Annotated in this window: 29 protein-coding genes and 1 tRNA gene; 27 read left to right on the forward strand and 3 right to left on the reverse strand. The window is 42.5% G+C overall.

What is annotated here, in order from left to right:
• The first annotated feature begins 413 nt into the window (after nt 1–413).
• From ACZW67_RS09845 to ACZW67_RS09890, 10 genes are all read left to right on the forward strand, one after another.
• A tRNA-Trp gene (locus ACZW67_RS09845) sits at nt 414–489 on the forward strand.
• 51 nt (nt 490–540) lie between these two features.
• Nucleotides 541–1,026: a preprotein translocase subunit SecE gene (secE, locus tag ACZW67_RS09850; RefSeq protein WP_197134967.1), complete on the forward strand. Its 486-nt coding sequence runs from the start codon at nt 541–543 to the stop codon at nt 1,024–1,026.
• A 94-nt stretch (nt 1,027–1,120) separates the two neighbouring features.
• Nucleotides 1,121–1,651 carry a transcription termination/antitermination protein NusG gene (gene nusG, locus ACZW67_RS09855; RefSeq protein ID WP_110924116.1) on the forward strand — a complete coding sequence of 177 codons (531 nt, stop codon included), beginning with the start codon at nt 1,121–1,123 and terminating at the stop codon, nt 1,649–1,651.
• Between the two features lie 90 nt (nt 1,652–1,741).
• On the forward strand, nt 1,742–2,173 hold the full coding sequence (gene rplK, locus ACZW67_RS09860) for a 50S ribosomal protein L11 (protein ID WP_110924115.1): 432 nt from the start codon (nt 1,742–1,744) through the stop codon (nt 2,171–2,173).
• Nucleotides 2,174–2,875: a 50S ribosomal protein L1 gene (gene rplA / locus ACZW67_RS09865; protein ID WP_110924114.1), complete on the forward strand. Its 702-nt coding sequence runs from the start codon at nt 2,174–2,176 to the stop codon at nt 2,873–2,875.
• A 432-nt stretch (nt 2,876–3,307) separates the two neighbouring features.
• On the forward strand, nt 3,308–3,835 hold the full coding sequence (gene rplJ / locus ACZW67_RS09870) for a 50S ribosomal protein L10 (protein WP_110924113.1): 528 nt from the start codon (nt 3,308–3,310) through the stop codon (nt 3,833–3,835).
• A 126-nt stretch (nt 3,836–3,961) separates the two neighbouring features.
• A complete protein-coding gene (rplL, locus tag ACZW67_RS09875; RefSeq protein ID WP_011514491.1) occupies nt 3,962–4,333 on the forward strand; it encodes a 50S ribosomal protein L7/L12 in 372 nt (123 codons plus the stop codon).
• Between the two features lie 701 nt (nt 4,334–5,034).
• Nucleotides 5,035–9,153: a DNA-directed RNA polymerase subunit beta gene (gene rpoB, locus ACZW67_RS09880; protein WP_110924112.1), complete on the forward strand. Its 4,119-nt coding sequence runs from the start codon at nt 5,035–5,037 to the stop codon at nt 9,151–9,153.
• Nucleotides 9,154–9,341: 188 nt separating this feature from the next.
• Nucleotides 9,342–13,559: a DNA-directed RNA polymerase subunit beta' gene (gene rpoC, locus ACZW67_RS09885; protein WP_110924111.1), complete on the forward strand. Its 4,218-nt coding sequence runs from the start codon at nt 9,342–9,344 to the stop codon at nt 13,557–13,559.
• Between the two features lie 291 nt (nt 13,560–13,850).
• Nucleotides 13,851–14,378: a DUF6586 family protein gene (locus ACZW67_RS09890; protein ID WP_465183108.1), complete on the forward strand. Its 528-nt coding sequence runs from the start codon at nt 13,851–13,853 to the stop codon at nt 14,376–14,378.
• Nucleotides 14,379–14,544: 166 nt separating this feature from the next.
• Here ACZW67_RS09890 and ACZW67_RS09895 read toward each other — a convergent pair whose 3' ends face one another.
• Complete coding sequence (locus ACZW67_RS09895) at nt 14,545–17,160, reverse strand: penicillin-binding protein 1A (RefSeq protein WP_465183109.1); 2,616 nt, start codon at nt 17,158–17,160, stop codon at nt 14,545–14,547.
• 193 nt (nt 17,161–17,353) lie between these two features.
• Here ACZW67_RS09895 and ACZW67_RS09900 point away from each other — a divergent pair, with 193 nt between their 5' ends.
• The 11 genes from ACZW67_RS09900 to ACZW67_RS09950 all read left to right on the forward strand — a co-directional run bounded on the left by ACZW67_RS09900 (nt 17,354) and on the right by ACZW67_RS09950 (nt 34,373).
• Nucleotides 17,354–18,409 carry a pilus assembly protein PilM gene (locus ACZW67_RS09900; RefSeq protein WP_465183110.1) on the forward strand — a complete coding sequence of 352 codons (1,056 nt, stop codon included), beginning with the start codon at nt 17,354–17,356 and terminating at the stop codon, nt 18,407–18,409.
• Nucleotides 18,409–19,062 (forward strand): PilN domain-containing protein, encoded by a 654-nt coding sequence (locus ACZW67_RS09905; protein ID WP_465183111.1) that lies wholly within the window; start codon nt 18,409–18,411, stop codon nt 19,060–19,062. The genes ACZW67_RS09900 and ACZW67_RS09905 overlap by 1 nt, the downstream gene beginning before the upstream one ends.
• Nucleotides 19,059–19,778 carry a type IV pilus inner membrane component PilO gene (locus ACZW67_RS09910; protein ID WP_465183112.1) on the forward strand — a complete coding sequence of 240 codons (720 nt, stop codon included), beginning with the start codon at nt 19,059–19,061 and terminating at the stop codon, nt 19,776–19,778. Before ACZW67_RS09905 ends, ACZW67_RS09910 begins: the two co-directional genes overlap by 4 nt.
• Nucleotides 19,778–20,311 (forward strand): pilus assembly protein PilP, encoded by a 534-nt coding sequence (locus ACZW67_RS09915; RefSeq protein ID WP_465183113.1) that lies wholly within the window; start codon nt 19,778–19,780, stop codon nt 20,309–20,311. The genes ACZW67_RS09910 and ACZW67_RS09915 overlap by 1 nt, the downstream gene beginning before the upstream one ends.
• A gap of 26 nt (nt 20,312–20,337) precedes the next feature.
• Nucleotides 20,338–22,647, forward strand: coding sequence for a type IV pilus secretin PilQ (pilQ, locus tag ACZW67_RS09920; protein ID WP_465183114.1), 2,310 nt, complete (start codon nt 20,338–20,340; stop codon nt 22,645–22,647).
• 190 nt (nt 22,648–22,837) lie between these two features.
• On the forward strand, nt 22,838–23,404 hold the full coding sequence (gene aroK / locus ACZW67_RS09925) for a shikimate kinase AroK (RefSeq protein WP_197102250.1): 567 nt from the start codon (nt 22,838–22,840) through the stop codon (nt 23,402–23,404).
• Between the two features lie 86 nt (nt 23,405–23,490).
• Entirely contained in the window at nt 23,491–24,594 is a 1,104-nt protein-coding gene (gene aroB / locus ACZW67_RS09930; RefSeq protein WP_465183115.1) for a 3-dehydroquinate synthase, read from the forward strand.
• Between the two features lie 129 nt (nt 24,595–24,723).
• On the forward strand, nt 24,724–25,899 hold the full coding sequence (locus ACZW67_RS09935; protein ID WP_465183116.1) for a hypothetical protein: 1,176 nt from the start codon (nt 24,724–24,726) through the stop codon (nt 25,897–25,899).
• Between the two features lie 837 nt (nt 25,900–26,736).
• Complete coding sequence (gene gltB, locus ACZW67_RS09940; RefSeq protein WP_465183126.1) at nt 26,737–31,236, forward strand: glutamate synthase large subunit; 4,500 nt, start codon at nt 26,737–26,739, stop codon at nt 31,234–31,236.
• Nucleotides 31,237–31,376: 140 nt separating this feature from the next.
• The gene (locus ACZW67_RS09945; protein ID WP_465183117.1) at nt 31,377–32,798 is read left to right on the forward strand and encodes a glutamate synthase subunit beta; all 1,422 of its coding nucleotides are present in this window, start codon (nt 31,377–31,379) and stop codon (nt 32,796–32,798) included.
• Nucleotides 32,799–33,158: 360 nt separating this feature from the next.
• A complete protein-coding gene (locus ACZW67_RS09950) occupies nt 33,159–34,373 on the forward strand; it encodes an FUSC family protein (protein WP_201549956.1) in 1,215 nt (404 codons plus the stop codon).
• An 87-nt stretch (nt 34,374–34,460) separates the two neighbouring features.
• Here the strand turns inward: ACZW67_RS09950 and ACZW67_RS09955 are convergent, their stop codons facing one another.
• Complete coding sequence (locus ACZW67_RS09955; RefSeq protein WP_465183118.1) at nt 34,461–35,594, reverse strand: ABC transporter substrate-binding protein; 1,134 nt, start codon at nt 35,592–35,594, stop codon at nt 34,461–34,463.
• A gap of 315 nt (nt 35,595–35,909) precedes the next feature.
• Here ACZW67_RS09955 and ACZW67_RS09960 point away from each other — a divergent pair, with 315 nt between their 5' ends.
• The 3 genes from ACZW67_RS09960 (at nt 35,910) to ACZW67_RS09970 (ending at nt 38,972) form a co-directional block, all read left to right on the forward strand.
• Complete coding sequence (locus ACZW67_RS09960; protein ID WP_465183119.1) at nt 35,910–36,716, forward strand: 3-oxoacyl-ACP reductase; 807 nt, start codon at nt 35,910–35,912, stop codon at nt 36,714–36,716.
• Nucleotides 36,717–36,893: 177 nt separating this feature from the next.
• A complete protein-coding gene (locus tag ACZW67_RS09965) occupies nt 36,894–37,040 on the forward strand; it encodes a hypothetical protein (RefSeq protein ID WP_465183120.1) in 147 nt (48 codons plus the stop codon).
• 312 nt (nt 37,041–37,352) lie between these two features.
• Nucleotides 37,353–38,972 (forward strand): AbgT family transporter, encoded by a 1,620-nt coding sequence (locus tag ACZW67_RS09970; RefSeq protein WP_465183121.1) that lies wholly within the window; start codon nt 37,353–37,355, stop codon nt 38,970–38,972.
• 104 nt (nt 38,973–39,076) lie between these two features.
• On the opposite strand, the gene ACZW67_RS09975 is transcribed toward ACZW67_RS09970, so the two are convergent.
• Nucleotides 39,077–39,913, reverse strand: coding sequence for an HAD family hydrolase (locus ACZW67_RS09975; protein WP_465183122.1), 837 nt, complete (start codon nt 39,911–39,913; stop codon nt 39,077–39,079).
• Nucleotides 39,914–40,226: 313 nt separating this feature from the next.
• Here ACZW67_RS09975 and ACZW67_RS09980 point away from each other — a divergent pair, with 313 nt between their 5' ends.
• The 3 genes from ACZW67_RS09980 (at nt 40,227) to ACZW67_RS09990 (ending at nt 42,368) form a co-directional block, all read left to right on the forward strand.
• Nucleotides 40,227–40,733, forward strand: coding sequence for a hypothetical protein (locus ACZW67_RS09980; RefSeq protein ID WP_465183123.1), 507 nt, complete (start codon nt 40,227–40,229; stop codon nt 40,731–40,733).
• A 440-nt stretch (nt 40,734–41,173) separates the two neighbouring features.
• Nucleotides 41,174–41,653, forward strand: a complete 480-nt coding sequence (locus ACZW67_RS09985) for a BLUF domain-containing protein (RefSeq protein WP_465183124.1) — start codon at nt 41,174–41,176, stop codon at nt 41,651–41,653.
• Between the two features lie 250 nt (nt 41,654–41,903).
• Complete coding sequence (locus ACZW67_RS09990; protein ID WP_465183125.1) at nt 41,904–42,368, forward strand: BLUF domain-containing protein; 465 nt, start codon at nt 41,904–41,906, stop codon at nt 42,366–42,368.
• Nucleotides 42,369–42,548: the final 180 nt, after the last annotated feature.

The raw sequence follows: 42,548 nt of genomic DNA on the forward strand, positions 1-42,548 counted from the left end.
GCGCTGGTGTTGTTGCTAACGTTAACGTTTAATACTGATCCTAGTATTTAACTCGTTAGTCAAAAGCCGTTCTCTTTATTGAGAACGGCTTTTTTAATGGGTGGTTATAACTAAAGAAAAGTTATGGGTTTAGCTATATATAGACATACTCATTACAGAATTGAAATTCTAGATAAAATCGATCGATTGCATACAGAATTAATTTATTTCTATTCTAGACTATTGTAATCTGCAGTATAGCTTGATATATTAACGCAGCTTCTTATCAGGTACTCACATTATCAGCCTAATTAAACGGCCAGTTAATAGAGTAGGTACGCTAGATAAGAGCAAACTAGGTAAAAGTAACAATTTTACCGCTAAAGGCTTGCATTTTATGCTCAATATTGTATAATGCTGTCCTTTACACCCATAGGCGATTGGCTCAATTGGTAGAGCATCGGTCTCCAAAACCGAGGGTTGTAGGTTCGAGTCCTACATCGCCTGCCATCTTCTTATCACATCTTTGTTGTACCCCACCATCTCCGAAGCGAGTTCTTTATGAGCAATAATCAAGATAACCTCGAGACTAAGTTATCTGATGCCAAGGCGGTTGCTGGTGGAATGCTGTCTAAAGATAAGCACATCTCAGCGGTCAATACTTCTGCTGTTGAAGTTGCTAAGACTGGCTCAATCAAAGATTTGATCTTGTGGCTACTTGCTGCAGCAGTTTTAATTAGCGCGACTCTGGTTAACCAGTATTTACCTGGCTATTGGCAACCTGCCAATGATGTTTGGGTACGTATTAGTATCATTGTCGCTCTTATTGTATTTGCATTAGTATGCTTGGCATTAACGCATCAAGGCCGCGCTTTTAAAATATTATTAAAAGATGCCGCTGTTGAGCTACGCCGAGTAACATGGCCAGGTAAAGACGAAACCTTTCAATACACATGGCAAGCTATTGTCGTGATTGGTATTGCTGGGCTTTTTGTTTGGCTGTTAGATAATTTTTTCAATTGGTTCGTTGGCATATTTATCGGTTAAATGTTTGAAGTTGAGCAGACTATCGTGTATTACGATTCGCTCTAACTTAAATATTGTAACTCAACATTTTACTTATAACGATTAGGAGCGTGACATGCGTTGGTATATTGTCCAAGCGTTTTCAGGATATGAAAAGCAAGTACAGCGTTCATTAACTGATCGTATCAATCGTAGTGACTTCGCTGAATCATTCGGTGATGTATTGGTTCCTACTGAAGAAGTCGTCGAAATGAAAGACGGCAAAAAGCGTAAGAGTGAGCGTAAATTCTTTCCAGGATATGTTTTGATCCAAATGGAAATGAATGATAATACTTGGCACATCGTTAAAGAGTGTCCACGTATTATGGGTTTTATTGGCGGTACGCCTGAAACACCAGCGCCGATTACGCAAGTAGAAGCAGATCGCATCTTAAATCGTTTGAATCAGACTGAAACCGATCCACGTCCTAAAACGCTATTTGAGCCGGGCGAAGAGTTATTGGTTATCGATGGTCCGTTCACTGACTTTAAAGGTATGGTGGAAAAAGTCGATTACGAAAAGTCTAAACTACATTTGACAGTAAACGTATTTAATCGACCGACTCAGGTTGAGCTTGAGTTTAGTAAAGTTGAAAAGCTAGACTAAGCCCATACAAATTCATCAACCGGGGAGCTTTTAGTCAATAAGCTTACATAGCATATTGATTTAGCGTTATTACCCATTTAGGAGAGTATCATGGCTAAGAAGATTGATGGTTACATCAAACTGCAAGTGCCTGCAGGCAAAGCAAATCCTTCACCACCGATTGGTCCAGCATTGGGTCAAAAAGGCGTGAACATCATGGCGTTCTGTAAAGAATTTAACGCTGCGACCTCAAACCAAGAGCCGGGTCTACCGATTCCTACTGAGATCACTGTATATAGCGATAAGTCTTTTACCTTCATCATGAAGTCACCACCAGCTTCATACTTACTACGTAAGGCTGCTGGTGTTGCTAAAGGTTCAGGTACACCTAACACTGCTAAAGTCGGTAAAGTTGACCGTGCACAGTTAGAAGAAATCGTTAAGACCAAAGATAAAGATCTAACTGCAGCTGACCTTGACGCTGCTGTTCGTACCATCGCTGGTACTGCACGTTCAATGGGTATTACCGTGGAGGGTGTGTAAATGAGCAAGCTAACCAAACGTCAAAAAGAAATTCAAAGCCGTGTTGATAACGAAAAACAATACACTATGGAAGAAGCCGTTCAAATCTTAAATGATTTGCCTGCGCTAAAATTCAAAGAGTCTATTGATATCGCAGTAAACTTGGGCGTTGACCCACGTAAATCTGATCAAGTAGTTCGTGGCGCTACCAACCTACCTGCTGGTACTGGTAAAACCAAACGCGTTGCTGTATTCGCTCAAGGCGCTGCTGCTGAAGCCGCTAAAGAAGCTGGTGCAGACATCGTTGGTTTTGAAGACCTAGCAGAATCAATCAAAGCCGGTAACATGGACTTTGATATCGTTATTGCTGCTCCTGATGCAATGCGTGTTGTTGGTCAATTAGGTACTATCCTAGGTCCACGTGGCCTAATGCCTAACCCGAAAGTCGGTACAGTAACGCCAAACGTTGCTGAAGCTGTGAAAAATGCTAAAGCTGGTCAAGCACAGTATCGTGTAGACAAAGCGGGTATTATTCATACTACTATTGGTCAAGTTGGTTTCACTGCTGAGCAAGTTATTCAAAATGCTGAAGCATTAATCACAGATCTAAAACGTGCTAAGCCTGCTACTTCTAAAGGTACTTTCATTAAGAAAATTACCTTGTCTAGCACTATGGGTCCAGGTATCACTATTGATGCTGTTCCTTATCGCACTGCTAAATAATTAAGTATTCACTCTTCAAATATTTTGAATAATGAGTACAAATAAATTCTAAAAAATTAGGTCAGCGTAGCATATGCTACGCTGTCTAAGACCGTAGGTAGAGAGTGGTTTAGCGTCATAGATAGCAATTTTCGAATGGTTAAATATGATAACAAGCTGCTTTTTTTAATCGACTACAGATGAAAATCTCAGTTGTCCTACGCAGACGGTGATCCACCCAGTTGTTGATAAGAGCCGATAGTTCAATCTATCACTTGATGTCATTCTGATAACGGTGCCGTAATCAGTCGTTACTAATAAAATCTATTGCTATAGAGTTTAGAAGTAACGTGTCGTATCAAGTCAGTCTAATTCAGTTGTTTAAGAATTAAAAATTTCGGTTTTTAAGAATTAAAATACTGAGCAGATTGATAAGATTAAAGGAGTCAACTTATGGCATTAACGCTAGAGCAAAAACAACAAGTTGTGGCTGAAGTGTCTGAAGTTGCTGCTAATGCTTACTCAGCAGTAGCTGCCGAATATCATGGTATTGGTGTTGCAAAGCTTACTAAGCTACGCGAACAAGCCCGTGAAAAAGGCGTTGTTTTGAAAGTGGTAAAAAATACACTAGCAAGACGCGCTTTTGAAGGCACTAAGTTTGAGAGCATGTCAGACCGTATGACTGGTCCACTACTTTTGGCTTTCTCTATGGAAGACTTGGGTTCTGCTGCTAGAGTCGTTTTCGACTTCAGTAAAGAAAACAAAGCTTTAGAGACCAAATTGGTATCAGTTGGTGGTGTTGTTTATGGTCCAGAAGAGCTAGAGCGCGTATCGAAGCTACCAACTCGCGACGAAGCACTCTCTATCTTGATGGCTACTATGAATGCACCAGTGACCAAGCTTGTCCAGACTATGAACGCAGTTCCTGGCAAGTTCGTTCGCACTGTCGCAGCAATCAAAGACGCAAAAGAAGCTGCTTAATTGCTTGTTTTAACGTAACTTTGACATCGTTGATTGCACTTTATTGCCAACACTATTTGAAAATTTGGCAAGCAATCCAAGCGATATTAAAATCAATTAAATTTTATCAGATAACGGAGAGTTCTCATGGCACTATCTAAAGATGATGTGTTAAACGCAATCGCTGAAATGTCAGTAATGGATATCGTTGAATTAATCAGCGCTATGGAAGAAAAATTCGGCGTAACAGCTGCTGTTGCTGCTGCACCTGCTGCTGCTGGCCCTGCTGCTGCTGCTGCTGAAGAAAAAGACGAGTTTGACGTAGTTCTTGCCAGCTTTGGCGAGAAGAAAGTTGGCGTAATTAAAGCCGTACGTGAAGCTACTGGTCTTGGCCTGAAAGAAGCGAAAGATTTGGTTGAAAGCGCTCCAGCTCCAATCAAAGAAGGCGTTAACAAAGCTGAAGCTGAAGAGTTGAAAAAGAAACTTGAAGAAGCTGGCGCAACTGTTGAACTAAAATAAGTTTAACAGCTGTACGAAAAAAAGCTGGTAATGCCTTGCATTGCCAGCTTTTTTTTACTATAATTCGTAGCTTGACCTTTTGTGTCTGCCAACATACGTATGCAACAACACGGTGGATACCCATCAAAAGGACAGACGATATACATGCAAGCACACATGCCAGTTATTAAAATCAGTTAATGTTAGCTAAACGTCCGTAGATGTTTGGCATTTTTTTGTGTCTGCATGCTTTCCTATTAACACTATAGTTTATACTGATTCTGAAAGTTATAGTTACCCCGATTATTGTTATTTCTGAAAAGCTATTGATCTTAGGTTATCCATATAGAATGATTTTACTGTCAGTATGTAGGCTCGTAGACGGTATATATCAGCGACGATAACAGTTTTGATGATGAATTTTAAACCGCAGTACAAGATATTTTAAGTGTATTTGTAAATTGAGCCATAAGGGCAATGTATTGTATATGATATTGAAATTGTCAGTTTGAGTAGGCATATAGACTGACCTAGACACCAATTCCAAGATTGAATGAAGTGTGCTAAATAAGCATTGATTAGTAAAGTAGTAGTTGACCAAAAGACATGAACTGAACACGAACACCCGTTTTATATTATCGTTTACGTCGCCAAGATACATAATATCTATGCATCCTGGCCTCGATTTTAATTTGTTTCCACGTTTACTGTAAGGACTCTCGATGGCATATTCTTATACTGAAAAAAAGCGTATTCGCAAAAGTTTTGCTGAATTGCCCACTGTGATGGACATTCCCTACTTATTGTCTATTCAAGTAGATTCTTACGAGCAATTTTTGCAAGAGCACAAAAAGCCAAAAGCTCGTGAGAATACTGGTTTGCAAGCTGCGTATTCCTCTATTTTCCCAATTGAGAGTCACTCTGGTAATGCTGAGTTACAATTTGTTGAGTACTATTTAGGCACGCCTGAATTTGATGAGCGTGAGTGTATCTTACGTGGTTCAACATTTGCTGCGCCGATGCGTGTCAAAATCCGTTTGATCATCAAAGACAAAGATAGCAAAGATAAAGACAGCAAAGCTGCGATCAAAGATATTCGTGAGCAAAGCGTCTATATGGGCGAAATGCCATTAATGACGGCTAACGGTACCTTTATTATCAATGGTACAGAGCGTGTTATCGTATCACAGCTACATCGCTCACCTGGTGTATTCTTTGACCATGATAAAGGTAAGTCGCATTCAAGTGGTAAAGTGCTTTATAACGCACGTATCATTCCTTACCGTGGTTCATGGTTAGATTTTGAATTTGATGCAAAAGATCTAGTATTTGCTCGTATTGACCGTCGTCGTAAGCTACTTGCTTCAATCATTCTACGTGCACTAGGTCTGACCACTTCTGAAATCTTAGATCTTTTCTTTGATAAAGTAGCTGTGTATAAAGGCGAAGAGACGTTTGAGATTGATCTGGTTGCTGATCGCTTGCGCGGTGAGATGGCTCAGTTTGATATCGTGTCGCCTGAAGGTGACGTTATCGTAGAGCAGGGCAAACGTATCAATGCACGCCGTATCCGTCAGCTAGAAGAAGCTGGTATGACAAAGATTGCTGTACCTGATGAATACTTATATGAGCGTATCTTAGCTGAAGATATCGTGGTTAATGATGAAGTTATCGCTCGTGCTAACACATTAATTGACCATGAATTATTGGTTAAACTGAGTGCATTTGAAGCCAGCGAATCTATCAAAGAATTCAGCATTCTGTTCACTAACGATATCGATCAGGGTAGTTATATTGCTGACACGCTACGTGCTGATAGCACGTCAAGCCGTGAAGAAGCACTGATTGAAATCTATAAAGTAATGCGTCCAGGTGAGCCACCAACGGTCGAAACTGCTGAAAAACTGTTCGAAAGCATGTTCTTCAATGCAGATCGTTATGACTTGTCAAACGTCGGCCGCATGAAGTTTAACCGTCGTCTAGGGTTAGATTTTGATAATACAGATGATCCAGATATTCAGCGTGCACGTAGTGTCCTGACCAATGCTGACATCGTGAACGTATTAAAAGAATTGATTGAGATTCGTAACGGTCGCGGTGAAGTCGATGATATCGATCACTTAGGTAACCGTCGTATTCGTTCAGTCGGCGAAATGGCAGAAAACCAGTTCCGTGTTGGTCTAGTACGTGTAGAGCGCGCGGTCAAAGAGCGTTTGAGCTCAGCAGAATCTGATAACTTGTCACCACAAGATTTGATTAACTCAAAGCCTGTTGCGGCTGCGGTTAAAGAATTTTTTGGTTCAAGCCAGTTGTCACAGTTTATGGATCAGAACAACCCGTTGTCTGAAGTTACCCATAAACGCCGTGTATCAGCACTAGGACCCGGTGGTCTGACTCGTGAACGTGCAGGCTTTGAAGTACGTGACGTACATGATACCCATTATGGCCGTGTATGCCCGATTGAGACTCCTGAAGGTCCAAACATTGGTCTTATCAACTCATTGGCAACTTTTGCTAAAACCAACAGCTTTGGCTTCTTAGAAACGCCATATCGCCGTGTGGTTGACGGTAAAGTAACGGATATCATTGAATATCTATCAGCCATTGAAGAAGTCGGTACGGTCATTGCACAGGCTGATTCACCATTGACTGAAGATGGTGCACTAAGTGACGAGATGGTCAGTGTCCGTAGCTATGGTGAATTCGTCCGTATGCCGCCAGAAAAAGTGACGCATATGGATGTGTCACCAAGTCAGGTAGTATCGGTAGCAGCAGGTTTGATTCCATTCCTAGAGCATGATGATGCTAACCGTGCCTTGATGGGCTCGAACATGCAGCGTCAGGCTGTTCCTACGTTACGTGCTGATAAGCCGTTAGTAGGTACTGGCATGGAGCGCTATGTTGCTCGTGATTCTGGTGTTTGTGTGATCGCTAAGCGTGGCGGTGTGATTGAAGATGTTGATGCATCACGTATCGTTGTTCGTGTAAACGAAGACGAGATGACTGCTGGTGAAGCGGGTATCGATATTTATAACTTAGTCAAATACACGCGCTCTAACCAAAATACTTGTATCAACCAACGTATCATCGTTAACCAAGGCGATGAGATTGCTTTGGGTGATATCTTGGCAGATGGTCCATCAACGGATCTTGGTGAGCTAGCACTAGGTCAGAACATCCGCATCGCATTTATGCCGTGGAATGGTTACAACTTCGAAGATTCAATCTTGCTATCTGAGAAAGTGGTTAAAGAAGATCGTTTCACCACCATTCATATTCAAGAATTGACGTGTGTGGCACGTGATACCAAGCTAGGTACAGAAGAGATTACTGCTGATATTCCAAACGTTGGTGAAGCAGCACTATCAAGTCTTGACGAAGCAGGTATCGTCTATATCGGTGCTGAAGTTGACGCTGGTGATATCTTAGTTGGTAAAGTGACGCCAAAAGGTGAAACGCAACTAACGCCAGAAGAGAAATTGCTCCGGGCTATCTTTGGTGAAAAAGCAGCTGATGTAAAAGACACGTCTTTACGTGTTCCTACATCAAGCAAAGGTACGGTCATCGACGTACAAGTCTTTACTCGTGATGGTGTCGAAAAAGATGCACGTGCAAAAGCGATTGAAAAATCACAGCTTGATAGCTATCGTAAAGATTTAAAAGAAGAGCTACGTATCTTTGAAGAAGCAGCACGTGGTCGTATTGGTAATCTATTAGATGGCCAAAAAGTCAGTGGTGGTTCTGGTCTAAAAGCCGGTACGGTTATGGCCTTGGCTGATATGAAAGATATGAGCCTTGAGACCTTGCTTGATATTCAGCCAGTTGAAGAAGAAATCTCTGAGCGTCTAACGCAAATCGCTGAGTACTTAGTTGATAAGCAAAAAGACATCGATGTTAAATTTGCTGAGAAAAAACGCAAATTAACGGCAGGCGATGACTTACAACATGGTGTCCAAAAAATCGTTAAAGTTTATCTAGCGGTTAAGCGTCGTATTCAGCCTGGTGATAAAATGGCTGGTCGTCATGGTAACAAAGGTGTCGTATCACGCATCATGCCAGTCGAAGATATGCCTTATGATGAACATGGTAATACCGTTGACATCGTATTGAACCCGCTTGGTGTACCATCTCGTATGAACATCGGTCAGGTTCTAGAGACGCATTTGGGTATGGCAGCCAAAGGTTTGGGCGAGAAGATCGATGGTATGCTCAAATCGCAAGCAGCGATCAAAGAGCTACGTGGTTTCTTGGACAAAATTTATAACCAAGTAGGCGGCGAGCAAGTTGATCTTGATAGCTTGAGTGATGATGACATCATGGCGCTATCAGACAACTTACGCGGCGGTGTACCAATGGGTACTGCAGTGTTTGATGGTGCAAGAGAGAGTCAAGTTAAAGACTTGCTAGAGCTTGCTGGTATGGACCGTGATGGTCAGCAGACATTGTATGATGGTCGTACTGGTCAGAAGTTTGACCGTAAAGTGACCGTTGGTTATATGTACATGCTCAAACTTAACCATTTGGTTGATGACAAAATGCATGCACGTTCTACCGGTTCTTATTCACTAGTCACGCAGCAGCCATTGGGCGGTAAAGCTCAGTTTGGTGGTCAGCGCTTCGGTGAGATGGAAGTCTGGGCACTAGAAGCTTATGGCGCGACTTACACGTTGCAGGAAATGCTGACTGTGAAGTCGGATGACGTTGAAGGCCGTACGCGTATGTATAAAAACATCGTTGATGGTGAGCAGTATATGGATCCAGGTATGCCTGAATCGTTCAACGTACTGACCAAAGAAATCAAATCATTGGGTATTAATATTGAGTTAAAGCAAACCCATTAAGCACGGCTGGCTGAGGCTACCTTTAACATAGCTTCAGTTAATTATTATCCTTAGTGGTCAATCTAAAAGCAGTACGCGCATAGCTGCTGCTTTTAGTGATTTGTCTCAACCCTATTCATTGCCTTCATTCATCTTATTTGCGTCAACAATACGCTATCAGATGATTATAAAGATAACGGAGAAGCAACTTGAAAGATTTACTCGATATCATGCAAAGCCCTACCGGCAACGGTAACCAAGAGTTTGATAGCATTCAAATTACTTTAGCCTCACCTGACGTCATCAAGTCATGGTCACATGGCGAAGTGAAAAAGCCTGAAACTATTAACTATCGCACGTTCAAGCCTGAACGTGATGGTCTTTTTTGTGCCAAAATCTTTGGCCCAGTAAAAGATTTTGAGTGCTTATGTGGTAAATATAAGCGCCGTAAGTTCCAAGGCGTTATCTGTGAAAAATGTGGCGTAGAAGTTACGACTGCTAAAGTTCGTCGTGACCGTATGGGTCACATCGACTTGGCTAGCCCAGTTGCGCATATTTGGTTCCTAAAATCATTACCAAGCCGCATCGGTCTATTGTTAGACATGACGCTACGTGATATCGAACGCGTTCTATATTTTGAAAGCTACATCGTAACTGAACCTGGTCTAACTAGCTTAGAAAGATATCAGTTGCTTGATGATGAAGATTACTTTAAAGCCCTTGAAGAGTTTGGCGATGAATTTACAGCCAAAATGGGTGCTGAAGCCGTTCAAGACCTATTAAAAGATATCGATTTAGATATCGAGATTGATGAGCTGCGCGAAGCGATTCCGCAAACAGGTTCTGAGACTAAGCTTAAAAAGATGTCTAAGCGTCTTAAGCTATTAGAAGCATTCCGTGATTCTAATAACAAGCCTGAGTGGATGGTAATGAACATCTTGCCAGTACTACCACCAGATTTGCGCCCACTAGTACCACTAGAAGGTGGCCGTTTTGCGACTTCGGATCTAAACGATCTGTATCGCCGTGTCATTAACCGTAACAACCGTCTAAAGCGTCTGCTTGAGCTTAGTGCACCTGATATCATCGTACGTAACGAAAAACGTATGTTGCAAGAGTCAGTTGATGCATTGTTGGATAACGGTCGTCGCGGTCGTGCAATCACTGGTAGTAACAAGCGTCCATTGAAATCTTTGGCTGATATGATCAAAGGTAAGCAAGGTCGTTTCCGTCAAAACTTACTTGGTAAGCGTGTCGATTACTCTGGTCGTTCGGTTATCGTTGTAGGTCCAACACTACGTCTACATCAGTGTGGTCTACCGAAGAAAATGGCACTTGAACTATTCAAGCCATTTACTTATAACAAGCTATTGTCTCATGGTTTGGCAACAACGATTAAAGCCGCCAAAAAGATGGTAGAGCGTGAAGAGCCACAAGTGTGGGATATGCTGGCCATGGTTATCCGTGAGCATCCAGTACTTCTTAACCGTGCACCCACACTTCACCGTTTGGGTCTACAGGCATTTGAGCCAGTACTTATCGAAGGTAAAGCAATTCAATTGCATCCGCTCGTTTGTACCGCGTTTAACGCTGATTTTGATGGTGACCAAATGGCCGTTCACGTGCCATTGACGCTAGAAGCACAGTTAGAGTCACGTGCACTAATGATGTCTACCAATAACATCTTGTCACCTGCGAACGGTGATCCAATCATCGTACCATCACAGGATGTTGTATTGGGCTTGTATTACATCAGTCGCTCGTCTATCAATGCTAAAGGCGAGAGCATGGTTTTTGCTACCGTCAATGAAGCATTGCGTGCGATTGGTTCAAATGATCTACATGTAAATGCTAAAATCAAAGTGCGTGTCACTGAGACGCATATTGATGAAGAGGGTAACCAAACCAAAGAAATCAGTATCAAAGATACGGTTGCTGGTCGTTTACTTATCTGGAACATCATGCCTAAAGGTATGACGTTTGATGAATGTAACCAAGAAATGACGAAGAAAAATATCTCTCGTCTGATTAACTCTTGCTACCGTAAAGTAGGCGTTAAAGAAAGTGTTATGTTTGCTGACCAATTGATGTATCTTGGTTTTGCTCAAGCGACATTGTCTGGTGTGTCTATTGGTATCGATGACATGGTCATCCCACCATTGAAGAAGCAAATCATCGAAGTAGCAGAAGGCGAAGTTCGCGAAATCGAAGATCAATTCGAGCAAGGCTTTGTAACTGCTGGTGAGCGTTATAACAAAGTAGTTGATATCTGGTCACGTACCAATGACAAAGTCGCTAAGGCGATGATGGATAACTTGGCAACAGATAAGATCTTGAATGCCAAAGGTGAAGAAGAAGAGCAGAAGTCATTCAACTCTATCTTTATCATGTCAGATTCTGGTGCTCGTGGTAGTGCGGCACAGATTCGTCAGTTGGCAGGTATGCGTGGTTTGATGGCTAAGCCAGATGGCTCAATCATTGAAACGCCAATCAAAGCTAACTTCCGTGAAGGTTTGACCGTACTACAGTATTTCATCTCAACTCACGGTGCACGTAAAGGTCTAGCAGATACGGCACTGAAAACGGCTAACTCAGGTTACCTGACTCGTCGTTTGGTTGATGTGGCACAAGATTTAGTTATCACCACTGATGACTGTGGCACTGAGCAAGGCTTGCTCATGAAACCACATATTCAAGGTGGCGAAATCATCGAGAAGTTGGGCGAGCTAGTACTAGGTCGTGTCACTGCACGTGATGTAAATTATAATGATGATGCTGATAAAGTATTGATTCCAGCAGGTACGTTGATCGATGAGCATTGGGTCAATGTGCTTGATGAAAACGCTATCGATGATATCTGGGTACGCTCAGTTATTACTTGTAATGTTGAGCATGGCGTTTGTTCACAGTGCTATGGCCGTGATTTGGCTCGTGGTCATAAAGTGAACATTGGCGAGTCAGTTGGTGTTATGGCTGCACAGTCTATTGGTGAACCTGGTACTCAGTTAACCATGCGTACTTTCCACGTGGGTGGAGCAGCAAGCTCAGCATCTGTGGACAACAGCATCTCTGTACGTAACGCTGGTCAAGCGCATTTCGAAAACATGAAAACGGTTCAACATACTGATGGCCATTTGGTTATCGTATCGCGTTCAGCTGAAATTGCATTGACCGATGATCTTGGCCGTGAGCGTGAACGTTATAAAGTACCTTACGGTTCTAGCGTTCTTGTTAAACACGAAGATCAGGTTGAAGGCGGTCAGACCATTGCTAAATGGGATCCGCACACGCATCCAATTATCACAGAATTTGCTGGTACAGCACGCTTCAGTGACATCACTGATGGTATGACCGCAACAGTGAAAGTTGATGATGCGACTGGTATGAGCTCATTTGAGATTCTTGCTACTCGTGACCGTTCAAGCTCAGCAAAAGACTTACGTCCTGCTATTATCTTGAATACTGATGAAGGTAAAGAAGTGGTTTACTTCCTACCTGCTGAAACTATCATTCGCGTTAGCGATGGTGAAAAAGTAGCAGCTGGTTCGATCCTAGGTCGTGTGCCACAAGCATCATCAGGAACTAAAGATATTACCGGTGGTCTACCACGTGTTGCCGATCTATTCGAAGCACGTCGTCCAAAAGATCATGCGATCATGGCAGAAATGACAGGTGTCGTAAGCTTTGGTAAAGAGACCAAAGGTAAGAATCGCTTCATCATCACCAATGAAGATGGTGAGATTCATGAAGAGCTAATCCCGAAATGGCGTCAAATCAACGTCTTTGAAAACGAGACAGTAGCACGTGGTGAAGTTATCGCTGATGGTCCACAAAACCCGCACGATATCTTGCGTCTGAAAGGACAAACGGCACTTGCTGATTATATCGTTAACGAAGTACAGGACGTTTATCGTCTGCAGGGTGTAAAAATCAACGATAAGCACATCGAAGTTATCATTCGCCAGATGTTGCGTAAAGTTGAAATCACTGACGGCGGCGATTCAAACCACTTTAAAGGTGATCAAGCAGAGTATGCTGATATCAAAGCATTGAATGAAAAACTGGAAGCGGAAGATAAATTCCCAGTACAGTTTGAGCGTCAGTTGCTGGGTATCACTAAAGCAAGTCTGGCAACAGAAAGCTTTATCTCAGCTGCGTCATTCCAGGAAACGACACGTGTACTAACTGCGGCTGCCGTTACTGGTAAAGTGGATGAGTTGCGTGGCCTGAAAGAAAACGTCGTTGTTGGTCGCTTGATTCCTGCAGGTACTGGTCTTGCTTATCATAAAGCACGTAAAGAGAAAGCAGATCAAAAGCTACAAGATAAAGATCTTAATGCAGCGTTTGACATGACTGCTAGTACTGATAGTAAAGACTTTGCTAGCTTTGATGAAGCCTTTGCACAAGAGCTGAACCAAGATAACTAATAGTATTAGACATCTTTGATTCATTCTTAACTTAATAAAAAAGCCAGCCTAAGTTGCTGGCTTTTTTACGTTTGTAGATAAGCAAAGCAATGAGAATAATTGGCCTAATGCTATATCTAGTAAGCTAATAAGTCTTAATATAGCGCCGCTATTTTTTAGCTGATATACTTTCTAGCAAGGTTGTTCCAGTTAGTAGTACACTTAAAACAGCAGGACACTCAAAAATTCATATCATAATTTATGGATGTGCTAACTGGTCATATTTATGATTAATATAAGGATAAGTAGAAAATGGCAGGTAAAACCCGCGTTGCCAAATATCAGGCAGATCGAACCAACCAAAAACTTTATTTTTGCCGTCTCTCTTGCCAGTCAGCAGGAAGTACCAACGATAAGCAGTTATATCAAGCACATTGTGAGACCGCTATTTTTCATCTATACGGGGCTTTCCTTGCATTTACTCAAGAGCTTGGTTATTTCTATAATTTGAATATGCCAGCACCAACATTGTCAGATATTGAACAAGCCTTGAGTGAAAGTACGCAAGTATCTCCTGAAATTCAGCGTCTCCAGCAGTTACAGCAGCAAGGATTTTTGGCCAATATAGAGCGTGCTTATCAGCGCTGTCTTTATGCGGTACCACCAGATACAGTCGTTGATGAACAATTAGGCAGTGACACGAAGCAGTCATCAGATCTCATCGTTAACGTGGTTACTTTATCAAACCAGTGGTTACCAGATGAATCGACGATACGCGAATGGCGTCAGCAGTTTTTAGAGCTAATTGAACAGCTTCGTGCTGGAATGGTTGAGTTTTAGCAAATCTACCAGTAGGGTGGTATAAGTTTGGTGTTGATAGAAAAGCTAGCTGATAAGCTTCGTGAAGCAGGACATCATTGCTATAATTTCCAGACATAAAAAAGCCTGTTTAGAGTTGTCTAAACAGGCTTTTTTATGTTTAACATCAGTTAGTATTTTAGATAGTTTACTCTGGCATCGGTGGAATAGTGTCAACTGGTGTTACCGATAGTGGGTTTTGCGATACGACATCATTATTGCGGCGACTTGCAGTTCTTGAGGTCTGTGAGTTATTTGATTCTGCAACAGGCTCTGGCGATGACTGTTTCCGCTGCTGTGTCTTCGTGGTAACTGGCTTCTTTGCAGATGTATTGTCGTTGGCCCTAGTATTTTCTACCGTTTTTTTCTTTTGCTTTGTAGATGTAAGGCTTTGATTGTTAGATACCCACTGACGAGGTGTATCTTTGAGTTGGGCTCTCATAAAGTCCATCCAAATAGGTAATGCAGCTACACCACCGTATTCGTGGCGGCCCATAGTCGTTGGTTGATCAAAGCCCATCCATACGACCGTTGCATTGGTAGGGTGGAAGCCTGCAAACCAAGCATCTTTAGCTTCGTTAGTGGTACCTGTTTTCCCACCAATATCATCACGTCCTAATGCTTTTGCCCGCACTGCTGTACCACGCTGCACGACATCACGCAAAATACCTGCCATTTCGAAAGCAACTCTGGGCTTTAATATCCGAGGGGCTTGTTTGGCCAATGAATACTGTACGGCAGATGCTTTTAAACGATCTGCTTGTGGACTAGCATTATAGACACTCAGATCCATGGTTTTATCGCTCTGTTCAGCACCTTCTATATCTTGTTCTGCAACAATTGCTTCGCTGTTAACTGCTTTGCTTTCGTCTTCAATTGACTGATTGTAAGTTTCGATTGACTCTTTATTACGCTCTTCGAGATCCTTATTGAAGCATGTAGCACAAGCTTGTTGTGGATTCGCCTGAAATAATAGATTGTTGCTATAGTTATAAATTTGTTCGATAAAATAGGGTTGTACACGATGGCCACCATTGGCGAACGTCGAATAGGCAGTTGCCATCTGTAAGGGTGTTGTTTGCCCTGCGCCTAGTGCTAAAGATAGAGTGGTTGGGAGCTTTTCTTTATCGAGGCCGAAATCATCTAATAGGTTACGGGTATCAGCGATACCAATGGCTTGTAATAGACGAATAGATACTAAGTTACGAGACAAATAAAGGCCACGGCGTAGAGTAATATCACCTAAAAAGCGTTGATCAGAGTTTTTAGGTTTCCATTCACCGACTTGAATAGGACGATCCGAAACGATACTGTCTGGACGATAGCCTTTTTCTAGAGCAGCTGTATAGACAAGTGGTTTAATAGTGGATCCTGGTTGGCGCCAACCTTGTAACGCTCTATTAAACTTGCTGTGGTTAAAATCAAAGCCACCAACCAAAGCGTTAACGGCACCAGTCGCTGGGTTCAATGAGACTAGACTGCTTTGTATTTTGGGCACTTGCGCTAACTGCCAGTTACCATTACTGGTTGGGATTAGGCGAATAATGTCGTTTTCACTGACTATCTGACTGGCATTGCTAGGAGCATAGCCGATACGGTCAGCAGAGATATATTTGCTTGCCCAGCTCATACCTGACCAACTAACGGTTACGCTTTCACCTGAAGGCATTATTGCATCAAAACTCCGAGAATTGACTTTGGTCACTTTGGCAGGGGACATATTACTATAGCGAGGGAAGTTTTCTAGAGGTTCGTCATTTGCCTCAGCACCTCGCCATCCATGACGATGATCATACGCAACGAGACCTTTAAGTACGGCTGCTTCTGCATCTGTTTGTGCCTGACTATCAACCGTAAGACGTACACGCCAGCCACTTTGCATGACCTGTTTACCATAGCGTTGAACCAAAGTAGAGCGCGTCATTTCTGCCAAATACGGCATATTAACGTCGAGCTTTTCTTTATAAAGGTTGATACCGATAGGTGAGGCGATCGCTTCATCACGTTGTGCTTTAGTAATATAGCCCAACTCATGCATGCGACCAATAATCCAGTTACGGCGAGTTAATGCACGCTCAGGATTGGCCACAGGATTGTATTTAGAAGGTGCTTTAGGTAGACCAGCTAACATTGCTGTCTCAGCAATCGTAAGATTTTTTAGTGATTTACTATAATATTTTTTGGCAGCAGCACGGACACCGTATGCACCTTCACCTAAATAGATTTTGTTGACATAAAGTGTCAGAATGTCATTTTTGCTTAGCTCATCTTCAATCTTACGGGCTAAAAACAATTCAGTTAACTTACGATTTAAAGTGCGCTCTGAACTCAAGAAGTAATTTTTAGCGACTTGCATTGTAATCGTAGAACCGCCGGTTTGGCTATTATCATCGGTAACTGCTTCAGTAACAGCGCGTCCCAAACCTTTAATACTAATACCGCTATGTTGAAAAAAAGAGGCATCTTCCGCTGCTAAAAAAGCATGAGTGAGGTCTTCAGGAATATCCTCAAACGTAATTGGTAGCGATAAGCGATTGCCGTACTGACCAATTAGTTTGTCATCACTACTATATATTTGTAGCGGCATCTCCAACTTTGCAGTCTTAATTTCTTGAGTGCTAGGCAATGTTGGCGATAGATACATCGCCATACCGTAAAATCCAATTGGTACAGCAAGTGCTAGGATAATAGCTAATGCTAAGCAGGCAATAAAAAGCCCTACCAAGAAGTGAATAAGTGGGGCGGTAGCATTTTTTTTGATCATAAGGAGACTTATCAATTAAAATTCGCAGCAGATAACGTATTATACCTTGAACAAAATAATCAGGTCATAATAAATGTGTAAGTTAGGCTTAATAACTTATTTAAATACTTGAATCTATCAATTAAGTAAAGTATTGTGTTCAATTATTACAAATAACTATCAGATTGTACACTTAATATAAGGTATAGAGTTTGTGAGGCTATTTACTTCCAAAAGTCAACATTTGATTGGTATGGATATCTGTGCCACTTCAGTGAAGTTGGTTGACATACAGCGCCAACAAGGCATGTTTCATCTAAAATCTTATGGTATTGAGAGACTGCCGGAAGGTGTAGTCGTCGATAAACTTCTCGTAGACACTGAGGCGGTTGGTAATATTATTGCCAGCTTAGCTAGACGTTGTCATGTTGCTGGCACCGATGCTGCTACGGCGGTTTCAGGGTCAGCCGTGATTACCAAAATCATTGATATGGATGCGGCACTAAACGATGTTGAGCGTGAAGCTCAAATCCGTTTAGATGCTGATCAATATGTACCTTACCCATTAGAAGACGTTAACTTGGACTTTGAGGTTCTAGGTCCTTCTTTAGTCAGTGATGAGATGGTGCAAGTATTACTGGCGGCATCTCGCTCGGAAAATGTTGACCAACGAGTTGACGCATTAACCTTTGGTGGTCTAAAAACCAAAGTTATGGATATAGAGTCTCATGCTATTGAGCGCGCTTTTGGGCTGATGGTAGACAACCTACCTAACAACCCAGAGTTGGTCGCATTGGTTGATATCGGACACAATCAAACAACTTTATATGTCGCTAAGAATGGCGAATTTATATACAGTCGTGAGCAATTGTTTGGTGGCTCTCAGTTGACAGAAGCGATACAAAATCGTTATGGACTAACTGCTGAAGAGGCTGCAACAAGTAAGCGTGAGCGTACATTACCTGACGATTACTACCTCGATGTGCTGACGCCTTTTATTGAAAATACCATTCAACAAATCACTCGCTCATTACAGTTTTATTTTTCTTCAAGCCAATACAGTAGTATTGACCATGTAATGTTGGCTGGTGGTAGCAGTTCTATCGCTGGTCTTGCGGGTATGGCACAACAAAAACTGGGTGTGACGGTCAGTATTGCGAATCCTTTTACCAATATGACTATTGCGCCAAATATTGACAATGAGCAACTAGCAATTGATGCACCAAGCTTAATGGCCGCGTGCGGTCTTGCGTTAAGGAGCTTCGACTAATGGCTCGTATTAACCTCTTACCCTGGCGACAAGAAGAGCGCGAACGTCGCAACAAAGAATTTATAACGTTGGTGGTTGCGGTAATTTTGCTCAGTCTGTTGGCTGCATTTGCTTCATGGAGCTACTTTAATAATGCGCTTGCTGAGCAGCTCGATGCGAATGCCTTGATAGAACAAGAAAACGTTCTTTTGGATACAGCATTGGTTGAAATTGATAGCTTAGAACAGCGCCGTGAAGATATTATCTCACGTATGCAAGTTATTCAAGACTTGCAAGGTCGACGCCCTGTACCGGTACGTTTATGGGACGATCTGGCTAAAGCCATGCCACCTGCGCTTTACTTAAACAATCTAAAACGTGAAGGCGACACGCTTACTTTAACAGGTCGGGCTGATAACCCTTATATTGTGTCAAGGTTGATCCTAAATCTTGATAATAGTAAATGGATGGGTAACTCAGCAGTGAGTAATATTCAACAGAATATCAGCGCTTATGAGTCCGCACCAGTGCTTAACAACACAGTCACTACTGGTGAGAAATCTCGTCCTGTTTATCCTGAAGACAGCTATGTTCAGTTTGTAGTAACGACTAAAGTTCAGTCGGAGACCGCTGCACCTGATGGTGCTAGTACTGGGCCTGGAGGTGAGTTATGAAGCTTAGCCGTAAAAAAAGCCTAATCAAAACTAAGAAAACTGCCTCGAAATCAAAAAAACAATTTGATTTGCAGGAGTTTCGCCGCAGTTTTGAATCGTTAGATTCTGACAACTATGGCAGCTGGCCTCTACCCGTAAAAGTAACCGTAATTGGTCTTATTATTACGCTTATAGCAGCATTATCATGGTCGTTACCGATTAGCAGTAAAATTGATGAGATAACTGCTGCTGAAAGTCAGCAAAATACGTTGCTTGAGAGCTACCGTGAAAAAGAATCACGTGCGCGTCACCTAGATGCTTATAAAGCACAAGTTGTTCAAATGGAAACAGAGTTCAATACCTTATTGGATCAGTTGCCGAAAGATACTCGTGTGTCAGAGTTGGTAGAAGGTATCAATATGACAGGCGTTGGCAGTAATATACGCTTTCAAGATATTTCTGTAGAACCTGAAATTGAAAACGAGTTCTTTATTGAGCAGCCTATTCGTATTGCAGCTTTAGGTGAATTTCATCAGTTTGGTAGCTTTATTAGTGGTCTTGCGGCTCTACCGCGAATCATTACTATGCATGATTTTGAAGTCAGCAACCCGCAGCCAACTTTAGATGTCTTACCAGAACTTAATTTGGTACTGAACACCAAAACGTATCGCTCGAAAGAAGCTGATCCTGAGGCTGTTGATACGGTCGCTACCACTGATAATGCAGGAGGCAACTAATGACTATTCAAAAACTGCCTATGCTACTGGCTTTAAGCGTTGCTGTTTTATCAATGACAGGATGTGCTGATCGTATTGGTATGGCAGAGCAGGCAATGGCGGACATCCGTAATCAACCTGCAAAGCCTATTGATCCACCGCCCAAGGCTGAGCTTGTAGAAGATTTTGTCTATAGTGCGAGTGCACAGCGTAGCCCATTTCTGCCACCTAGTCTGGTCAATACAGAAGGTCCTAGCACTTCTATCGATGGTGTTCGTCCTGATATTACCAGAGTAAAAGAGCCACTTGAGCAATATGAATTGTCACAACTGGTCTTTCGCGGCGTCGTTGTTTCACCTGAAGGTCAGCGATATGCGTTAATACAACGCCCTGATGGTTCAGTCGCGAGCGTTAAAGTAGGTGATTATCTTGGAGTAAATGACGGCCGTATTGTTGAAATCACGCCGACTCAGATTAACTTGATTGAAATTGTGCCAGACAGCCGCGCAGGGTTTGTTGAAAAACCCCAGTCGCTGGTTTCCCCTATAAGCTAAGTCGGCAGATTTTTGAGGAATAAATAATGACAGTACGCAATAACAAGGTAATGATGATGAGCAACCGCGTAACTTCTGCTTTTGCCGTTTCAGCATTGGCAATCAGCATGGTAGCAGTGAGTAACAGTGCCCATGCCGCACAGCGCATTAATAATGTCTCTGTGGTACAAACTGCTCCAGCAGTGACGCAAATACGGTTAGGATTTGCAGGCGTTCCAGTATTGCCTGCTGCCTATCAGCTTGATGACCCTAGCCGCTTGGTACTAGATTTTGAACAAGTACAAAATGGACTTGCAAGTCGCTTTAGCGAATATAATATCGGTATAGTAAATGATGTTACTACTTTAAGTAGTGACAGCACCACGCGTCTTATTGTTGGTTTAAAACAGACAGGCACTTATACGACAACGGTTGATGGTAATGATTTAGTATTGACTATTACAGATCCTAGCCGTTCTGTGAGAACTAATGATCCTGTTCAAGATGTGCTTAATAATACAATCACAACGACACCAATTTTAGAATCCAGTAGCGCATATGCTGCTGTTGATACGACCAGTAAGACTGTGATTAAAAATCAAGTACCAACAGATACGATGGTTGTCAGAGTCAATCCATTATTAAGTCCACAACTTGCCTCGTCGCAAGTGAGCAAGCAATACAGCTATGATGGGCTGAGTGCAGTTAATTTTGCAGCAGGAAAGGATGGTGGCGGCAATGTTAGTATCGCGCTGACCAACGAAGCAATACCAGTTGATGTACAGCGTCAAGGTAATAAGCTGATAGTAAACTTAACTGGTAGTACAGTGCCTAGAAACTTATTACGCCGTCTGAATATTAATAGCGGTCTCGTTAGTAGTATTGATACCAGGAATCAAGGTCAAAACGGTGTTATTACCATTAATATGACTGAAGATTATGAGTATCAAGCCTATCAGTCGGGCAATCAATTAAATATTAGCATCAATAAGCCTGCGCTGCTACGTGAGCCGACGCTTGAAGAGCGAGTATATAGTGGTGAGCCTTTGTCTATGGAGTTTCAAGACGTTGAGATTCGCAGTGTCTTAGATATCCTAGCTCAGTTTACTGAAATGAACATTGTGGCTAATGATTCGGTTTCTGGCAATATTACTTTACGCCTCATCAATGTGCCGTGGGATCAAGCGCTTGATATTATCCTAAAGAGTAAGAATCTAGGTAAGCGTGAAAATGGCAATGTAATTTTAGTAGCGCCTGCTACTGAACTGGCTGAGCAAGAAGCGAAAGAGCTTGAAGCACAGCAAGCGGTTGAGTCATATTCGCCACTACGCACTGAATATATTCGTTTAAGCTATGCCAAAGCGCAAGATGTTTTGACGCTGATCTCTCAGGGTAGTGGCTCATCGGGTGGTAGTGGCACGAATAATTCTAGCGATAACAATAGTTTATTGTCCAACCGTGGCACAGTAACGGTTGATAGCCGTACCAATACTTTAATTATCAAAGATGTGGCTGACAGTATTGAAAATATTCATAAACTGATTGCAAAGATTGATGTCCCAGTTCGTCAAGTCATGATTGAAGCGCGTATTGTCAGTGCTTCCGATAGTTTTAGCAAAGAGATTGGGGTAAGTTGGGGTATCTTGTCTGATGGTGCCGCTAATAACAGTAGCTTATTGGTTGGTGGTAGTGATCAGACCTTATGGGATCTTAGAGATTTTGATACAGATAGCGATACTGGTAGGGTAACATACGATATCACTCGTCCTGACAACTTGAACGTTGATTTAGGTGCTGCTAACCCTGCTGGTAGTATTGCGTTTGGTTTGCTTGGTTTGTCCGGTTATACACTAGATCTTGAGCTATCAGCCATGCAAGCAGATAACCGTGGTGAAGTAATTTCTACGCCTAAGATTTTAACCGCAGATAAACAAACGGCCAAAATATCTTCTGGTACGCAAATTGCTTATCAAGAAGCATCGGCAAGTGGTGCGACCACAACTAGCTTTATAGAAGCTGCACTTAGCTTAGAAGCGACACCGAACATCACGCCTGATGGCAAAATCAGTCTAAACTTAAACATAAAAAATGGCTCGCCAACGGTCTACAATGGTGCTGTAGCCATTTCTGAAGACTCTATATCTACCAATATTATCGTAGAAGATGGTCAAACAGTAGTACTTGGTGGTGTTTTCAAAAACCGTATCTCTGATGGCGTAGAAAAAGTACCGTTCTTAGGTGATTTGCCTTACGTGGGTCGTTTATTCCGTAATGACACACGCAAAAATGAGAAAGAAGAGCTGTTGATTTTCATCACGACCAAACTGATTAATGATGGTGTTAGTCGTTTAGAATAATAACGATACTGTTTATATGAAAAAAATTAATACTTTATTATCTCACAAAAGAAAAAAGCAAGCCTAAGTGCTTGCTTTTTTCTTGCCTTGTTTTTACTATTAGCCAAATTTTACTGGTAATAATCAGGCCTCATTACTAGCCAGAATATCGATGACGTTGTATGATAGCTAATTTAACTGAGTAAGTATTATGGTTGAGGAATTGCCATCGGTGTTTTTAGTAGGACCGATGGGAGCAGGTAAGACAACAATCGGTAAATTGCTTGCTAAGCAGTTAGGTCGTACCTTTGTAGATAGCGATTGGTATGTTGAATCGCAGACAGGCGCTGATATTGCTTGGATATTTGCTAAAGAAGGTGAAGCGGGCTTTCGTGAGCGTGAGACACGGGCTATCGATGAGCTGACCCAAAAAAACCAAATCGTATTAGCGACTGGCGGCGGTGCCGTTATGTGTGCTGAAAATAGAGCGTTTTTACAGCAACGCGGTATTGTGGTTTATTTAAATGCGCCCGTTGATGTGCAGATGGCTCGTACTGCTAAAGATAAATCACGTCCGTTACTACAGCAGCCTAATCCTAGAAAAATACTGCAAGATTTATATAGCAAACGCGATCCACTATATCGTCAAGTCGCCCATATTATTATGCCAACCGGACATACTTATCCCCGTCATATGGTCAGTCAGCTCTTACAGCAACTAGCGTCGTTTAATAACTCTGCGACGATAACGCCAGAACATAACGAAAATGAATCATAAGTCATAAGAAACTAATAGCACCTAAATTATGATTACTTACATTTAGCTACTTTTATCTCATTAACAATGCTTAAGGAGTGTTGGCAATGCTACTGTTTCATGATGGTTTGACCGTACATACGCAAAGTCATGACTATCCAATTGTCATTACTGAAAACACTGCGATAGATAATAGCAGCATGGCAAAACAGGTAGTGCCATATATTAGTGGTCGCCAAGTACTGATTGTCACCAATGAGACGGTGGCACCTTTGTATCTAAGTGCGTTAGAAGAAGCGTTGACAGAGCAGTTTACGGTTAGAGTCTGTGTACTGCCAGATGGTGAGCAATATAAAAATCAAGCCAGTATCAACCAAATTTATGATGCATTGATGGCGGAGCATTTCAATCGAGACGTCACGCTTATTGCGTTAGGTGGCGGCGTCATTGGTGATATGACAGGTTTTGCTGCAGCAAGCTTTATGCGTGGGGTGAATTTTATTCAAATCCCAACAACGCTTTTATCGCAGGTAGACTCAAGTGTGGGTGGCAAGACGGGTATCAATCATCCTCAGGGTAAGAACATGATTGGTGCTTTTTGGCAGCCACAAATGGTGCTTGCTGACATGAGTACGCTCAAAACTTTGCCTGCTCGCGAACTATCAGCAGGGTTGGCTGAGGTTATCAAATATGCGCTCATTATGGATGAGGCATTTTTAACCTGGCTTGAGGAAAACCTACCTGCAATGATGGCATTAGATTTGGCTGTACTTGGCGAAGCGGTAAAGCGTTGTTGTCAGTACAAAGCGGACGTGGTTGCACAAGACGAAAGAGAGTCTGGTGTGCGTGCGCTGCTGAACTTTGGTCATACCTTTGGTCATGTGATTGAAACGCATCAAGGCTATGGTAATTGGTTGCATGGTGAGGCTGTTGCTGCTGGTATGGTACAAGCTGCCGAGCTGTCACAAAAAATTGGCTGGTTAACAGTTGAAGAAGTCGCTCGTATTAAACATATTCTAACATTGGCAAGCTTACCTACTACTGCACCAGCTATTGATACGCAAACGGCTTTGAGTTTGATGGGGCATGATAAAAAAGTGAAACACGGACAAATTCGTCTTATTTTGCTAAAATCACTGGGTAAGGCTGTATTGACCGACGATTTTGATGCCCAGCTTCTGATGGAAGTATTATCACAACAGAGCGTATAATGTATCAAAAACTCAGTTTTTATAAGTACATGCTGAAATTAAGTGCTCATAAGAGCTGATTCACAGTAACGCTAATGACCTGTGCATCTATTTAATGCAGTCAATTTTATTTTTACCAAGGATATTCCCATGGCAGCATTAAGACCGACGCCGCGTACCGCTAGCCAATCTTATCGACCTCAAGCATTGATCTGGCTGATAGTGACTTTGCTATTAGGTGTGGTCACGGTTCTAATTTGGATGTTTAGTCAAACGCCGGCAATGGGTGCCAAAATTGAAAATGCTCCGATATCAGCACCGGAAACGCTGGATGCCGAACTGGAGCAGCCTTTAAAGATTGAGTCATTACATGAACTGGATACGGATGTGCAGCCACTCAGTTTTGATGCGGCAATTCGAGATTTGCGCAATTATCCTGATGAGTTCAAAGACAAGCGTTATTTGCTGGCTAACAAAGGTAAATGGACCGTGCAAGTGATGAATGTCGCTGAAAATGACGTGGTTGTTAGTTATCTAGAAGGTCGCAAAGATCGTAATAAATTTGCTTATTTCCGTTATCTTGATGATGAGCAGCAAGTGCGCTACATGCTGACTTATGGAGTGATGAGCAGCCCACAAGAAGCGGTTGGAGCAGCCAAGCTTATCGACTTTAGATTGCCTGCTGATGTGCGTGTACTACCAGAAGAAATCAATCGATATGTTGGCATTATCGACAACTACACACGTGCTGATCCAATTAAAGATTTGAGCACCAAACGCACCCGTGCTATTAATTTAAAGCCTACTAAGCGTGAAGTGCCGGTGCGTCAGAAAAAACCAGTTGCTGAGAAAGCACAAAGTAATACAAGTAGCAATGAAAGTATTCGTCAGTCAGCGGATACCTCTGACACTTTATCTGTTAATGAACAGCGTACTGTGGTGAACGAAGAAAATGCTGCGGTTAAAGAAAAAAGTACTGTAGCTAACGAAGAGCAAGTGTCCCCTAGCGCGACAACTAAAAATAATGATGCCACAAACAAGCCTGATCAGGATAGTAAAAAGTCTGCTACCTCTAGCACTGATAGTAGCACTACACCAAAGCCCCCAGCAGTGCCAACACCCAAACCACCAAATGCTGCTCCAAAGCCAGCAGTAGTGCCAACACCGACACCACCAACTGCTACGCCAAAGTCACCAGTAGTACCAGCAGCTAAGACACCGAGTACGGCTAATAGCGTAAATTCTAGTAACACGACCGCTAATGCCAACACTCCCAAAAATGGTAATGACAGCATAAAAGCATTGATAGAAGCCAAAAGTAATTAATATTTTATTATCATCATAATTAAAAAACCCACTAATGAATAATTAGTGGGTTTTTTATGGCGCGTCATATAGCATTTTATTAACATCAAAAAGAAGGGCTTTGATGGGATAAGCTCAAGTTAATTACTTCAGCCAAACATAGTAATAGCTACTTCACATTAAGTTTTGCACACAGTTTTTCGTTGTCTTATAACCAATAGTAATAAGTTCTCTTACAAAATATGGTTGATGAATCCGTAGAAAAGACTAGATTTTTTGGTCATCATTAACTAATATAACTGTGGGCGACGTTCTGTATAGTTATCGTAAAAACTACTTATTTAACAGTCAATTAGTAAAATCCCACTATTTATAAAATAGGTTACTAATTATTTTGGCTCAAGCGCTGCTACTTGTTATGCATATTCAAGCGATCACAAGTAGAGCAACCTCTCTTATTGTCACCCTTTATTAGGGTTGATAACGCGCTTGAATACAGAGCGTCAGATATTCAAGATTAATCAAATGCATTGTTATTAACTATTCAGCTAATTGGTTTTAAGTGCTGGACGGGGTTTAATAACAAGCGATACTCAAGATAACGATATGACGTTATTGGTAACTAGGTAATTGGTATACAGGGCAGTATTTTCTCTCGCTGCCAACGGCAATTACTTACTATCTATTAAGACGCTAATTATTTATTGAGACAGATGCTATCCGTCAAAAGAGTTGAAGGTTTTAGCTTACTCTTAACGCATGATGTCTATGAGCGTTGCATCATTTATTGAATCCTATATACGAATATTAACTATCAGCCCGTTCTGCTTACGGGGACTAGCTTATGTGCCGCATTGGATGTATAGGCGACCCGTTTACTCAAAAGGACCAGCTATGTCAATGATCTCCTCGCAAACTCACCTGGCTACGCCAGATGACTTTTCTGATAACTGTGGTTTTGGTTTGATTGCTCATATTGAAGGGCAAGCCAGTCATGATTTGGTAAAAACAGCTATTCATAGTCTAAGCTGTATGACTCACCGTGGCGGTGTTGCTGCTGATGGTAAAACTGGTGATGGTTGTGGCTTATTACTGGCCACGCCTACTGAATTTTTTAGAAAGATTGCTGCTGAGCAACAATTAGCAATTACCGAAAACTTTGCTGTTGGTATGGTGTTCGTCAATTTAGATGAGGCTAAAGCCAAGCATAGCCAGCAAGTGCTAAGTGATGAGATTGCAGCACAAGGATTAGAGGTTGCTGGCTGGCGCGACGTACCGCTTGACCTTAGTATCGTTGGTGAGATTGGCCGTGAGACATTACCGGATTTCAAACAGATATTCGTCAATGCCCCTGATGATTTGGCTGCGGATGACTTTAACCGTAAGCTGTTTGTGGCACGTAAAAAAGCAGAACAGCAACTGATTGATGACGAACTATTCTATGTTTGTTCATTGAGCTGTCAGACTATTATCTATAAAGGTTTGGTGATGCCATCAGACTTGCCAGCATTCTTTTTAGATTTGCAAGATGCGCGTTTGGCGTCACATATTGTGGTGTTCCATCAACGTTTTTCGACCAATACTTTACCGCGTTGGCCATTAGCACAGCCATTCCGTTATCTCGCTCACAATGGTGAATTGAATACCATCACGGGTAATCGTAACTGGTCTGAAGCCCGTACGCCAAAGTTAAAATCAGACAAACTGCCTAACTTGAATGAATTGACACCGTTGGTAAATAGCAGTGGTTCTGATTCATCAAGTTTAGATAACATGCTTGAAGTGCTTATGTCAGGTGGCATGAACTTATTCCATGCGATGTCGATACTCGTACCACCAGCATGGCAAAATGTCGATAGCATGGACATGGACTTGCGCGCCTTTTATGAGTTCTATTCGCAGCACATGGAAGCGTGGGATGGCCCTGCTGGTCTGGTTATTCAAGATGGACGCTATGCCGTCTGTATGCTTGACAGAAACGGCCTACGTCCGTCACGTTGGGTAACGACTAAGAATGGCTATATCACTGTCGCCTCTGAAGTTGGTGTTTGGGATTATGACCCTAAAGATGTGCTAGCAAAAGGGCGTGTCGGTCCAGGTCAGATGCTGGTCATTGATACGCTGACAGGTCAGATTTTAGATACTAGAGCCATTGCTACCTTGCTCAAAAAAGCGCATCCATATCGTAAATGGTTGCGCGAAGAAGCGACTCGTATCCGTGATGACGAACGCCTAGAAGAAGAGTTAGCAGCACAATCATGTCGCGGCGATCAGCTAAAAACATTGCAAAAGATGTATCACATCACCAATGAAGAGCGTACTGAAATCATTCGTCCCAACGCCGAAAATGGTCAAGAGCCTGTTGGTTCGATGGGTGATGATACGCCAATGGCAGTGCTCTCACAGCAAATCCGTCATGTCGGTGACTTTTTCCGTCAGCAGTTCGCGCAGGTGACCAATCCACCGATTGATCCATTACGTGAATCCATTGTCATGTCTCTACAGACTTGTTTGGGTGCTGAGACCAATGTGTTTGCGCCGTCAGCGCGAGACGCTCATCGTATTATCTTGTCATCGCCAGTATTGTCAGCCAGCAAGATGCAGCAGCTTGAAACCTTGGATGACCCAGCGTTCAAGATGGCTCGTATTGATCTAAACTACGATCGCACTCTAGAGTTATCAGAAGCCATCACCGCTATTTGTGAGCAAGTGGCGACTACTATTCGTGCTGGTAATACTTTAATCGTATTGTCTGACAGAGACATCGATGCGGATAAAGTACCGGCCAATGCCATCATGGTAACGGGTGCAGTGCATCATTATCTCATTGGTCAAGGTATCCGTACCGATGCTAACTTAATCATTGAGACAGGCCTAGCTCGTGACTCGCATCAAGTAGCAGTATTGATTGGCTTTGGCGCGACCTGCGTGTATCCATACTTGGCTTATGATGTCATCGATGATTTGGTGGCAACTGGTGAGCTGCTCGGTGATCCGATTCAGGCGCGGGTTAATTTCCGCAAAGGCTTGGATAAAGGACTGCTAAAAATCTTATCAAAAATGGGTATTTCTACCATTGTTTCTTACCGTGCTGCTCAGTTGTTTGAAGCGGTTGGCCTCTCTGAAGAAGTGGTCAGCTTGTGTTTCAAAGGTGTGCAAAGCCGTATTAAAGGCGCCACCTTTGCTGACTTGGCTGCCGACCAAGCGCAATTGGCAGCCAATGCCTTTAAGCGTCGTGCACCGCTCGATCAAGGTGGTCTGCTCAAGTTTGTCTTTAATAAAGAGTACCATGCCTTTAATCCAGACGTGATCAACAGCCTACATACGGCTGTACGCACTGGTGACTACGAAAACTACCGCCGCTATGCGGATCTGGTCAATAGTCGTCCAGTCGCCACTTTACGTGACTTGTTAAAGTTAAAAACTGACAATTCTATCGATGTAAATGATGTCGAAGATATCTCCAAAATCTTGACACGTTTTGACTCCGCTGGCATGTCACTAGGGGCATTGTCACCTGAAGCGCATGAATCAATTGCCATGGCGATGAACACCATCGGTGGTCGCTCAAACTCTGGTGAGGGCGGTGAAGATCCAGTACGTTATGGCACGTTGCGTAACTCGAAGATCAAGCAAATTGCCTCTGGTCGTTTTGGGGTGACACCTGCGTATCTACGCTCAGCAGAAGTCATGCAGATTAAAGTCGCTCAGGGTGCTAAGCCGGGCGAGGGTGGTCAGTTGCCTGGTGGTAAGGTCAACGCTCTGATTGCACGTTTGCGTTATTCAGTGCCGGGCGTCACATTGATTTCACCGCCGCCGCATCATGATATTTATTCTATCGAAGATTTGGCGCAGCTGATTTTTGATTTGAAGCAAGTCAATCCTGATGCCTTAGTTTCTGTGAAGCTAGTATCCCGTCCAGGCGTTGGTACTATCGCTACAGGTGTGGCAAAAGCCTATGCTGACCTAATTACTATCTCAGGCTATGATGGCGGCACAGCAGCCTCTCCGCTGTCCTCTATCCATCATGCAGGCTCACCATGGGAGCTAGGTCTGGCAGAGACTCATCAGTCGCTACGGGTCAATGGGCTACGAGATAAAGTACGTGTGCAAACCGATGGTGGTCTAAAGACAGGACTTGACGTGGTCAAAGCAGCCATTCTTGGTGCAGAAAGCTTTGGGTTTGGTACTACGCCGATGATTGCGGTTGGTTGTAAATATCTACGTATCTGTCATTTGAATAACTGCCCAACAGGCGTTGCTACTCAAAAAGCCAAGTTACGCGATGAGCATTTCATTGGTGAAGCAGAGATGTTGATTAACTTCTTCAAATTTGTAGCAACCGAAACTCGTGAGTGGCTAGCGGCACTTGGTGTCAGTAGTATGGAAGAGCTGGTCGGACGTACTGACTTACTCGAAGTGCTAGAAGGCAATACTGACAAGCAGCGCCATCTTGATTTGACACCGTTATTGTTTAGTCATCCAGCGAGTGCTGGTAAAGCACAAACCTGTCAGGTAGAGCGCAACGAGCCATTTGATAAAGGTTTGCTAGCTGAACAAATGGTTAGTGATATGCTACTCAATATTCGTCAAGGAATAGGCGGTGATTATAGCTATTATGTTGGTAACTGTGATCGCTCTATCGGTGCCCGTATTTCTGGTGAAATCGCGCAAGTATGGGGCAATCTTGGCATGAGTGACATGCCGGTGAGATTGCATCTAACTGGTACTGCAGGGCAGAGTTTGGGTGTTTGGAATGCAGGTGGTCTAAATATTGAGCTCGAAGGCGATGCCAATGACTATGTCGGTAAAGGCATGGCAGGCGGTGAGATTGTCATTTATCCACCAAAAGACTCAGTCTTTACAGCGCAAGATACCGCCATCATTGGTAATACCTGTCTATATGGTGCAACAGGTGGTAAGTTGTATGCAGCGGGTACGGCAGGCGAGCGCTTTGGTGTTCGTAACTCTGGCGCGCATGCTGTCATCGAAGGCACTGGCGATCATTGCTGTGAATATATGACAGGTGGCATTGTCACCATCCTTGGACGTACAGGCCTTAACTTTGGGGCTGGTATGACGGGCGGTTTCGCTTATGTACTAGATATGGATGGCGATTTCTTTGACCGTTGCAACCATGAGCTGATCGATCTTAACCGTATCTCAAGTGAGCAAACTGAGGAACATCGCATCCACTTGCAACAAGTGATTGAAACGCATGTAGCTAAAACAGGCAGTGCATGGGGTCAGACGATATTAGATGACTTTGAACACTACGTTCGTAAGTTTTACTTGGTAAAACCAAAAGCGGCGAACATTGCAAGCCTTCTTAAAACGACAATGGCTGATCCGCAATAGTGCGATAGCCAATATATTTTAAGATACGTTTTAACTCACAAGTTTTAAGCAGGTAAGTGACAGCAATGATATTCATATCTTATATGTCAAATGAATCAGTCATCAAAGGCTGTCACCGCCCACTATAGAGAGATAGCATCATGGCAAAACGCTTAGAAAATAGTTTTCAGTTTTTAGATGTACCACGTCTTGAGCCAACCAAAAAAGACATCGCAACCCGTTCGACAGAATTTGTCGAAATTTATAAACCATTTGAAAATGAAGCGGTGGCACAGCAGTCACATCGTTGTCTTGAGTGCGGAAACCCGTACTGTGAATGGAAATGCCCAGTACATAATTACATTCCTAACTGGCTGAAACTGGCGACAGAAGGGCAGATATTTCAAGCTGCTGAGTTATGTCACCGTACCAACACGTTGCCTGAGGTATGTGGACGTGTCTGTCCACAGGATCGTTTGTGTGAAGGTGCCTGTACCTTGAATGATGGCTTTGGGGCTGTGACCATTGGTAATGTCGAAAAATATATCAATGACACGGCGTTTGCCCTTGGCTGGCGTCCAGATATGTCTGATGTGGTTTGGACAGACAAAAAAGTAGCGATCATTGGTGCAGGGCCAGCAGGTCTCGGTTGTGCAGATATCCTAGTAAGAAACGGTGTGAAGCCAGTTGTGTTCGATAAGCGTCCTGAGATTGGTGGCTTGCTTACCTTTGGTATTCCAGAATTTAAAATGGAAAAAGATGTCATGCGCAATCGCCGCGTCATCTTTGAAGGCATGGGTATGGAGTTCCGTCTTGAGACAGAAATCGGTACTGATATCAGCATTGATGAGCTATTAAGCGAGTACGATGCCGTGTTTATGGGTATGGGTACTTATACGTATATGCGTGGCGGTTTTGCTGGTGAAGAGCTAGAAGGCGTATATGATGCGCTAGACTACCTGATTGCTAATGTGAATCGTTGTAATGATTGGGAAAAGAACCCTGAAGAGTATATCGATTTCAAAGGCAAAAAAGTGGTTGTACTAGGCGGCGGAGATACAGCGATGGACTGTAACCGTACGAGTATTCGTCAAGGTGCTGAAAAAGTGGTTTGTGCGTATCGCCGTGATGAAGAAAATATGCCAGGATCACGCCGTGAAGTGGTCAATGCTCGCGAAGAAGGCGTTGAGTTCTTATTTAACCGTCAGCCAACTGAAATCATTGGCTTGAACGGTAAAGTCAACGGGGTAAAGGTCGTCACTACGCATCTAGGTGCACCAGACAACCGTGGTCGTCAACGTCCTGAGCCAATTCCTAATTCAGAAGAAATCATCCCTTGTGATGCGGTTATTATGGCGTTCGGCTTCCGTCCTAGTCCTGCTGATTGGTTTGAAACGCAGCAAGTGGCGATGGACAGCTCAGGTCGAGTATTGGCAGCAGAAAAGCAAACCTTTAAATTCCAGACTAACAATCCTAAGATATTTGCAGGTGGTGATATGGTGCGAGGTTCTGACCTAGTCGTGACCGCTATTTGGGAAGGTCGTGAGGCTGCTGAAGGTATATTGGATTTCTTAGAAGTCTAGGGCATGTCCTCAATTCAAGCGATAGTCATCTAACTGGTCTAAAAATGGCTAAATTTTGCCAAACAGCGTCAAATAGCTTGTTAATATCTCAATATTATCTACACTATTTTCCTTGTTTGACGGCAATTTATCTCATTTTTATCTCCATTTTTGAAATGAGGACACACCTTAACTGGCTTTATTTAAGTGCAGTTAGTTGTCAGTAGATTCTGAACGTGAACGTCTTTTGTCTTTCGATAGGCAAGAGGCGTTTTTTTTGATTATTGCTTTGTAAATAGAGTCGCGGCTGCTAGCATGTCCGTTAGTAACTTATGGTTTTTATCATTCGTCCTGCCTATCAACTAAAAAGAGTAACCTTGCGTGAAATCAATCCTTTGGCAGCGTGTGTCTGCTCCGTTTGTTGAGCCTTACGTCCGTTATCAATATGCAGATATTTTGCATGCCATACGCTTAGGTGTGGCTGTAATATTGGCCTTGCTAGTCAATGTCCTTACTGGTTTTCCACATGGTGAATGGACGACTATCACCGTATTTATCATTTTAGGTCTATTGCAGTATCAAGGTGCTATTTATACCAAGGCTAAAGAGCGGATACTTGGTACGCTATTGGGTATTGTCGCCGCTTTTAGTATTCTGTGGTTTAGCGACAGTGTGAATGCATGGACATGGGTTTATTATGCGCTGATTGGTTTGGTGAGTGGCTTTATCGGTTATTTAGCAGTCCGAAAGCTTGGTTATACAGGTTTGCTGACTGGTATCACGATGTTGATGATTGTCTCAAATTTGGGACAAAGCAATATGAGTCAAGACGGAATTTATCGTGCGCTGAATATCTTATTAGGTACTGGCGTTTCGGTAGCCGTGACACTTATTTTGCCACTGAAATCGACGTTGATGTGGCGATTTCTATTGAGCAGCAACCTCGATGCCTGTAGCAACTTGTATGCTGGTGTGGGCAAGCATATTGATGACGCGACTGAGGACACGCCAGACAACGTGAATATAAAGCCTAACTCCGTTGTCTTTCCTGATGACGGTGTACCTGTAAATCAGACGTTGGTCAACGCATTACAACAGATTAATAAGCGTCTGTTAGCTGTTCGCCCGCATATCGCGGCGACTGCCAGTGAGTCAGGCATTAACAAGACAACGCTGGAGACCATTCAACGTACTCACCGTAATATCATCGGCACCATTGATTTATTACTGAGTGCCGCTCCACGTTTGGCAAATATTGAAATCGATGATGACAATCATATCTTACTGATACATTATCAGAGTGAGCTGACGCAAGCCATGCAGCACATAGCAGCAGTATTGCGCAGTCCCAGTGATGAAGTGTTCCGACCCATTACTCGTATTGCTGTTTCAGAATATCCAAGTGTCAAGCATCTAGCGTTTGAATGGCAGGGGTACTTTTGGCTGACTCAAACGTTACAGACTCAACTACAGCAGATGAGTGAGTTGCTACAAACAACTAAGCCACAATGGTATGCCGCATCTGGGCTTGGCTATCAACGCCGTGAGCAGCGTAGAATGAAAGAGCAGGGCGGCGAGGGAGATCTGCATTTATAACGCAAAAAAACGCTGACTATCTAAAGTCAGCGTTTTTTTTGGTCTTATTTATCTTTTCGATCTTCAGAACGAAGAAGAAAATAGCGACTAACGTCCCGTTTTTAGCTTATCCCAATACTGCTGATAAAGCTGCAAGGCATCATCACCGACATCTTCTTGAAATTCAGCTTTGGCCAATACTTCTTGAGGAGGGTAGATGGTAGGATTATTCTTCACATCATCTGGCATCATCTCACGTGCTGCAATATTTGGTGAAGCATAACCAATCTCTTCACTAACGATTTTCGAGTTTTCAGGGCGTAATAGGTAGTCGATGAATTTATGCGCGGCATCAACGTGTTTGGCATTTTTTGGAATGACAAAGTTGTCCATCCATAAGATTGCACCTTCGCTAGGATATTTATAAACCAAGCTGGTTAGACCTTCATCATTGGCGATCACTGCTTCGCCATTCCATGTCATACCCACTGAGGTTTCACCCTCCATATATGGCATACGTGAGGCGTCTGAGTTAAAGGTTTTCACATTTGGCATTATGGTCGTGAGCTTATTATAAGCTGCTTCAATCTCTTTAGGATCGGTGCTGTTGCCCGAGTAGCCAAGCGTGAGTAGCGCCATGCCAAATACTTCGCGCATGTCATTCATCAGCATGACTTGACCTTTGAATTCAGGACGCCATAAGTCATTCCAACTATTTACAGTAGCAGGATCGACGCTGTCACCATTAATCGCTAGACCAGTGCTGCCCCACATATAAGGGATAGAGTACTTGTTCTCTGGGTCTACTTTGGTATTGGTAAATGACGTATCTAGATTTTTAAAGTTGCTCAATTTAGATTTATCTAGCTCTTGTAATAGGCCTTCTTTTGCCATTTTTTCGACATAATACGTCGATGGAATAGCCAAATCATATTGGCTAGAATCATCGAGAAGTTTCAGCTTGGCATACATCGCTTCGTTAGAATCAAAAGTAGTGTAATTAACCGATATACCAGTCTCTTCTTCAAAACCATCAAGAATTTCTTGTGGCATATACTCTGACCAGTTGTATAAGTTAAGCGTCTCATTGCTCGCAGTGGCACTGCCATCAGCAGCGGCATTGTCAGAGTTGCTACAGCTAGCAAGTACAAAGCCAACAGCCATGGTCAATAGTGCTTTTGGTACGATACGGCCAATACGAGCCGACATGTTCGATGACGAACGGGGTGATGAACGGGTCAAAATATCTCTCCTAAACAAAGAATGATGCCAATCAGTAAAAAGTACCGATTGATAAATGCTACTTAATATAGATAGTTACACTATTATGGCTATTTGTTTCAGTGATTTAAAGGGCAATTAAGGCAATCGATGCGAGTCGCTGTGATGATGCGCTGATTTTCCATCAATAATAGAGGCTTGATACGAGATATAAGGTTAGGTTTGCTCAGCCTAATGACGGTATATAATCATGCTATGATAAGTGCAGATTTGTAATGACTGTGCCATAAAACCTCTTCTCATGGCGCGCTACATAATAATAAAGGATGCAATCTCATGACTCAGAACCATTCAGTAGATGCAGCGATTCCAATGCTTCTCAAAGACAAAGTTGCTATTGTCACAGGTGCTAGCCGTGGTCTTGGCGCGCAAATCGCTAAACAGATGGCCGCAGCAGGGGCCAATATGTGTGTCAATTACCTGAACAGTAAAGATGCTGCCGAAGCGGTAGTGGCTGACATTAAAGCCAAAGGCGGGCAAGCTTTTACTTATCAAGGGGATGTAACTGACGCAATTCAAATGCAAGCAATGGCAGCGGCAGTGATTGAGCATTTCGGTGCAATTGATATATTGGTCAATAATGCCTTGCCTAGTTACCAGTTCAATCCTAGTGCGGATTATACGAGTATCGAAACCGTGAACTGGGCGCACTTCTCGCAGCAGATGGATGGCATCGTCAAGGGTGCAGTCAACACGGTGCAAGCGGTATTACCTCAGATGAAAGCGCAGAAAATGGGCAAGATTATCAACATCTCAACCAACCTTGTCTATAATCCGGTGGTTACTTATTACGACTATACCACTGCTAAATCAGCGCTAATTGGGCTGACACGTAACTTAGCATCTGAACTGGGGCAGTATGGTATCCGTGTCAATCTGCTGGCAGGCGGACTGCTAAAGACGACGGATGCAAGCAGCTTAACCACTGAAGAAGTATTTGACTATATCGCGACCACCACGCCGCTGCGTCAAGCGACCTCGGTGTCTGACTTTGCCAATTCCGTACTGCTAATGGCGTCTGACTTGAGTGCAGCTATCACAGGACAATCCATCGCTGTTGATGGTGGCTTGACAATGCCTTAACCGATGCCTTAACTGACGCCTTAACCGGTGCCTTAACGTTTGATTGGATTTGTAGAAGGGATAAAATGAATACTCGTCAAGGTGTTGGAGTCGTTACCGCTACGCTGGCTATCGTTGCATTTATGACGTTTCTCAACTCTGGCTCACCGACTGATGTATTGGCCTGTTGAGACTTATATGGGTCTGACCTTTACGATTGGCTGGTTGAGTGGTGTGCCTAATTGGCTAGCTTACGTGCTAGCGGCAGTAGTGCTTATTTTTATCATTGGAGGGTTTTATAAAATCGGTAGCTGGGTTTATGGTTTGATAGCAGGTAGGTCTTAGGTGCCAAAATGTTAGTGTAAATTGTTCATAATTTTATAGTCGATGATGTGGTCTCAAGGCTTGTTTAATTTCTATATATTACTTATTAGCGATAGATTGGATGTATTTCGATCTATCGTTTTTTCATTCTTGCTAATCCATTTTTAAACGTTTGCGATTTGTTTGTTGCACATAGTTACAAACTTTTTGTTTGGTAATACAAAAATATTTGTTTCTATTTCCCAACTATGTTTCAATCTCATTCTTTTATCAATTTTTTCATATACCTTAAGTACATCCACTGTGCTTAAATTTTGATTGGAGTAATGGGCTATGCAAGGAAGTAATTCACCAAATGGCAGTCCGCCACACGATAATTTTGATGCAGCAGAACAAAACTCTCGCATGCAGCGATTTTTAAAAGGGGTTGAGTGGCTCGGTAATTTATTACCACACCCTGTGATTTTATTCGTATGGATGTCAGTATTTTTACTAGTGCTGTCATCCGTATTGTCTTACTTTGGTGTATCGGTAATTGATCCACGACCAGAAGGTGCTAAAGGGCGTAGCGTCGATGGTATGATCGAAGTTGTCAACTTGTTAAACGGTGAAGGTTTAGCACGTATTGTTGAGAACTTAGTGACCAATTTTACAGGCTTTGTACCACTCGGGACTGTGCTAGTCGCTTTACTCGGTGTCGGCATCGCTGAGCGTTCTGGCATGATATCCGCTGCACTACGCGGACTGGTACTAAATGCACCAAAAAAGATGGTGACCTTTACGATTGTATTCGCAGGTATTATGTCGAACACAGCCGCTGAGCTTGGCTACGTAGTGTTGATACCGCTTGCAGCAGTCATCTTTCACTCACTTGGTCGACACCCTTTAGCTGGTATAGCTGCGGCATTTGCTGGCGTGTCTGGCGGTTACAGTGCCAACTTATTACTCGGCACGGTTGATCCTCTATTATCAGGGATTACCCAAGAAGCGGCACGTATTATCGATCCAGCTTATACCGTTGGAGCAGAAGCGAACTGGTATTTCATGGTGGTCAGTACTTTTTTGATTAGTGGTCTGGGTTATTTCGTGACCGAAAAAATCGTTGAGCCAAGTTTAGGTAAGTATAACCCGACTGATGCTGATGATCCTTCGGTGCTAGATACCAAAGCTGAGCACGTGTCTGCCATTGAGAAAAAAGGCCTTATGTGGGCGGGTATTAGCATGTTGATATTCTGCTTATTACTTGCTTGGACAGTAGTACCAGTAGACGGTATCTTGCGCAATGCCGAGACAGGTCTGATATCAGGCTCGCCATTTTTAAAAGGGATTGTCGTTTTTATCTTTGTTTTCTTTGCCATACCAGGTTACATATACGGCAAAATCACTGGTAGTATGAAAAACAATCAAGATGTCGTTGATGCGATGAGCCATGCGATGAGTTCGCTCAGTATTTATATCGTCTTGGTGTTCTTTGCCGCACAGTTCACCGCATTCTTTAACTGGTCAAACCTTGGCTCTGTGATGGCTGTATCTGGTGCAACTTTCCTAAATGATATCGGTTTGACTGGACCATTCTTGTTGGTTGGTTTTATCTTGATATGTGCGGTAGTTAATTTGATGCTAGGTTCGGCGTCTGCGCAGTGGGCAGTGACAGCACCGATATTTGTACCGATGCTGATGCTGACGGGTTATGCGCCGGAGATGATACAGGCAGCGTATCGTATTGGTGATTCGACCACCAATATTATTACGCCCATGATGAGCTATTTTGGCTTAATTATGGCGGTTGCGATTCGCTATAAGAAAAATACGGGTGTCGGTACACTGATGGCAATGATGTTGCCTTATTCTATTGCATTCTTAGTTGGTTGGATTATTCTATTCTGCATTTGGGTGTTTGTACTTGGTTTGCCAGTTGGTCCAGGTTCAGAGACGTTTTACCCAGCACAATAATTAGATAATTATAGAAAGTATACTGACAATAAAAAGCCCTTACTAGTGACCTAGTAAGGGCTTTTTTTCAATAAACGTTAATGGCTTTATTTACATAGATACTCTTAAGAGGCTGTTTTCAACTGAGCAAGTACCGTTTGTATACCGTATTCTTCAATCGTCCCAGTGACGAAATCAGCACGTGCTATCAGCGCGGGTTGCGCATCGCCCATCGCCACGGCAAACCCGACCAGATCAAACATCTCTAAGTCGTTCATACCATCACCAAATGCCATGCACTCGCTTGCATCTACGTCATAGTATTTGCACACATCTTTGATACCTCGTGCTTTGGATGCTTCTATTGGCAATATATCGGCGCCAATATGATGCCAATGTACCAGTTTTAAATCGTATTGAGCAAAGTCAATGTCTTGCATTTTGTCTTCTTGACTATTAAAGAAAACAGAACATTGATACACAGTGTTTGATTTATAGTAATCAGGGGCAACGATAGAGTTGGGCGTGATGGCATTGAACTCACGCAAACGCTCGTTTTCACCTGACCAAGCGATATGAGTCGCTGAGTCAAACTTATGAATAAAGTCGCCCTTTAAGCACAGGTTTGCAATTTTATCCGTTTGTTCTGCGGACAGTGGGTAATGGCTAATTCGGCCACTATTGTCGAAGCTATATTGTCCATTCATACAAATAATGGCATCCAACACATTTGACGCTAGCAACGCTAAGATATCATCTGGCAATATTGCTTTGGAGCGTCCTGTTGATATCACTAGCTTGATATCAGTCTCAGAAAGCTGCTTCAACGTTGCTTGGTTATGCTCAGCGATAATACCATTGCGGCTGAGCGTATCATCGATATCAAAAAATATGATTTTGGGCATAGGTATGGGGGTGCTCTGAGCCATAATTTCTGTGGCCGTTTTATCTTCAACAAACATGATGATCCTATTATTTTTTATTCATTCAGGGGTCAGTGACCTAAATACTACTATAACCACGTAAAGGAAGACCATAGCTATAAGGTAACGTACCCATAGATGATCTTGCTTGGTGAGCTGAGATAACTCTACTATTCTGAATCTTATTTCTTTTTAATTCAAAAGGTTAACAAAACCCCTAAAAGATATGATTAGCTTAATAATGGTTATTTATTATAAGGTTATTTTTAATCATGGCTTTTAACGCTTACCTTTGAATGAAGGGTAAGGCATTCCGTCTTCACTGATAACTCAACTGCTTAAAGGAATAACGATGCAAGTTTTTACATTGAAGAAAGTAGTCGCCCTAACCGCACTCGCTTTGTCTACCAGTACCTTTGCAATGGATGTCACGTTCAATGATAAGACGTGGAACGCTGATCACATACCTGAAGGCCAACAGTGTCTAGATTACGGTGGCAAAAGCCCAGCCACGCCGAGTATGATGGTCTCAAACATTCCTGATGGAGCTGATAGCTTAGTCTTTGTCTACAACGATGTGAGTAACAAACGTATGCAAAAGGGCGGGCATGGAATTGTCAGCTACGCATTGTCAGAGGGCAAAACCAGTGTCGAGGTGCCACGCGTGTTTGGTCACACTTATGAAGTGCCAGTTGGTGTAGAGATGGTGGCTGAATACCGTAGCCGTCAGGGTGATGTCCGCGGCGCATACAAGCCACCCTGTTCAGGTGGCAAGGATCATTTGTATACGATAGATGTGCAGTCATGGCAAGGCGATATGATGACTGCTGAGACGACAATTGAGATGGGACGGTATTAGTCAATTGGGCACTTTAGTCAGCGCAAAAAGCCGTCTATACAGTGTGTAGGCGGCTTTTTAATGCTAGTAAGTTATGTTCCCCATATCTATAAAATGTGCTAGGTTAGTAAGTAGGCAATGCTTGGAATGATACTTGCAGCATCTGACGCAATCCATAAGCGTGGGTCAGTCGTATGTTAGGGTAGAGGCAGGACTAAAGGAAAATACAGATTAGACATTATAATTATTAGAATAATGATATCGCACTGGTTGAGCCCAGTTTTATAGTACAATTGTACTCTGATAAAACCCAGTATGTTATCTCACTAAAATCTCATGTCATCACAGAACCAAGTCATGGTAGATTATAAAGAGTCATTGGAAGCTGAAAATATTATTGATTGTATTTTATTTTAAAGTATCTATCAATTTGGATTAATTTATTATAAACGGATTTTCTTATGCATATAACGACAAGCCAACCTTCAGAAAGTAGAAAAAGACATGGCGAGCATATTCTCATCCATATGACATATATCGCCAAAAATGTCGACCTAGATTCGGGAATTGAGCTGACTCGCGCACTTGAGTATTGGCGCAGATATTTTGAAGAAAACAATATAGTTTCAGCCTTAGTCATTAGTGAAGGTTATTTCGTTCAAAGTTTTGAAGGGACAAGGCCTGCTATCAATACTGCTTTAGAAAAGATACTTGACGAGCATTCAAGCATCTTTCCTAACATTGTTAATATAGAGGAAATAGAATCGCGTCAATGGAATGGGTTTTTAGTCAAACATCTAACATCAAGCATTGAAGATGAAGAGTATGCTCTAAGAAGCTTCTCGGCAGGTTCTGACTACAATCCCTATCTCATGAAAAGCACTCAGATTGAAAGCTTTTTGAAGGCGGTATTTGAAGATACTGAATCCAATAAATTTTAAATGCGTTGCATTCATTTCCTAGATATTTATTTCTTAAATATTTGTCTCTTGGGACAGTCATTTGTTACAGCTAGAATAGAAAAGCCGTCTATATATGTGTGTAGGCGGCTTTTTGGTGATTCCTATTTTTGTCGTATTATTTTAAGGTGTAGACGATAAGAAACGGGTCAATTACCAAGAGTTTTATTGATTAAACTTTATAATAGAGTGTATATTAATTTATATAACTATTATATAAATGGATTTTCTTATGCACATAACGACAAGTCAAACTTTAGAAAATAGAAAAAGACATGGCGAGCATGTTCTGATTAGCCTAACGTATATCGGTAAAAACATCGAAATGAAAACAGGTATAGAATTGACTCGTGCTCTTGAGCAGTGGCGAAGATACTTTGAGGAAAGTGGGTTAGTTGCAGCGCTTGTGATCAATGACGGTTATTTTGTTCAAAATATTCAAGGTTCAAGACCGGCCGTCAATACTGCTCTAGCGAAGATAATTGATGAGCATTTCAAGATTCTCCCTAATATTGTTAAGCTGGAGGAAATAGAAGCGCTTCGGTGGGATGGGTTTGTAACCAAACACCTGACGGAAAGTGTCGAAGATGAGGAATATGCCCTAAAAAGCTTTTCAGCGGGTTCTGACTTCAATCCTTATCTAATGAAAAGCACTCAGATTGAAAGTTTTTTGAAGGTGAGTTTTGAAGACGGTTAATTCAGAAAATTGTAAACGCGTAGTATGCGCTCAGTATAAAGACCATCTGCTCTAACCAGCATAAAAAAGCCGTCTATAAAGTGTCTTTTGATTTAGATAAATTTTTTATAAATAAGGTTTCTTATGCATATCGCTACTAGCCTACCTTCAGAAAATAGAATAAGACATGGCGAGCATATT

The organism is Psychrobacter sp. TPE 89C (genome assembly GCF_055522395.1).

Coding starts and splice junctions, on each gene's coding strand:
- secE (WP_197134967.1), top strand. CDS start 541: ATGAGCAATAATCAAGATAACCTCGAGACTAAGTTATCTGATGCCAAG.
- nusG (WP_110924116.1), top strand. CDS start 1,121: ATGCGTTGGTATATTGTCCAAGCGTTTTCAGGATATGAAAAGCAAGTA.
- rplK (WP_110924115.1), top strand. CDS start 1,742: ATGGCTAAGAAGATTGATGGTTACATCAAACTGCAAGTGCCTGCAGGC.
- rplA (WP_110924114.1), top strand. CDS start 2,174: ATGAGCAAGCTAACCAAACGTCAAAAAGAAATTCAAAGCCGTGTTGAT.
- rplJ (WP_110924113.1), top strand. CDS start 3,308: ATGGCATTAACGCTAGAGCAAAAACAACAAGTTGTGGCTGAAGTGTCT.
- rplL (WP_011514491.1), top strand. CDS start 3,962: ATGGCACTATCTAAAGATGATGTGTTAAACGCAATCGCTGAAATGTCA.
- rpoB (WP_110924112.1), top strand. CDS start 5,035: ATGGCATATTCTTATACTGAAAAAAAGCGTATTCGCAAAAGTTTTGCT.
- ACZW67_RS09890 (WP_465183108.1), top strand. CDS start 13,851: ATGGCAGGTAAAACCCGCGTTGCCAAATATCAGGCAGATCGAACCAAC.
- ACZW67_RS09895 (WP_465183109.1), bottom strand. CDS start 17,160: ATGATCAAAAAAAATGCTACCGCCCCACTTATTCACTTCTTGGTAGGG.
- ACZW67_RS09905 (WP_465183111.1), top strand. CDS start 18,409: ATGGCTCGTATTAACCTCTTACCCTGGCGACAAGAAGAGCGCGAACGT.
- ACZW67_RS09910 (WP_465183112.1), top strand. CDS start 19,059: ATGAAGCTTAGCCGTAAAAAAAGCCTAATCAAAACTAAGAAAACTGCC.
- ACZW67_RS09915 (WP_465183113.1), top strand. CDS start 19,778: ATGACTATTCAAAAACTGCCTATGCTACTGGCTTTAAGCGTTGCTGTT.
- pilQ (WP_465183114.1), top strand. CDS start 20,338: ATGACAGTACGCAATAACAAGGTAATGATGATGAGCAACCGCGTAACT.
- aroK (WP_197102250.1), top strand. CDS start 22,838: ATGGTTGAGGAATTGCCATCGGTGTTTTTAGTAGGACCGATGGGAGCA.
- aroB (WP_465183115.1), top strand. CDS start 23,491: ATGCTACTGTTTCATGATGGTTTGACCGTACATACGCAAAGTCATGAC.
- ACZW67_RS09935 (WP_465183116.1), top strand. CDS start 24,724: ATGGCAGCATTAAGACCGACGCCGCGTACCGCTAGCCAATCTTATCGA.
- gltB (WP_465183126.1), top strand. CDS start 26,737: ATGTATAGGCGACCCGTTTACTCAAAAGGACCAGCTATGTCAATGATC.
- ACZW67_RS09945 (WP_465183117.1), top strand. CDS start 31,377: ATGGCAAAACGCTTAGAAAATAGTTTTCAGTTTTTAGATGTACCACGT.
- ACZW67_RS09960 (WP_465183119.1), top strand. CDS start 35,910: ATGACTCAGAACCATTCAGTAGATGCAGCGATTCCAATGCTTCTCAAA.
- ACZW67_RS09965 (WP_465183120.1), top strand. CDS start 36,894: ATGGGTCTGACCTTTACGATTGGCTGGTTGAGTGGTGTGCCTAATTGG.
- ACZW67_RS09970 (WP_465183121.1), top strand. CDS start 37,353: ATGCAAGGAAGTAATTCACCAAATGGCAGTCCGCCACACGATAATTTT.
- ACZW67_RS09975 (WP_465183122.1), bottom strand. CDS start 39,913: ATGTTTGTTGAAGATAAAACGGCCACAGAAATTATGGCTCAGAGCACC.
- ACZW67_RS09980 (WP_465183123.1), top strand. CDS start 40,227: ATGCAAGTTTTTACATTGAAGAAAGTAGTCGCCCTAACCGCACTCGCT.
- ACZW67_RS09985 (WP_465183124.1), top strand. CDS start 41,174: ATGCATATAACGACAAGCCAACCTTCAGAAAGTAGAAAAAGACATGGC.
- ACZW67_RS09990 (WP_465183125.1), top strand. CDS start 41,904: ATGCACATAACGACAAGTCAAACTTTAGAAAATAGAAAAAGACATGGC.